Source organism: Bradyrhizobium sp. LeoA1Lang (genome assembly GCF_055413685.1).
This window is the reverse complement of the sequence record NZ_JBVAPG010000054.1, coordinates 1-51,768: the sequence shown is the minus strand read 5'-3', so window position 1 is coordinate 51,768 and position 51,768 is coordinate 1. Positions and strand designations below refer to the sequence as shown.

Sequence of the window (51,768 nt, the reverse complement as noted above, 5' to 3'; positions counted from 1 at the left end):
GCTCCTGGTCCGCCTCAACGCCAAAGCACGCGAGGCGCGTGCCGCTTACGCCAATGCAACTTGACAATCCAGATAGTCGCTCATCCGGCGCTTCGCGCCACCTTCTCCCACAAGGGGAGAAGGGAAGAACTACCGCTGCAGCGCCGCCAGCAATTCGTCGGGCTGCTCGACCATCATCATGTGGCCGGCACCGGCCAGCACCACGGTGCGCGCGTTTGGCGCCGCCGCCGCCAGCGTCTTGCCGGCTTTCGCTGGAGTCATCAGGTCGCGCTCGCCGAGGATGAAGGTCGTGGGCACCTTGATCTGCGCCGCCGCGGCAAGCGCGTTCTGGTACGAATTGCAGGCGTTCAGATCATTGTAGAGCACGCCCGGTCGCGCACGCTGCAGCACGCGCTGCGCGCCGTGGTGCATCCACAGTCCCGGCGCGAGCGAGCCGCCGAGTTCGGCCTTGAAGCCGAGGCCCCAGATCGAGACCATGTCGATCGCGGCGGGATCGTTGGCCTCCGCCGCCTTCAACAAATCAGGCCCCACCGTCATCGTCGCCGCCGTTCCGATCAGGCTCAGCGCCGTTACTTTCTCCGGGTGCCTCGCCGCGGTCTCCAGCGCGATCAGCGAGCCCATGGAATGGCCGATCAGCTTCGCCTTCGAAGCACCGGCCGCCTGCAACAACGTCGCGATCCAATCCGCCATCTCCGCAATCGTCGGCAAGGGCTTGCCGGACGAGCGGCCGTGGCCGGGCAGATCCGGCGCCAGCACCGAATAGCCGTGATGCGCGAACCAGCGGCTGTGCAGCGCCCAGGTGGAGCTGTCAAAACCCGCGCCGTGGATCATCACGACCGTGGGCAACGATGGATCGAACGGCTTTCCGCCGGTCACGACGAAGGTCTCAATCCCATTCACCGAAAGCTGCATGGCTCAAACCCTCTGCGACGCCCGAAGCGCCTGGCCGAGATCGTCGATGATGTCCTGCGCGGTCTCGATGCCGACCGAGAGCCTCACCAGCTCTTCGCCGACGCCGGCAGCCTTGAGCTGGTCGGCGTCCATCTGCTGATGGGTGGTGGAGGCGGGATGGATCACCAGCGTCTTGGCGTCACCGACATTGGCGAGGTGGCTGATCAGCTTGAGTGACTCGATGAACTTCTTGCCCGCCGCGCGTCCGCCCTTGATGCCGAAGCTGACGATCGAGCCGGCGCCCCGCGGCAGCAGCTTCTTCGCAAGCTCGTAGTCCGGATGATTCTCCAGCGCCGGATGTAGCACCCAGTCGACCGCCTTGTTCGCGGTCAGGAATTCCAGCACCGCGAGCGTATTACTCATATGCCGATCCATCCGCACGCCGAGCGTCTCGATGCCCTGCAGGAGCTGGAACGCGTTGGTCGGCGACAGGCAGGCGCCGAAATCGCGCAAGCCTTCGGTGCGGGCGCGCATGATGAAGGCGGCCTTGCCGAACTGCTCGTCGAAGACGATGCCGTGATAGCCGGCATAGGGCTCGGTGAGCTGCGGGAATTTGCTCGATGCATGCCAGTCGAAGCCGCCGCCGTCGACGATGACGCCGCCGATCGCGATGCCATGCCCGCCGAGCCATTTCGTCGCCGAGTTCATGACGATGTCGGCGCCGAATTCGATCGGACGGCTGAGATAGGGCGTCGCGAAGGTGTTGTCGATCAGAAGCGGAATCTTTGCATCATGCGCGATCTCAGCCACCGCGGGGATATCGAGCACCTCTAACCCGGGATTGCCGATGGTCTCGGCGATCACCAGGCGCGTGTTCGGCTTGATCGCGGCGCGGAACTCGTCCAGAGCCCGCGGCTTCACGAACGTCGTCGTGATGCCGAAGCGCGGCAGCGTATGCGCCAAGAGATTAATGGTGCCGCCATAGAGCGAAGCCGAGGCGACGATGTGGTCACCGGCATTGAGCAGGGTCGCGATCGCCAGATGCATCGCGGCCATGCCGCTCGCCGTGCAGATCGCGCCGACGCCGCCTTCGAGCGCCGCGATCCGCTCCTCCAGCACTGCGGTCGTCGGGTTGGAAATCCGCGTGTAGATGTGGCCGGCGCGTTCCAGGTTGAACAGCGCCGCCGCATGATCGGCGTCCTGAAAGACGTAGGACGTCGTCTGATAGATCGGCACCGCGCGCGATCCCGTCACGGGATCGGGACGCTGTCCGGCATGCAGGCTGAGGGTTTCGAACGCAGGCGGCTTTGGTGCGGGCATGCTGAAACTCGCGAGATGATAGGGAAGGTGGGCAGCGCGCTTATATCAGACGTGCACGGCGGCGCGCACGCGGCCGGCATTGCCGAATACGCGCACGTAGCGTTCGACCTCGGAGGGGATGCCGGTCGCCTTCTCGGGATTGTCTGAGAGTTTCACCGCCGGCCTGCCGTCGACCGAGGTCACCTTGCAGACGATCGAGATCGGGTCGAGATCGGCGGAACCATTGGGCGTGCAATCGACGAAGTCATTGGTGAGGTTGGTGCCCCAGCCGAAGCTGATGCGGACGCGGCCGGAAAAATGCCGGTAGGTTTCCTCGATGGAATCGACATCCATGGCGTCGGAGAAGACCAGGAGCTTCTCCTTGGGATCGCGGCCCTTCTGCTTCCACCATCTGATGATTTCCTCGCCGGCCGCGATCGGCGGCGCGCTGTCCGGGCGAAAGCCGGTCCAGTCCGCGACCCAATCCGGCGCGTCGCGCAGGAACACCCGCGTGCCGAAGGCATCGGGGAGTGCGACCAGCAGGTTGCCGCCATAGGTATGGCGCCACTGGTCGAGGATAGCGTAGGGCGCCCAGCGCAGCTCTTCGTCCGAATTGGCGAGCGCCGCGGCCACCATCGGCAACTCATGCGCGTTGGTGCCGATCGCTTCGAGGTCGTTGTCCATCGCCAGCAGCACGTTCGAGGTGCCGGTGAAGGACGGCCCAAGCCCTTCCTTCACAGCCTCGACGCACCAGCGCTGCCAGAGGAAGCCGTGGCGGCGGCGGGTCCCGAAGTCCGAAAGCTTTAAGCCCTCGAGCTTGCGCAAGCGCTCGACCTTGGCCCACAGCTTGGCCTTGGCGCGGGCATAGAGCACGTCGAGCGCGAAGCGGCCCTGGCCCTTCATCGCCGCGCGCGAGCGCAATTCGTTCAGGATCGCGAGCGCCGGGATCTCCCACATCGTGGTGTGGGTCCAGGGCCCGTGGAAATGCAGCTCATACTGCCCGTCGACCTTGTGCAGTTCATATTCGGGTAGGCGGAAATTCGAAAGCCAGTTGATGAAATCCGGCGAGAACATCTGGGTCTTGCCGTAGAACGTATTACCGGCGAGCCAGATCAGCTCATTCTTGCTGAAGCGGATGGTGCGGGCATGGTCGAGCTGGGCACGCAGCTCGCCCTCGTCGATCACCTCGCCAAGCCGGACCCGACTGGTGCGGTTGATCACCGAAAAGGTCGTGCGCGTCTCCGGGTAGAATTCCCGGATCATCTGCAGCATCAACAGCTTGTAGAAATCGGTGTCGAGCAGGCTGCGCACGATCGGGTCGAGCCGCCAGCCATGGTTGTAGGTCCGGGTTGCAATATCCGTAAACGTCATGGCGGAACCTTAGCCTGCCAAAAGCCACCCAACCAGTGGGTTATGGCAGGAGTTCTGGCAGGGCAGCTCAGCGTGTTCCCTGTCTGATCCTGCCGACGGCCGTCTCGATGCTGGTCCAGGCCGGCTGGTCCGGGGCGAACTGCCGTCGGAGATAGGAAACAAGCTCGGCGACCTGGCTGTCGGTCATGCTCTCTTTGAACCCCGGCATATAACCGAGATCGCCGGTCGCGGGTTCGCGGATGCCGTGCAGGATCACCTGGATCAAATTGTCCGGCACCGCGCTGTGCAGATTGCTGTTGAGGGACAGCGAGGGCCGGCTGCCGAACAGAGGCGGTCCGCCCACCTCGTGGCAGACCGCGCAGGCGCCCTGATAGAGGCGGGCGCCGAAAGAGGCGGGCACGACCGCGCTCGTGGCCGTCGCATGTTCGAGTTTCACGGCGAGGGCTTCCTGCGCCGAGCCGTCGGTGGCCGCGTCATTGAAAGAGCCGAGATAGACGGCCATGGCGCGGATATCCTGGTCTGACAACGCGGCCAACTCCTTCACGACCGGCGCCATCGGTCCGGCCGCCACGCCGTGGAAGCGGGATTGGCCGGTGCGCAAATAGGCGTAAAGCTCGTCCTCGCTCCAGGGGATCGGCGCTTTCGAAAGCGACGTCAGCGCCGGCGCCTCCCAGCCCTCGGCAAAGCCGCCGCCGAGATAGGCACTCTGGAGTTCGGCGCCGAGCGCGTTGCGCGGCGAATGGCAGGCGCTGCAATGGCCGAGACCTTCGACCAGATAGGCGCCGCGATTCCAGATCTCCGACTTGGTCGGATCGGGCTGGAATGATTTTGTATCGTGAAACAGCGCATTCCATCCGGCGAGCAGCGGGCGCAGGTTGAATGGAAACTTCAGTTCGTGCTCCGGCGTCGTCGCGCGCACCGGTGCCTGCGCCATCAGGTAGGCATAGAGCGCCTGCAGATCAGCATCATCAGCCTTGGCAAAATAGGTGTAGGGGAAAGCCGGATAGAGATGCCGGCCGTCGCGATGGATGCCTTCGCGCATCGCGCGCTCGAAGGCGGGATAGGACCACGCGCCGATGCCGGTCTCGACGTCAGGCGTGATGTTGGTCGCGTAGATGACGCCGAACGGCGTTTCCAGCGGCCGGCCGCCGGCATTGAGCATTCCGCCCGTTTCGGTATGGCACACGGCGCAGGCGCCGAGCGCCGCCAGTTCCTTGCCGCGGGCAATGGTCGCGGCCGAATAGACAGATGCGTCCGGCCGCGCGATCGGCGCGATCGCCCGCCAGGGCAGCACGGCCGCGCCGATGCCGACGGCGGCCGCACAGAGCGCGGCGATGCCTGCGAGCACGCCGGGACGTTTCGCGAACGGTCTTTGCCATTTGTTCGACGGAGCAGGCGGCGGTGGCGCCAGCGTAGGCTCAGCAGTCGGTTGCTCGCCGTGCAATCCCTTCAGGATACGTTCGGGCGTAAACGGCAGCTCGCGGAAACGAACGCCAGTCGCATCATAGATTGCGTTCGCGATGGCGGCCGCGCTCGGCACGGAAGCGGATTCGCCGACGCCGAGCGGTGGCTGGTCCTGCCGCGGCAGCATCAGCACATCGATCTTGGGAAGCTCCGGGAATTTGATGATGGGGTAGGCGCCCCATTCCCGTGCCGTCACCGCGCCGCGTTCGAAGGTGACTTCCTCCATCAGCGCGCGGCTGGTCGACTGGATGATGTTGCCCTCGATCTGATGGCGCACGCCGTCCGGATTGATCATCAGGCCGGAATCCTGGCCGGCCACGACGCGCGTCACGCTGACGTCGCCGGTTGCCTTGTTGACCGCGACATCGGCGATCCACGCCGACCATGCCGCGCCATAGCCCGGAAACTTGCTGTGGACGTAGAGCGCATAGGCAAAGCCGCGCCCGCGCACGATGTCGCCTTCCGCGACCTTCTCCTCGCACACCGGCCGCGGCTTCCAGCCGGCGCGTTCGGCGACCGCATTGACGAGATCGATCGCCCGCTGGTCCTTGAGGTAGCGCAGCCGGTATTCGATCGGATCGACGCCGGCTTCAGTCGCGAGTTCGTCGATATAGGATTCATGCGCAAAGGTGTTCGGCAGCGCTGAGACGCCGCGAAACCAGGAGGCGCGCACGATCGGCGGCATGTCGTTGGCGACCACGCGCATATGCTCGTAATCGTAAGGCGGGATCGCGGTGCGGTCGCCCATCTCGAAGACATCAGGCGTCGGCGCAATCCGCCCCGTGAGCAGAAGCGCCAGCGTCGGCGCGCCGTTCGAGGGATAACGCGTGACAAAGTCGTAGGCCGCTACGCTGCCGTCTGCATTCAGGCCGCCATTGACGTCCATCAATTGAGCGGTGCCTTTCGGCTCCCAGGCGTGCTCCTGCTCGCGTGTCAATTGCACGCGCACCGGACGGCCAACGGCGCGCGAGAGCAAGAGCGCATCCGCTGTGACGTCGTCGGCGCAGTTGCGGCCATAGCAGCCGGCCGCCTCCATCCTGATCACCTCGATCTCGGCCTCCGGCCGCTCGATCAGCAGCGCAAGATCGCCGCGCAGGATGTGCGGGTTCTGCGTGCCCGACCAGACACGGATCGCACCGTCGCGATAGTCCGCCACCGCACAGGACGGGCCGATCGAGCCATGCATCTGGTACGGCCACAGATACGTCCGCTGCATCGGCTTCGCGGCGGCCTTGATCGCAGCATCGACATCGCCCTTGTCGAGCAGCGTGCGCGGCGTCGATGGATTGGTGCGCAGCGCCTGCTCGATATTCTCCAGGTTGGTCAAGGTCGGTCCCGGTTTCCAGGTGACCATCAGTTGCGCCGCCGCCTTGATCGCATGCTCCTCGCGCTCGGCGACGACGCCGACGAAATCGCCGATCCGCACGACCGCGACGAGGCCTGGAATGTTGCGCACCGAATCTTCGTCGACTGCAATCAGGCTGGTGCCGACGAACGGCCCGGCATCGACGCCGGCGTAGGGCGGGCGCACCACGCGGCCGTGCAGCATGCCGGGCACGCGTACATCGTGGACGTAGACCAGTTCTCCGGTTGCCTTGGCCGGAAGATCGACGCGCGGCACCGAACGCCCGACGACGGCATAGGCATCGACGGCCTTCACCGACACATCGTCAGCGAGCTCAAGGCGGATCGTCTCGTCCGCGATCAATTCGCCATAGGTGATGCTGCGGTTGTCCTTGCCGCGGACCAGTCCGTCCTCGATCGCGAGTTCATCGCTTGATAGTTCGAGCCGTTCCGCTGCGCGCGCGACAAAAAAGTGCCGCGCCTGCGCCGCCGCCTTGCGGAGCGGCACCGCCGATATCTGCATGGTCTCGCTGGCGATCGTCGGACCTTGGTTGGGCGTCTGCGAGGTGTCGCCGAGCACCACGACGACGCGCGCAAAGGATACGTCTAGTTCCTCAGCGACGACCTGCCCGAGCGCGGTGCGGATGCCGGTGCCGAGATCGACATGGCCGTTATAGGCGGTGACCAAGCCATCCGCCGTGATCCTGATGAAGGTCTCGAACGCGCCGTTCGCATCCGATCGTCGAACAACGGTGAGCGAGCCGTCCGGCCGCACGGGATTCTCCTGCGCGGCCATCAATCGCGCGCCTCGAGTTGGTGGCCGGCCGCGCGCATGGCGGCGCGGATGATCTCGATATGCGCGCCGCAGCGGCAGAGATTGTAGCGCAACGCCTCCAGCACCTCGTTTTCGTTCGGACGCGGATTGCGCGTCAGCAGCGCCTTGGTCGTGATGATCATGCCGTTGAGGCAATAGCCGCATTGCGCGGCTTGCTCGGCGATGAAGGCTTGCTGCACAGGATCGGGATGCTCGCGCGTGCCGAGCCCTTCGAGCGTCACAATGTCGCGCCCGATGCAGCCGTCGGTCGGGATCACGCAGGATCGCGCCGCGACACCGTCGATCAGCACCGCGCAGGCGCCGCATTCGCCGAGGCCGCAACCATATTTCGGTCCGTTCAGTTCGAGATCGTTGCGCAGCACGTAAAGCAGTGCGGTGTCCGGAGCGGCGTCGACATCGACAATCCTGCCGTTGACGGTCAGGCGCATCGGCTCGTGGTCCCCAAAGGCTTCGATAGGCGTTTCGATGATTGCATTGCAAAACGGGCGATCGCAAAATCGGCGATCGATGGCATCGGAGGATAACGTTTGTGTACAAACGTGCAAGCTGCTCGCTTTTTGCTGCACTGCGCTGCCCGCTTTCTGGACAAAGCGGGGAGGCAAATGAGGTTTTATTCGGCAGGTGTGGTTTTTCGCGATTGCATCCGCTTGACAGGGTTACAACCTGCGCGCAGGATCATTCGTATACGAACGATATCCCCGATGATTGAGATCCCGGGGAGAAGATGACGCCGCCTCCCAACACCAGGCTTGTTCGCGATGGCTGACGTTGCCGCTTCTGACAAGATCCGCTGCGATGCCTGTCCGGTGATGTGCTACATCAAGCCAGGGGCGGCGGGCGCCTGCGATCGCTATGCCAATCACGACGGCAGACTGGTGCGCGTCGATCCGCATATCGTGCTGTCGCGCGCGCTCGAGCATGGCGGGCGCGTGGTGCCGTTCCAGGCGAGCGGCGACTGGGACGGCAAGATCGTCCACCAGGGCGATATCTTCGTCACCGCGATCGGCGCCGGCACCACCTATCCCGATTACAAGCCGGCGCCCTTCATCGTGTCGTCGGACATCGACGGCGTCGATATGGTCACCGTCGTGACCGAAGGCATCTTCTCCTATTGCGGCGTCAAGGTGAAGATCGACACCGACCGCTATCTCGGCCCCGAGACTGCGGCGGTGCGCGCGCAGGGCGAAGTGGTCGGGCATGTCACCACCAGCGAATATGGCTCGCAGATGCTGTCGCTCGGCGGCGTGCATCATCTGACCGGCGGCTCCAAGAAGGAGGGCCGCGTCACCTGTGACACGCTGATGGATCTTTCCAACTGCAAGCCGGTGGAACTTGCGATCGACGGCGGCGCTACTGTCGTGGTGCAGGCGGGCCAGGCGCCTGTTGTCAACAGCGTGCAGGAAGAGCGCATGCGCGTCGGCTGCGGCTCGGCGACCATCGGCATGTTCGCCAAGCAATGGCACGGCAAGGTCGACGAGGTCGTTGTTGTCGATGACCACATCACCGGCGTGCTCTCGGAGCACCAGGCCGGCAAGCTATTGGATATTCCTGACACCGGCATCAAGATGAAAGGCCGCCGCTCGACGCCCGGCCGCTACTTCCAGGTGGCCGAGCCCGGCACCGGCTGGGGCGGCACCAGGATCTCCGATCCGCTTTCCGTGCTCGGCCCGTTCGATCCCAAGGAAGCGCGGCCGGGGCTGACCATGCTGATGGTCTCGACCACCGGCGAGCACGCGGCCTATTACGTGCTCGACGAGGCGCTGCGGCCGATCGAGCAGGAGATGCCGCCGGAGCTTAAATTCTCGGTCGAGCGCATCCAGGAGAATTGCGAACCGGCGCTGTGCACCGTGCTGTTCATGGCCGGCGCCGGCGGCTCGCTGCGCGCCGGCGTCACCGACAACCCGGTGCGGCTGACGCGCTCGGTGAAGGATGCGCTGACCCGCGTCACCAGCGGCGGTGCGCCTGTCTATGTCTGGCCGGGCGGCGGCATCACCTTCATGGTCGATGTCACGCAGATGCCGATAGGGGCATTCGGTTACGTGCCGACGCCGGCGCTGGTCGCGCCGATCGAGTTCACGCTAAAACTTTCCGACTATGCGGCGCTCGGCGGCCACATGGATTATGTGCGGCCGCTGTCCTCGCTGCGCGACAGCGCCGAGATCCGGCCGATGCTCTTCACCTCGGGGAGGCGAACATGACGAGACGTCCGCAAATCGCGCTTCTTCCTGATGGCAAGCGGCTGCATTTGCAGGACGGACCGATCGATCTGATCGTGGAGGCGACGGGAAGCGAGACCGCCGTGCGCGCAGCCTATGACGCCGCGGTGTGCCGCTTCACCGGCCTGCTGGATGGGCTCTGCATGGAGCTCGGCGAGTTACGCAAGGCGGCCCATCCGATGCACTGCGCCCTCCATGGCGACGTCGCGCGCCGCATGCATGCAGCGGTGACCCCGTTCGCCGCCGATCGCTTCATCACGCCGATGGCCGCGGTCGCCGGCAGCGTGGCGGAGGAAATCCTTGGCGCGATGCTGGAGGCTGCATCGCTCGATCGGGCCTATGTCAACAATGGTGGCGACATCGCCCTGCATCTGGCAGGCGACGAGCAGTTCACCGTCGGCCTGATCGATCGCCCCGATCGTCGCGGCCTGCTGCAGACCGTGGTGATCGGCGCCGACGATCCCATCCGCGGCATCGCCACCAGCGGCCGTCACGGCCGCAGCTTCTCGTTCGGCATCGCCGATGCCGTCACCGTGCTGGCGCGGACCGCCTCCGCAGCCGATGCCGCCGCGACCGTCATTGCCAACGCCGTCGACCTGCCCGGACACCCGGCGATTGTCCGCCGCCCGGCAAGTGAACTGCAGCCCGACAGCGACCTCGGCCCGCGCCTGGTGACGCGGGAGGTCGGCCCATTGTCGGCCCGCGAGATCACTGATGCCCTTGAAGCAGGTGCGGTTTGCGCGCGACAATGCCTCGCGGCAGGATTGATCGAGGGCGCGGCGCTGCGCCTCATCGGCGAGACTGTCATCGTGAGGGCGCGTGCGCCCGCGATGCCGGAATCGCAACTCGTTCATGAATGCGCGATAGAGAATGCGCGGGCCTGAGCGGTAACGGGCGCAAAACAACAGGGCGGAAACCGATGAGTGCCATCATTCGCAAGATCGTCACGGTGGTCGAGGAGACCCACATCGAGATGGGCAAGACCATCGCCCCGCCGACCCGGCGCGCTGCGGCGATCGCGGTGATCGAGAACCCCTTTGCCGGCCGCTATGTCGAGGATCTTTCGCCCCTGATCGCGATTGGCGAGGAACTCGGCGAATTGCTGTCGAAACGGGCGGTGGCGGCGCTCGGCATCGAAGGCTCCAAGGCGCATTCCTATGGAAAGGCCGCGGCCGTCGGCGAAAACGGCGAGATCGAGCATGCGGCCGCGATCTTGCATCCCAAGATGGGAGCGCCGGTCCGCAAGGTCCTGGGTAAAGGCGCCGCATTGATTCCGTCCTCGAAAAAGCGTTCTGGTCCGGGGACGACGCTGGATATCCCGCTCGGGCACAAGGATGCGGCTTTCGTGCGCAGCCATTTCGATGGCATGGAGGTACAGATCAACGACGCGCCGCGGGCGAACGAGATCATGGTGGCGGTCGCGGTCACGGATTCTGGCCGGCCGCTGCCGCGCGTTGGCGGATTGACGGTCGCGGAGATCAAGGGCGAAGACGGTTTGAGATAATTTTTCTTGGGAATCGGAGGGTAAGGGATGCGGAATTATTTGATTGGGGCAGGGCTCGCGGTCCTGGTTGCGGGCATGGCTGACGCTGCCATGGCCCAGAGCGAGATCAAGATCGGCGAGATCAACAGCTATTCGCTGTTGCCCGCCTTCACTGAGCCCTATCGGAAGGGCTGGCAGCTCGCGGTCGAGGAGATCAACGCCGCCGGCGGTATCAACGGCAAGAAGCTGGTCGTCATCTCCAAGGATGACAACGGCAAGCCGGCCGATGCGCAGACTGCCGCGAACGAACTCGTCTCGAGCGAGAACGTCGCGATGCTCGCCGGCACCTTCCTCTCCAATATCGGGCTCGCCGTCAGCGACTTCGCCAACCAGAAGAAGGTATTCTTCCTCGCCGCCGAGCCGTTGACCGACGCCATCACCTGGTCCAAGGGCAACCGCTACACCTTCCGCCTGCGCCCCTCCAATTACATGCAGGCCGCGATGCTGGTCGAGGCCGCCGCAAAACTGCCGGCCAAGCGCTGGGCCACCATCGCGCCGAACTACGAATACGGCCAGTCGGCGGTTGCTGTGTTCAAGAAGCTGATGTCGGAGAAGCGCCCGGACATCGTCTGGGTCGACGAGCAGTGGCCGCCGCAGGGCAAGATCGACGCCGGCCCGGTGGTGCAGGCGGTTGCCGCCGCCAATCCGGAAGCGATCCTAAACGTCACCTTCGGCGCCGATCTGGTGAAGCTCGTGCGCGAAGGCAACACCCGCGGCCTGTTCAAGGACCGCGCGGTGGTGAGCTTCCTGACCGGAGAGCCGGAATATCTCGATCCGCTCAAGGACGAAACACCTGAGGGGTGGATCGTCACCGGCTATCCCTGGTACGCGATCAAGACGCCGGAGCATGAGGCGTTCCTGAAGGCCTACCAGGCCAAGTTCAAGGATTACCCGCGGCTCGGCTCGATCGTCGGCTACCAGACCATCAAGTCCGCGGCGGCGATCCTGACCAAGGCGAACTCGACCGATCCGGAGAAGCTGATCGCGGCGACCGAAGGCCTGTCGGTGTCGTCGCCGTTCGGCGAGATCACCTTCCGCAAGATCGATCACCAGTCGACGCTCGGTGCTTACGTCGGCAAGACCGCGCTGAAGGACGGCAAGGGCGTGATGGTGGAGTCCTCCTACAAGAAGGGCTCCGACTATCTCCCCAGCGATGCCGAGATCGAAAAGCTCCGGCCGAAGGATTGATGCGGACCTTCTCCCTCTCCCCGCCCTTGCGGGGAGAGGGTTGGGGTGAGGGGCTGCCTCCACGAGTCGCGCGCGTGGAGACAGCCCCTCACCCGAATTGCGCCGGACGATGCTCCGCTGGACAATTCGACCTCTCCCCGCAAAAGAGCGGGGAGAGGTGACTCAACCTCCAACCCGGACCGCCGATGGCCTTTTACGTCGTTCAGTTCCTGACCGGACTTGCCAGCGCCGCCTCGCTGTTCCTGGTCGCCTCGGGGCTGTCGATCATCTTTGGCGTGACCCGGATCGTGAACTTCGCGCATGGCGCCTTTTACATGCTCGGCGCCTATATTGCGTTCACGCTCACCGAGCGCTTCTCCGGCGCGCTCGGCTTTTGGGGCGGCATCGTTGTCGCAGCGCTTGTCGTCGCCATCGTCGGCGTGCTGGTCGAGATGGTGCTGCTGCGGCGGATCTACCATTCGCCAGAACTGTTCCAGTTGCTCGCGACCTTCGGCCTGACGCTCATGGTTCAGGATATCGTCGTGCTGATCTGGGGCCCGAGCGACCTGGTTGGCCGCCGCGCGCCCGGCTTCAAGGGCGCGGTCGATTTCTTCGGCCAGAACATCCCGAGCTATGACCTGTTCCTGATCGTGCTCGGCCCCGTCGTGCTCGGCATCCTCTGGCTGCTGTTCCAGCGCACCCGGTGGGGCATCCTGGTGCGCGCGGCGACGCAGGACCGCGACATGGTCGCAGCGCTCGGCGTCAACCAGAAATGGCTGTTCACCAGCGTGTTTGCGGTCGGTGTCTTCCTCGCAGCCCTCGGCGGCGCGCTGCAGATCCCGCGCGATGCGGTGCATCATGCGATGGATCTGCGCATCATCGTCGATGTGTTCGTCGTCGTCGTGATCGGCGGCCTCGGCAGCATCATCGGCGCCTTCGTGGCCGCGGTGCTGGTGTCCGAGCTCAATGCCTTCGGCATCCTGGTCTTCCCGAAGATCTCCATCATCCTCGTGTTCCTGGTGATGGCGGTGGTCCTGATCGTCCGCCCCTGGGGCCTGTTCGGCAAACCGGAAGCGCCGGCGCGCCGCACGCCGGGCCTCACCGTCAATCCCTGGCGGCCCTGGACCTCGAACGAACGGTTGGCCGCGGTCGCCGCGCTGATCGTCGCTGCCGCGCTGCCGCTCTTCGGCGGCAATTACGCGCTCACCGTCGCCTCGGAGATCGCGATCTTCGTGATCTTCGCCGTCAGCCTGCATTTCCTGATGTCGGTCGGCGGGCTCGCCTCCTTCGGTCACGCCGCCTATTTCGGCCTCGGCGCCTATGGCGTCGCCTTCCTGGCCAAGCTGGCGGGGCTGCCGATGATCGTATGCCTGCTGCTCGGTCCGCTGCTCGGGCTCGTCGGCGCCGCCGTGTTCGGCTTCTTCGCCGTGCAACTCTCCGGCGTCTATTTCGCGATGCTGACGCTCGCCTTCGCCCAGATTGTGTGGTCGATCGCGTTCCAATGGGTGGCGGTCACCGGTGGCGACAACGGCATCCTCGGCGTCTGGCCGGAAAAATGGGCGGCGAGCCCATCGCATTTCTATTGGCTCTCGCTCGGCATCGCCGCGCTCGCGGTCATTGTCCTCCGCATCATCGTGTTCTCGCCCTTCGGCTTTGCGCTCCGCGCCACGCGGGATTCGCCGTTGCGCAGCGAGGCTGTTGGCATCAACGGCAAACGCATCCAGTGGACTGCGTTCGTGATCGCGGGCACTGTGGCGGGCCTCGCCGGCGCGCTGTTCGCGTATCTGAAGGGCAGCGTCTTCCCTGACAATATGGGCATTTCGCTCTCGGTCGATGCGCTGGTCATGGTGCTGCTCGGCGGCGTCGAGACGGTATCGGGCGCGGTCGTCGGCGCCATCGTCTACAAGGCCTTGAACATCTGGCTGGTCAGCCAGACCGACTGGTCGAAACTGGTGCTTGGTGCCTTCATCGTGCTGATCGTGGTCGCCTTCCCGAAAGGCATCGTCGGCACGCTGGACTCGATCATCAGCCGCCGCCGCAAATCGTCATCGTCGAATTCGCCGCTTCTCACCTCGCGCGTCGAGACCGCCGAATGAGCATGGTCCCCACATTGCTGTCGGTCGAAGGCCTGACCAAATCCTATGGCGGCGTGCACGCCGTGCGCGGCGTCTCCTTCGAATTGCGTGCCGGCGAGATCCTGGCGCTGATCGGGCCGAACGGCGCGGGGAAGAGCACCTGCTTCGACATGCTCAACGGCCAGAACATCCCGGATTCCGGCCGCATCACGATCCTGGGCGAGGAAACCGTCGGCAAGAAGCCACGCGCGATCTGGCGGCTGGGCGTGGGGCGCACCTTTCAGATCACCGCGACCTTTCCGACCATGACGGTGCGCGAGAACGTGCAGGTCGCGCTGGTCTCGCACCGGCACCAGCTCTTCAATCTCTGGAGATCGACGCCGGATTTCGCGCGCGAGGAGGCCGGCCGGCTGCTCGATCTCGTCGGCATGGGCGCCTATGCCGAGCGTCCCTGTGGCGAGCTCGCTTATGGCGACCTCAAGCGGCTCGAGCTTGCGGTCGCGCTCGCCAACCATCCAAAACTGCTGTTGATGGACGAGCCGACCGCCGGCATGGCGCCGCGCGAGCGTATCGAGTTGATGCGGCTCACCGCCACGATCGCGCGAGAGCAGTCGATCGGCGTGCTCTTCACCGAGCACGACATGGATGTCGTGTTTGAGCATGCCGACCGCATCCTGGTGCTCAACCGCGGCAGCCTGATTGCCGAGGGATCGCCCGAGGAAGTCCGCGGCAATGCGCAGGTCCGCGCGATCTATCTCGGCGAAGGCCTGGTTTATGACGCGCGCCACCGCGATGGAGCGCACGCATGAAGCTCCAGGTGAAAGATCTCAACAGTTTCTACGGCCCGGCGCATATCCTGTTCGATATCACGCTCGATGTCGGCGAGGGCGAGGTGGTCGCGCTGCTCGGTCGCAACGGCGCCGGCAAGTCGACGACCTTCCGCTCCATCGTCGGCCTGGTCGAGAACCGCTCGGGGCGCATCGTCTTCGAGGGCAGGGACGTTTCGCGCGAACCGACGTACGCGATCGTGCGCGGTGGGCTGGGCTACGTGCCGGAGGAGCGGCGCATCTTCACCGACCTGACGGTCGAGGAGAATCTCGAGGTCGGCCGTCAACAGAGGCGCGCCAACGCACCATACTGGACGCGCGAAAAACTGTTCACGCTGTTTCCGAATCTCGGCGAGATGCGGGGTCGTGCGGGCGGCCGCATGAGCGGCGGCGAGCAGCAGATGCTGACCATCGCGCGCACGCTGATGGGCAATCCGTCGCTGGTGCTGCTCGACGAGCCTTCCGAAGGCCTGTCGCCTAAGATCGTCGAGCAGATGGTCGATGCGATCCTTGCCATGAAGAAGGAGGGCGTGAGCATCGTCGTCTCCGAGCAGAACCTGCATTTCGCGCGCCTGATCTCGGATCGCGCCTATATCATCGAGCGCGGCCGCATCTGCTTCGGCGGCACGATGGCCGAGCTCGACGCGCGGCCTGATATCCGCGATGCGCATCTGTCGCTCTGAGGAAGTGTGATGGCCAGAAACGGGGCAGTGAAACGTAATCCAAAACCGCAGAAGACCAGCTACATTCTGGACGAGCAGATCGGCTTCCTGCTGCGCCAGGTCTGGCAGCGCCACGCCACCATCTTCGCCCGCGAGATCGGCGTCGACCTGACCTCGCCGCAATGGGCGGCGCTGTCGAAGCTCGCCGAGACGGGGGCGTGCTCGCAGAACCAGCTCGGCCGGCTGACGGCGATGGATGTCGCCACCATCAAGGGCGTCATCGACCGCCTCACCGCGCGCGGCCTGACTGAGACCAGTTCTGATCCCGAGGACGGCCGTCGCCTCCTCGTCAGCCTGACCCGCACGGGCCAGCAGACGGTCGAGAAAGTTGCGCCGAACGCGCTGGCGATCACCAAGGAAACGCTGGCGCCGCTCGATGGCAAGGAGCGCGAGATGTTGATCGCGCTGCTCAGCAAGCTGCGTTAACGTCAGGGCATTCGTAGGGTGGGCAAAGCCTACGAGGCGTGCCCCACCATCACCGTCGCAAGGGCGCCGCCCCAGGAACAAAATGCGGCAAGCCCGGTTGCGATTCTGACTACGGGCAGCGGGGACCAACAGGAGTCGGCGATGAAGACCAATTGGTTTTGCGCGACGGCAATCGCACTGACGATCAGCGCCGGAGCGGCCATCGCGCAGGTGCCGGATCAAAAGCGTGAGGGGAGCCCTCGCGCCGGCCAGGTGCCTGGACAGGACGGTCAGCGCGCCGCTGATGTCAATGACGACCAGGGCAAGCAGATCGTGGATCGGCTGCGGAGCGAGCGAACGGCGACCCGGACCTCGAATGTGAGCGTCAATATCGGCCAGCGATTGCCGCCGAGCATCCAGCCCCACCGCCTGCCGGCCGACATCGTGCGGATCGCTCCAGAATATCGCGACTACGATTACACGCTCGTTGACAACAGGGTCGTCATCGTCGATCCGCGGCGGCGCGAGATCGTCGACATCCTTGACGACGGGCCGGGCTGGGGCGGCGCCGCAGCCTACGGCCACGACCGCATCGTCATCACCGACGACATGCGCAGGAAGTTCAGGGAATTGGCGCGGAGTTCCTCGACCACGGTCGGCGCGAAGACGCCGGCAGGCGGAACGTCGGCGTCGAACTGCCTGTCGCTGCAGCCCGTGCCGGAGGAGATGGTGCGCAACAATGCCGAGCTCAGGAACTATCGCTATCTCGCCGTCGGCGACCAGATCGTGCTGGTCGATCCGCAGCAGCAGAAAGTGGTGCAGGTGATCGAGTGACGGTGCGAGCGAATCCGTAGGGTGGGCAAAGCGAAGCGTGCCCACCATCCCGAGCAGTGAGCTGGATGGTGGGCACGGCGCTCCGCGCCTTTGCCCACCCTACGCACTCCGCTACATCCGTCATTCCGGGGCAATGCGAAGCATCGAGCCCGGAATCCATCTCGCCGCAGAGCACGCGGCAAAATGGATTCCGGGCTCATCGCTGCGCGATGCCCCGGAATGACAGCGGGACTATCACCGCCCCACGATCTCCGGCACCTTGCCGGCCGGCGGCGTGTTCCGGCTGCGCTGGGTGCGGACGATGCCGTCGATGATGGTCATGCCGATGCCCGGCAAATCGCCGAGCTGCACGCTCTCCAGGATGGTCTTGCCCGGCGAATGCTGCGCCTTGTCCATCAGCACGAAATCGGACGCGCGGCCGACTTCGACCAATCCGCAATCCAGCTCGCGCATCCGCGCGGTGTTGCCGGTGGCGAGGCAGAACGCGATCTCGGCCGGCAGTTCGCCGAGTGAGGACAGCATCGAGACCATGCGCAAGATCCCGAGCGGCTGCACGCCGGAGCCGGCGGGCGCATCGGTGCCGAGGATGACGCGGTGAAGATCGCCCATCTCGCGCGCGGTGCGCAGCGTGTAGAGCGCTGAGCGCTCATTGCCGTTATGAACCAGTTCGAGGCCGCGCTTGCAGCCCTCGCAGATGCAGCGGATCTGGTCGTCGGGCAGGGCGGTGTGGCCGCCATTGATATGGCCGACCACGTCGGTATCGGCCTCCAGCACGACATCCTTGTCGATCAGACCGGAGCCGGGAATTGATGGTCCGCCGGTGTGGATCGTGCTCTGGATGCCGTATTTGCGCGCCCATCCCACCATCTTCCGCGCAGTCGGGCCGTCCTTGACGCCGCCGAGGCCGACCTCGCCGAGCAGCTTGACGCCGGCAGCGGCCATTTCCTTGAAATCCTCTTCCACCATCTCGCATTCGATCACCGGCGCGCCGGCATGCACCTTCACGCCGCCGGGCCGAAGCGTCCAGAACGCGCGCTGCGCGAAGATCGCCATCGCCTTCAGGCCCACGACGTCGCGCGGCCGGCCCGGCATGTGCACCTCGCCCGCGGAGATCATGGTGGTGACGCCGCCGTGCAGATAGCTGTCGATCCAGTTGGTCTGGTTCTGCCGCGGCGTCCAGTCGCCCGCCACCGGGTGGACGTGGCTGTCGATCAGTCCCGGCGCCACCGTCGTGCCATTGGCATCGACGATGGTGGTGGCGCCTTCGGTGTCGACATCCTTGGCGCGGCCGATCGCCGTGATCTTGCCGTTCTCGGCCACGATGGTGTCGGCATCGAGGATCGGCCGTTCCAGCGCCCCCGACAGCAACAGCCCGATATTGCGGATCACCAGCTTGCTCGGTCCGGTCGCCTGCGGTGCATCGTGGGCCATGCCTTGTCCTTTTCGCTCAATCCCTGCGCCGCGCATTGTGCCCGCGACCTGACGTGCCGATCAAGTCGGATTGTTTATTAGTACACGAATGATCGTCGTCGAAAAGCCCCTTACCGGGAGTGCTGCGGTTCGAGCCCGCCGTCATTGCGAGCCAACGGGTCGCGCGAACGCGCGCCCCGTTGGCTCGCAATGACGATGTGGCCACTTTGGGTGTGACAAATCAACCCGACGGGCAAATCAGCCAAAAGTCTGTCCAGCCCTCACGTAAAAAACATTCCGCTTTCGCCGTCGGGCAAATCAGTGATTTAACTCCGCGCGTCTCAGCGCGAATGAGGGGCGGGTCGCGATCGTCACGAACGTTGCGGTGAGATGCGGTGGACGCGATGGGTGTGACTGACGAGCACGCGCATCACGGACGGCGAAGTCGTGTGGTCCTGGCGCCCCGACGCTGGCGCTAAGTTTTTCGCGCGAACTTTTTTCGCGCTTGAGATGACGGTGGCAAGAAAGCCCGGTCACCGGGGAGAGCACGAAGGAAACCGTAAAACCATCGCGCAGGGAAAGCCGGAATGCTTCGGTTGAACCTGTGGTCCTACCCCCGTGCTTTTTGTTGCACGGGACCCATGGGTGCAACCGGCACCCGGCTTTCCCTGCGCCCTCTGATATCGAGGAGGGTGGAAAGTGAAGCAAACCTCGGGCGCATCACGCCGCGAGAATGCAACCTCACATCCTCACGCTATTTGAAATTTGAATCATATCTCTCCCCCGTCGTCCCGAGCTTGCGCGCCGCGGCGAAGCCCCTTGGCGTAGCCGGGACCCGAGACCCATAACCACAGGCCATTGTCGTATGCTCCGCCGCAACCGCTTGCTCCCGCCACAACAGCCGCCTGTGGTTATGGGTCCCTGCTTTCGCGGGAACGACGTCGGTGTGATTGGCGCTTAGCCCGCCGCATCAAGCGCAAGCATGCGTCCGTCTGCGCGAGTTGCATTCTCCTGCACCGCGTTCCGGCGGCCGACGATGTGGTCCGCCACGAACTCGGTGTCGCGTCCGATGCCGACGAACCGGCCCGAACCCCAGGTGTAAAGCCAGGGCAATCCGATCACATAGGCGCCATCGACCGAGGTGATGCCGCGCTTGTGGGTGGGATAACTTGCGCCGTCGAACAGCGGCAAATCGACCCACGACCAGTCCGAACGAAAGCCGGTGGTCCAGATGATGCTGGTGATACCGGCTGCCGCAAGGTCGAGCTCCGTCGGCGTCTCCGCGGGCGACCACACCGGCGCATAGTGCGGCGTCAGCGGCGCATCGATCCCGCCCCTCGCAATGTGATCGTCGATCAGGCTGCAGATGCCGTTGTAGACCCGATCGGCATTGTCGAGGTTGGTCTTCAGATCATCGCCGAGCCGCAACGTGGTGCCGCGCGCGTCCTTCAAGCGCCCGTAGAGCTTCATGCCTTCGAGCGCAAACCTGCGCAGGTCGATGTCGCGGCCACCGTCGCGGCCGGTGAGATAGTGGTTGGCGTTCTTGCGAACCTTCTCCCGCAGCGGATGCTGATCGACCGGCAGATCGTACTGGCCGAGATCATCAAGCCAGTCGACGGCGTCGCGGCCGCGGTAGAAGCGAGGACAGCGCGGCGCACTGCCCACCGCGAGATGAACCTTGCGGCCGGCCAGATGCAGGTCCTCGGCGATCTGGCAGCCGGACTGGCCACTGCCGACGACGAAGATCTCACCCGATGGCAACTGGTCCGAATTGCGGTAGGCGGAAGAATGGATCTGCGTGATGGCCGGGTCCAGCCGCTCCGCGAACTCCGGAATCCTTGGGACGTGATATCCGCTCACCGCGAGCACGACGCTATCAGCGGCGATCCCGCCCGCGGTCGTCTCGAGCAGGAATCTTCCATCTGCCTGCCTCAGCCTGACGACCGCAACGCCCTCACGGACCGGAGCCGCGATGTGCCTGGCATAGTCCTCGATATAGCCGACGATCTCGTCGCGCAGCATGAAGCCGTGCGGATCGTTGCCGGCATAGGGAAAGCCGGGAAGCTGGCACTGCCAGTTCGGCGTCACCAGGCAGAACGCGTCCCAGCGTTGCGTCTTCCAGGAATGGGCGATGCTGTTCTTCTCCAGCACCACGTGGTCGATATCGTGCCGGCTGAGTTGCGCGCTCATCGCAAGGCCAGCCTGTCCGCCGCCGATCACGACGACCGGGTAGTAAGAGTCGAGATCAGACATCATGAGCTCCTGTTATTCTTCGAACGAAACGATGGTGACGGAGGCCCCCGGCGTGGCTTCGAACCGGCCAGCCGTTTCCTCAATGCGGACGAGCTGACCGAGCGCACGGGTGCAGAGGAAACCGTATTTCTCGCGGACGCGCTCCGCTGCGATCGTCAGCGCAATGCGGCTGCGTTCCCGGAAATCGGCGAGTGGATAGATCGCGCCGACGGCGAGATGGTCCTTGATCACGAGCGACGGCGAATAGCAGGCCTCGATGCTTTCATCCGGCCAGCGCACATGGAAACGCATTTCAGGCATAATGCACCTCGCTCATGCGGTGATAGGCCGGAAGGTGCGCCTCGGCGGTGCGGCTCCAATCGTGACGTTCGGCGACGTTACGTCCGTTCGCGGCGAGGCGGGAGCGAAGCGGCTCGGACAGCGCGCTGATGATCGCATTGGCGATCGAGCCTGCATGATGTGGATCGCACCAGGCGACGTCATCGTCGCCGAGATATTCGGTGAAAGGCGGGATATGCGAGACGATCACGGGAACGCCGCTCGCCATCGCTTCAAGCACGACGAGGCCAAAGCCCTCGCGCAGCGACGGAAAGACCAGGGCATCCGAAAGCCGATAGAGCGATGGCATCTCGGCATCGGCCAGCGGCCCGGTCTCGATCACCGCATTTGCCGGCAGGCCTGCATCCTGCAGTCGCAGCCGAAACTGCTGCTGGTAGGCGCCATGGTCGAGCAGCGAAGCACCGCCGGCGATCACGAGCTGTGCGGAGCGGTGGACGGCATGGACCTGACAGAAGGCATCGAGGATCGCATGGGTATTCTTGCGCCGCTCGATGCCTCCGATCGCCAGCAGCACCGGTCCCTCGCGAAGGCCGAGCCGGGGGCGCAGTGCGCTATCGATGGGATTGGAGGCGGGCGAGTAGCGGCTGGTGTCGACGCCGTTGCCGACCAAGGTCGACGTGCAGGCCAGTTCGATCCTCAGCCGCTCCTGCCACATCCGGCTGACGACGAAGAGCTGATCGGCGAGAACGATCGAGCGCTGGTCGAGTTGACGCAACCGCACGTCGCGGAAGTCGTCGACATGATGGACGGTGCGGACGTAACCCTGGATCAGCCCGCGCTGCTTCAGCGTCGCCAGCGCATTGCCGGAGATGCCGTCTTGGGCGTGGTAGACATCGAATTGGCGATGTGCGGGATCGTCGAAATGCCGCACATAGTCCGCGATGCGCGTTTCCACCATCGACGTGACGTCATCAGAGACAGCCGACGCCGGCACCGATACGGTCGGCGCGAGACTGGAACGGAAGAAGCCCTTGCCGGTGCGATCGGGCGCATGCACGACGGCGACATGGCCGAGCCTCGTCAGGGCGTCGGCGAGTTCGAGCGCGTGCACCACGCCGCCGCGCGCATTGGTCGAGTGGGTCAGGATCGCGATGCGGAGCCGGGCGGATGAAGCGGTCATGCGACGCTCCGCTGAACGGGAGGCCGGGAGGGGCCGCAGCCGATCAAGGGCTGCCGTTCGAAATCCCACACCGTGGCGCGGTCGGAGCCTGCGCGAATGTCGACCGTGGTTCCGGCCATCACGTCGCCGACAGACGCAGCGGCGATGCCGCGCTGGCGGAAGCGGGCGAGCGCTTCGTCGATATGTTCCGGCTTGACCGACAGCAGGTAGCCGAAGCTCGGAAAGGTCTGCAGCCAGCGTTCGAGCGGAACGCCGTCCGGAATCGGTATCGCGTCGAGATCGAGGGCGAGCGCCACCTGCGAGCACTCGGCGAGCATCGCAGCGGTGCCGACGATACCGCCCTGGCTGATGTCCTTGGCGGCGCACGCAAGCCCGGACTCGGCAAGCGACGGCAGGATCGCGATGTCGCCGCGCAGCCGTTCCGGCGGTGCGTCGGTTGCCGCTTCCCAGTTCGCGAACGGTTCGCGGTATCGGCCGCGCAGATCGATCGCGGCAACGAGCTTGTCGCCTGGCATCGCATCGAAACTCGTGAGCAGCCGGGCGGCGCGGCCGAGGATCGCGACGGCGAACTGGCTCTGGGTGCTGCGGACATTGGTGTGGCCGCCGATGACGGGGACGCCGAACGCCTTCGCCGCTGCCTTCAATCCGGCGAGGATTGGCGCCGCGTTATCCGCGCCGTCGGACCAGATTGCATTGACGATCGCGGTCGGCCGTCCGCCCATCGCCGCGACATCGGAGATGTTGACCATTGCGCCGCACCAGCCGGCGAACCAGGGATCGGCGGCGACGAATTCGTTCATGAAACCTTCGATGGCAAACAGGAGGTAGCCGTCACCATCCGCGATCGCGGCGCAGTCATCGCCGACCGGGATTGCCTGATCGCCCGACAGCTCGAGCGCGGAGGCCACCGCGGCGATGTCGGCCTTGGCGGCGATGCCGCGGCTCTGCCGAAGCCGTTCCGCAAGCAGATCGATGGCGACGCCGGAGAGCATGATCAGGCCGCCAGTTTCGCCAGCGAGAGGAAGCCGGTCTCAGGAGTGCGGAATGGCGGATAGTGATCGAGATCGGCCTCCATGCGGTGATGTGCGCGGCCGTGCAGCTCGAACTCGCCGAGCGATCGCCAGTGCATGTGCTGGAACAGAAGCGCATTCTGGCTCTGCACATTGGCGAGGAAGCGTCGGCAGCCGCGCGCGTGTGCCGACGACACCGCAAGCCGGATCAGGCCAGCGCCGACCGCGCTCAGCCGGCGATAGCTCCTCGCAACTGCGAGCCGCGATCCCCACCAGACATCAGGCTCATGGTCATCAGGGTGAATACGCACGGTGCCGACGACGTCGTCCTCTGCGACACCAAGCAGCGACACCGCCACGAGCGGAATGGCGAAGTCGTCGATCGCATCGCGGTCATCATCGGCGAAGATGTGCTGCTCCTCGCAAAACACCCGGCGGCGGAGCGCAGCGGCCGCAGCCTTCTCCCAGGCTTCGGTTGCGAACTTCACCTGGAATTCCGGCGCAATGAACGGCTTGAAGGATTCGAAGATCATGCGATGGCCCTCCGTTCGTAGGTCGATAGCGCCGAGCAGGCGCCGCACTTGCCGCAGCCCGCCTTGATGTCGGAAGCCCGCAAGTTCCCGGCCAGGAGCATGTCCGCAAGCGGACGCAGGATGTCGTGCATGAACGAAGGAGGTGGTGTCGGATGGCTCTCCAATGGAGTGCCGGCGATCGGCACGAAGGGAACGACGAATGGATAGACGCCGATGTCGATCAGTCGCTGCGAGGTGGCGAGAATTTTGGCGGGGCTGTCGCCGAGACCGGCGAGGATATAGGTCGAGACCTGGCCGCAGCCGAACACCGGCACCGCCGCCGCGAAGGCTTCGAAATAGTCGTCGACGGAGACCTGGGCCTTGCCCGGCATGATCCGTTGCCGCACGTCGGCGCCAATGACCTCCAGATGCATGCCGAGGGCATCGACACCGGCATCCTTCATGCGGCCGAACCAGGCGAAGTCGTCCGGCGGCTCGCATTGCGCCTGGATCGGCAGGTCGACGGCTGCTTTGACGGCCGCGGCGCTCTCGGCAAGGATCGCCGCGCCGCGATCGGAGGTGCGCGGCGTGCCCGTGGTCATCACCATGTGGCTGATACCGTCGAGTTCGACGGCGGCCTTCGCGACTTCGGCAAGCTGCGCCGGCGTCTTGTGCTCGACCGTGCGTCCCGCCGCGAGCGACTGGCCGATCGCGCAGAACTGGCAGGTCTTGGTGCGGCTCTGATAGCGGATGCAGGTCTGCAGCACCGTGGTCGCGAGCACGTCACGCCCATGCAGCGTCGCGATCTTGGAATAGGGGATGCCGTCGGCGGTAGAGAGCTCGTAGAATTTCGGCCGCAACGGGAACGAGACGTCGGCGAGCACGATGCCGTCGCGCGAGATGCGGCTGCGGCCGGCGGCATCCGGGCGCTCGACGAGGTACGGGCTCTCGAACGCCGGCGCATTATGGACTGGCACCATCACGGTGGAGCCGTCGATGGTGAACGGCGTATGGTCGGAGGGGCCGGCGCCACCCCGGCGGCTGATGCCGCCGTTCCTGGGATCAGCGAGGCGTACTCCGAAGGACTGCAACTCGTTGATCAACTGCTCGGTCGGCATCGCCTTGAGGCGCTGGTGCGGCATCTGCTGTGTCATCGGATACATCTCCCGGAATGGGCATGAGTCGATTGGGGGGAAGGCCGTGCATCGGACGCGCCGGCTGGTCGTTGAGCAGAAGCGACAGGAGTTCGGGGCGGGCATAATGGCCGACCGAGTCCATCATCCGCTTGCGCTTGGTGATCAGCGCCATATCGAGGTCGGCGACCAGAATTCCTTCGCCGCCGGTGAGCGGCGGGACGAGGTGATTGCCTTCCGGCGAGACGATCGCGGTCATACAGCCGCCGCGCAGGCCCTTGCGCAGGCCTTCGTCCGGCGAGATCTTCGCGATCTGCTCCTCGGAGAGCCAGCCGGTAGCGTTGACGACGAAGCATCCGCTTTCGAGCGCATGGTGGCGGATCGTCACTTCGATCTGGTCGGCGAAGATCTGTCCGACCAGCGAGCCCGGAAATTGCGCGGCGTGAATTTCCTCGTGTTGCGCCATCAGCGCGTAGCGGGCGAGGGGATTGTAGTGTTCCCAGCAGGCGAGCGCGCCGACGCGGCCGACGGCGGTATCGACCACCTTCAGTCCGGCGCCATCGCCCTGGCCCCAGATCATGCGCTCGTGGAAGGTCGGCGTGATCTTGCGGCGCTTCAGCACGATCGCGCCGGTCGCATCGAATACGAGTTGCGCATTATAGAGCGAGCCGTGATCGCGCTCGTTGACGCCGAGCACGACCACCATGGCGTGGCGCTTGGCGGCTTGCGCGACGGCGTCGGTCACCGGGCCCGGCACCACGACGGCGTTGTCGTAGAGCTGGATATGCTCGGCGCCGCTCAGGACCGGCGGGCGGACGAAGGAAAAATACGGATACCAGGGAACCAGCGTCTCCGGGAACACGGCGAACTGGACGCCCTTGCCGGCCGCTTCCGCAATGGCCGCAAGGATCCGATCGACGGTTCCGCTCGGCGTCTCCAGATCGGGTGCGATCTGGACGGCTGCAGCCTTGACGATGCGTTTCGCTGTCACTGTCTCCTCCCTCGTCCGCTCGCGCAGGTTCGGCTCAGAGCGTCCAGGTGTGGAGCATGAAGGCGTTGTCGTTGCGGTGGATCAGGATCAGATCCAGCACGTCGAGCGGATTGATCGGCCGGATGCCTGGGATCAGCGACGGCTCGCCATGGCCGTACAGCGCCTGCAAGGCGAAGCGGCAGGCGTAGACGTTGCCGCCTTCGTCCATGAATTTTGCGAGCTGGTTGTTGAAGTTCTGGGCGCCGGGAAACGCTTCGTCGCCGATCTTCGGAAAGCCGCGCTGGACGCCGAGCGTGACGCCCGGACCGTAGAGCAGGATCGAGGTGTCAAAGCCCTTTCGTTTCAACCGAAGCGCCTGAAGGATGTTGACGAGACCGATCGAGCCTTCGAACGCGACAGTGTGGAACGTCACCAGCGCCTTCTCGCCGGGCTTGGCTTTGACGTCCTCGAAAACCTTCTCCTCATAATCGACAAGAAAATCGCCTTTCTGGCGAGCGGGCATCGTTACTGCGGGCATTGTGCACCTCCTGCTCTCGTCCGGCCTCCCGGATCGATTTCAGGATTTGCAATCGATGTGCCAAATGCCTGTTTGCACGATAAATCATCAAAGCAGTCAATATGCAGTCATGTATCCAGTCAACCTTGACTGGATATCTGACGGGACTGTAGGGATTGTTTCTCTGCCGTCAGAGAAAGCTGCCTCTCAGCACTGTGCAACGCGCTCGATTGTTATGCAGGCGCCTTCGTCGTGTGCGCAGAAAGAATGGCAGTGCTTCGGACCTAATTGCGAGATGACGTGCAACAATATACGGTCAATTTTGAATTCATGTGCTAAATCTCGCAAATGACCGACTGGCGACCCGACCTCTCCAACAGTGACAAGCCGCGCTATCTCGCGATTGCCGACGCCATCGCCGATGATATCGCCGCCGGAAAACTTGTCATCGGCGACCGATTGCCGCCGCAGCGCAAACTGGCCAAGCGCCTCGACATCGACTTCACGACGGTGGCGCGCGGTTATGTCGAGGCGCAGAAGCGCGGGCTGATCGAGTCCAAGGTCGGGCAGGGAACTTTCGTCCGCGACAAGCCGCGCCCGCGGCGTTCGGCGCAGGCCTTTCCGCCGCGGCCGGTTGACCTCTCGATGAACCTGCCGCCCGAGCCTGATGACCTCGACTTGATCGCCAGGATGCAGGCGGGGGCGGACTACATCATACGCGATGTCGTCTCGCTGTTGCGCTACCAGGGTTTCGGCGGCACCCAGGCCGACAAGGATGCGGCGTCGAGCTGGCTCGGCCGGCGCGCGCTGGTGCCGGCGCAGAGCCGTATCTTTGTGTCGCCTGGCGCGCACCCGGCGTTGCTTGGCATTCTCTCGATCCTCGCAAAGCCCGGCGAGGTCGTGCTGTGCGAGGCCATCACCTATCCGGGGATACGCGCGATCGCCGCGCAACTCGGCATCACGCTGGTCGGCTTGCCGATGGACGACGACGGTGTCGAGCCGCAGGCCTTGACCGATGCGTGCAAGAAGCTGAAGCCGAAGGCGATCTATCTCAATCCGACGCTGCAGAATCCGACGACGCTGACGATTCCAGACTCTCGACGGCGCGACATCGTCGCAATCGCGCGGCGCTACAAGTTGCCGATCGTCGAGGACGATGCCTATGGCTTCATCCCCGAACACGGTCACGGCCACGCGCCGTTTGCCGCGATTGCGCCCGATCTCACCTGGCATGTCGCGGGCCTTGCAAAATGCATCGGCGCGGGACTACGCGCGGCCTATGTCGTGGTCCCCGATACGCGTTCGGCCTGGCCGTTCGCCTCCGCGCTTCGTGCAGCAACAGTCATGGCCTCGCCGCTCACGGTGTCGCTGGTGACGCGCTGGATCGAGGACGGCACCGCAGATACGATCCTGCGGTTCATCCGCACGGAGACGTCGGCGCGGCAGAGGCTAGCAGCGGAGATATTGCCGAAAGGCTCCTATCGCGGGGACCTGCTCAGCTTCAACATCTGGGTCCCACTGCCCGCGCCATGGACGCGCTCGGCATTCGTCGAGCACATGCGATCGACCGGCATCGGTGTTGTCGCAAGCGATGCATTCGTCGTCAACGGATCGCCGCCCGAGGCAGTCAGGATATGCCTCGGCGGCCCCGTCAATCGAGCGCAGGTCAGGAGCGCGCTGGAGTATACCGCGCATGCGCTCGCCGAGAGCCCGGCTCTGGCATCGTCGTTTCTGTGACGTCGTTGAAGTCAGCGCAACGAATTTGCCGCGCATAGCCTGAAACAACAAGCGCTGCGATGTGCGATCGTCCGGCCAGCCTGTTCTGGCGCATAGGAAGACGGGCGCTCGTCATCACAGGCGCGAGGGTCCGCAGTCACAATTGAATGAACAGATCGGCCTTCTGCGCATAGCTTGATCAAGAGTTAGCTTGCGCGAGTTTCGACGCGGCCTCATCGCGTGAGGAGAAAAGTCCTGGCCAGCTCACCGGGTCTTGAGTGCTGCGATCCGCGTCATCACCGAATGTTGGCTGATTGTAGCAGCTTGTTGATGCCAAACGCGTCGATCCGACATCCAATCGGCACCGTCGAAACCTAAATCGTTTTTTAGTTGAGAACGGGATGTTCGACCGCCACCTTGAATGGCGTCGGCGACGCGACGTCTTTGGGCTTGTTCGGGCGGACTACCCACTAGAGGTATTCGGAAACGGAAGAGGTTGGGCCGTGGGTCGCTCCACGCAGCGGCAGATTTTGCTTGGAGGTATGGATGATTGTGCTGTCACGTTCTTTCGTTCGCAAACGCGTGATCTCAATTGCGACGACAGCCTCAGTCGCGGCGACGTCGTTCGTCTTGGCCCAGAATCCCACCAGGGCGTATCACGTTCGCGGGGCCATGCCGGTACAATATGTGGCCGATCGCCCAGACTATGCCGGCGAGCAGCCCTTCCTTTCGGAAAACGATGCCGCCATGAACAAGATGATGGCGGACATGACGATCAAGCCGACCGGCGATGTCGACCGTGATTTCGTCGCGATGATGGTCCCGCACCATCAAGGCGCGATCGATATGGCGAAGGCCGTCCTTCGCTACGGCCATAACGAGCAGCTTCGCCGTCTCGCGCAGGAAATCGTCGTAACTCAGCAGCAGGAGATCGCGGCGATGCGGCTTGCGGTTGGCCAGGAGTTGCCGCCGTCGGTTGCGGCGCCGACACAGCCAGGTACTGCGCCTGCGCCACTGCCGGATACGATGCCTGCCATGCACTCACCGGACGCGATGTCTAACCATACAATGCATATGCAATAGGGGATGGAGACAATGAGGATATCGGCTCTTGCATCTCGCCGGAGTATGGGGCGTGGCGAAGACAAAATTCAGCGACGTTACGTGGTGATCGCAGAGGGCGTTCCGGAAAAGCCCGGTCACGTCGTGCAGGTGCAATTGAAATAGGCGCGCTGCCGGGTTGCGTAAGGACCAGCAGGGCGGCGCGCGGTTAAGGACCGATTATGGGTATCGTTCGCTTCGCTCTGCGGTTTCCACATACATTCTATGTGGTCGCTGCGCTGATCCTGTTTCTGGGTGCCGTCGTCAGCTACAAGATGCCGACGGACATCTTTCCGGAAATCAACATCCCCGTGGTGACGGTGATCTGGAGCTACACCGGGCTGAGCACGCCCGAGATGGAGCAGCGCGTCACCACCTACAGCCAGTATTCGATCAGCTCCAACGTCAACGGCATCCGAAACATCGAAGCCCAGACCATGGCGGGGCTGTCGGTGCAGAAGATCTACTTCCAGCCCGACGTCAATCTCGACCTCGCGATTTCCCAGATTGTAGCCGCGACCAACTCGATCCGTGCGTTGATGCCGCCGGGGATCCAGCCGCCGGTGGTGGTGCAGTTCAATGCCTCAAGCGTTCCGGTGCTGCAGATCAGCCTGAGTTCCGACACGCTCAGTGAGCAGCAGCTCTACGACTACGGCATCTATCGTATCCGTCAGCAATTGGCGCCGATCCCCGGCATCACGCTGCCGACGCCGGCGGGCGGCAAGTACCGCCAGATCATGGTCGACATCGATCCGGAAAAGCTGCTCGCCAAGGGATTGACGCCGCTCGACGTGGTGAACGCCGTCAACACCCAGAACCTGACATTGCCGGCAGGCACGGCGAAGTTCGGCAAGACGCAATATGCCATCCGCACCAATGCGACGCCGCCGAGCATCGACGACCTCAACAACATTCCGATCAAGGTGGTGAACGGCGCGACGGTGTTCGTCAAGGATGTCGGACAGGTGCATGACGGTTGGCTGGTGCAGCAGAATGTCGTGCGGCAGAACGGCCGGCGCTCGGTGCTGCTCAGCATCATCAAGAACGGCAATGCCTCCACGCTCTCCGTGGTCAATGCCGTTCACCAGGCGTTGCAGACCGCGCGTGCCGCGGCACCTGCGGGCATGCAGATCAATGAACTGTTCGATCAGTCGGTGTTCGTGAAGGAGTCGGTCACGGGCGTGCTGCGCGAGGGCGCGATCGCCGCGGCGCTGACGGCGCTGATGATCCTGCTGTTCCTTGGATCGTGGCGCTCGACCGTGGTGGTCATGATCTCGATCCCGCTCTCGATCCTGGCTTCGCTGATCGTGCTTTATTTCCTCGGCGAAACCTTGAACACGATGACGCTCGGCGGACTGGCGCTCGCGGTCGGCATTCTCGTGGACGACTCGACGGTTACGATCGAGAACACCCATCGGCTGCTTACCGAGGAGGGGATGCCGCTGCCGCAGGCGACGCTGCACGGCGCCGCAGGCATTGCCGTGCCGACCTTGGTCTCGACGCTTGCGATTAGCTGCGTCTTCACCTCCGTGGTGTTCCTGGATGGGCCGGCAAAGTACCTGTTCACGCCGCTCGGGCTTGCCGTCGTGTTTGCGATGCTGGCGTCCTACGGGCTTTCCCGAACGCTGACGCCGATCGTGATCGGCCTTCTGCTTAAGGGCGAACATCACGGCGAGCCGGGGGCGGTTACGGCCGGCTTGTTCGCCCGCTTCCATGCCGCGTTCGAACGCGGCTTTGAGGCCATACGCCATGCCTATTCGCGCTGGCTTACCGGATTGCTGGAGCATCGCTTCATCATCCCGATCGGCATGGGACTTGTCTTGCTGCTGGGCGGCGCGATGTTTCCGATGGTCGGCCGCGACTTCTTTCCGGCGATCGATGGCGGACAGATCCAGCTTCATGTCCGTGCGCCGGCCGGGACCAGGATCGAGGGGACGGAACGTATCTTTCAGCAGGTCGAGAACAAGATCCGCGAAGTCATTCCGGCCGATCAGCGCGAGCTGATCGTCGATAATATCGGACTGCCGGCACGGCCGTATAATCTCGCCTTCAGCGACGGCTCGACCATCGGCGTCAATGACGGCGTGATCCTGGTGGCGCTCAAGGAGGGTCACGCGCCGACCGCCGACTATGTGCGTAAGCTGCGCGAGGAGTTGCCCAAGGCCTTCCCGGAGGACACGTTCTACTTCCAGGCGGCGGATATCGTGACGCAGATCCTCAATTTCGGACTGCCGGCGCAGATCGACGTCCGCACGGTCGGCTACGACAAGGACAATAATCTGCGCGTCGCACAGGAACTGCGGCAGCGTCTCGCCGATATCCCCGGCGTGGTGGATGCGCATCTGCAGCAGGAAGTGAACGCGCCCGCGTTCTATGCCGATATCGATCGCACCCGCGCGGCCCAACTCGGCCTGAACGCCAACACGATCGCCACCAATCTCAATGTCAGCCTGAGTTCGTCCGAGCAGGTGCAGCCGAACTTCTGGACCGACCCCAGTTCCGGCATTCCATACTACTTCGCAGTACAGACGCCCGAGAGCAGGATTTCGTCCGTCAGCGATCTCGGCAACACGCCGGTTTCGACGTCGCTGGCGTCGCTGACCGACACACCCGTGCCCGGCCTGCTCAGCAACGTCGCCACGTTCAGACGCGGCAGCGTCCCGACCAACGCCAACCAGGCCAATATTCAGCCGGTCTACGAGATCTATGCCAGCACGCAAGGCCGTGACCTCGGCAGCGTCGCGAGCCAGATCAGCCATATTGTCGGGGATCTGCAGAAGCAGCTCAAGCCCGGCAATTCGATCCAGGTGATCGGCCAGATCGACAGCATGAACAGCTCGTTCATCAATCTCGGCATCGGCCTGCTGTTTGCCGCGGTCTTTGTCTACATGCTGATGGTGGTGAACTATCAGAACTTCGGTGATCCCTTCGTCGTCATCCTGGCCTTGCCCGCGACGCTCTGCGGCATCCTCACCATGCTGTTCGTGACCGGCACGACCTTGAACGTGCCGTCGCTGATGGGAGCGATCATGGCGGTGGGTGTGGCGTCAGCCAACTCGATCCTGCTGGTGACTTTCGCCCGCGAGCAGCAGCTCGCCGGAAAGACTGCCTTCGAGGCCGCGATCGAGGCCGGGCATACCAGAATCCGGCCGGTGCTGATGACCGCGGCCGCAATGATCGTAGGCATGATCCCGATGGCGATCGGAGCCGCCGGCGAAGAGCAGAATGCCGCGCTTGCGCGCGCGGTGATCGGCGGCTTGCTGTTTGCGACGCCGACGACGTTGCTGGTGGTACCCTATCTGTTTGCCATGCTGCGTAAGGGTAACGACGGCAAGAAACATCATGGCGTTTTCGACGAGGTGCTGGAATGAATTTCAATCGGCCTTTGAAAGTTGAGCCGACGCCCGAGGTGGATCGTGAGCGCGATCCGGCGCCGGTGCGGCATGGCCGTTCGAGGCGCTGGATTGGCCGGACTGCGGGCGTGGCCCTGGGGGTGATCGGAGCGGTCGCGCTGGCGTCCGGAGCCTGGAGCCACTACGCACAGTACCGCCAGACTATGGCCACCGCCGAGCAACGTCGCGATCTCGTCCCGGGCGTTCGTGTGGCGACCGTCGAGCCCAGCGACGGGATCGACGTCGTGAACCTGCCGGCAACCACCTCGGCTTTTGCCTCGGCCAACATCTTCGCGCGCGCCAGCGGCTATATCGCCAAGCGCGAGGTTGATATCGGTGATCATGTCAAGGAAGGGCAATTGCTGGCGGAGATCGTTGCGCCGGAACTCGACCATCAAATCGCGCAGGCCGAGGCGACGCTCGGGCAGCTCAGGTCGGCGCTGCAGCAGGCGCAGGCCAACAGGGAACTGGCCAAGGTGACGTGGGACCGCGATAAGCCGCTGGTGGAGAAGGGCTGGCTCACCGCGCAGCAGGGAACGATCGACTCCCAGACGTTGAAGGCGCAGGAGGCCGCGGTCTCGGTCGCGCAGGCCAATGTGGTCGCTGAGGAAGCGCAGGTGCAAGTGTTGCATCAGCAGAAGATCTACCAGCACGTCGTTGCCCCCTTTGACGGGGTGATCACCCAGCGCAATGTCGATGTCGGCAGCCTGCTGCAGGCGGATGCGACCAGCGGCACGTTCATGTTCACGATCATGCAGAGCAATGTCATCCGTACCCAGGTGTTTGTTCCGCAGGATGCGGCGTTCGGAGTGCGTGCGGGGATCGATGCCATCGTGCACGTTCCGGAACTGCCCGACCGCACCTTCCCCGGCAAGGTGACGCGGATCGCCGATGCGCTGCAACCGGGTTCGCGAACGCTGTTGACCGAGATCGATATCCCGAACCCGGACGGTGCCCTTACGCCCGGCATCTACTGCACGATTGAACTGCGCATCCCGCGCAAGACGCCGAGCTTCAAAGTGTCTGCGGATGCGATCATCTTCAATCAAGGCGGCCTGCAGGTCGCCGTGGTCGAGAACGGGGTGGTGCACCTGCACAAGGTCAATGTCGTGCGTGACCTCGGCCAGCAAGTGGAGATCAACAGCGGTGTCAAGGCGGGCGACAGAGTGATCCTCAATCCGTCGGTCGACCTGGCCGACGGCAACCGCGTGACTCTCAGGACCCAGGCTGTTTCCTGATATCTCTCCACCGGTCCGCCCGGATCGGCAGCAAATTCCCTCCCTAAAATGCAATTTAATGGCGTGGTTCCGCCGCCAAGCCTATGTTGGTTGAAGAGCGGCCCCACCGCGCTTGCCCTCCAGGGCGGTGACCAGGCGGCCGCTGAGCGGGCGCACTCCCTGACTTGAAGTGGGCTGGCGGCGTCGCCCGGTTCCTGGCGGCCCGGTTGGCAGTTGGGCCTCCGGCATGGTGGTTGTCGAGAACGGATTGATGACGAAAGTGCTCTTGATCGAAGATGACGGCGAGACCGCCGAGGAGATCACGGCCGAACTCGCCGAACGCGGGTTCGAGGTCGAATGGTCGGCCAATGGTCGAGAAGGCCTCGACAAGGCGCGCAACCTGAGGCCTGACGCCATGATTGTCGACCGCCTGTTGCCCGGAATGGATGGGCTCAGCGTGATCGAGACCTTGCGGAAGGAGCAGGTTCGCACGCCGGTGCTGGTGCTAAGTGCGCTCGGCGCGGTGGATGACCGGGTGCGGGGCCTGCGCATGGGCGGCGATGATTATCTCACCAAGCCTTTCGCGGTCGTGGAACTGATCGCGCGGATAGAGGCGCTGCTGCGCCGGCCGATGGAATCGCGCGAGACCTTGCTGCGCGTGGGGCAGCTCGAACTCGACCTGATCGAGCGTAGCGCCAAGCGCGGCGAGCGGGTGATCGATCTGTTGCCGCGCGAATTTCGCCTGCTCGAATACATGATGCGGCGCAGCGACCAGTTGCTGACGCGCGCCATGCTGCTCGAAGAAGTCTGGAACTACAAATTCGTCCCGGCGACAAACCTGGTCGACGTGCATATGGGCCGCTTGCGCCACAAGGTGGACGGGCCGGACGAGACTCCGATGATCCAGAATGTCCGAGGTGCCGGCTTCATTCTTCGTGCGGCCTCCTGAGATATTGCGCGGGCTCCGATCGATGGCCGTTGACGTCATGCAGAGACATCCGAACGCGATGGGCCAGTGGCAATTCATTCGGTCGAACAGCTTTCGCTGGGCACTTGCGGTGGCCGGCGTCCTTGCCGTCTTCATGATCGCGCTGTTCGGTTTCATCTATGTGAAGATCGACAATTATCTGATCGAGCGGACCGACCGCATGCTCAGCCGTCAGATCGCCTTCATGGCGACGCTGCCGATGGAGCGCCAGCTCAACGCGATCGAAGATCATCTGCGGCAGGATTCGCGCGGCGTTCAGTTTGCAGGGGTGTTTGGATCGGACGGGCGGAGGTTGGCCGGCAACATGGAGCGTCTTCCGGCCGGTCTCAAGATCGACGCCCCGGCGCAGAGCGTCACGGCGGCGAAGGTGGACCCGCCGAATCACGATCACTCAGTTCGCGCCATCGCAAAGCGCATGCCAAACGGCAACGTCCTGGTGATTGCACGCAATGTCGATGAGACCAAGGAAATCTCCCATGTCGTCGGCGAAGCGCTCGCGTTCGGATTGTTGCCGGCATTCATCATCTGTCTTCTGGCCGGTGCCTGGCTGAGCGTGCGGGCGCAGCGGCAGGTCGAGGAGGTCAACCAGCGCGTTCAGCGCATTATCGCGGGCGATCTGCGTGAACGGCTGCCACATAGCGAGGGCAGCGAGCCGTTCTCGAAGCTCGCGGTCATCGTCAACGGCATGCTCGACGAGATGGAAACGATGATCAACGCGCTGGCCGGCGTCGGCAACGATATCGCCCACGATCTCAGGACGCCGCTGACGCGCGCAAGACTGACGCTCGAGCGCGGCCGCACCCATGCAACGTCGCTGGAGCAGCTTCAGACGGTCGCGGACAAGGCGATCGCAGGGATCGATCAGTCGCTGACGATCATCACCGCGCTGCTGCGGCTTGCCGAGATCGAGAACAGCCGGCGGTCGGCCGGCTTCGGCATCGTGCCGCTGCATGAGATGTTGCGGGAGGTCTGCGACATCTACGAGCCGATCGCGGAGAACAAGAATATCGCGCTGACTGTCCACGCCGAGCACGAGCTCAACGTACGCGGCGACCGGGACCTGTTGATCGAGGCCGTCACCAATCTCGTCGACAACGCCATCAAGTTCACGCCGGAAGGCGGCAAGGTCGACATCGAACTGTTGCGCAACGCCAATGAAACCGTGATCCGCATTGTCGATACCGGCAGCGGGATCACGGCAGAGGAGCGCGACGCGGTGCTGCGACGGTTCTATCGGTCCGACAAGATGCGCAACACGCCTGGCGTCGGCCTCGGCCTCAATCTGGTGGCTGCGATCGTCAAGCTGCACGGCTTCCGGCTGACGATCCACCCGGGCGCGGGATGCCGCGTCGAGATCATCTGCCCGGATCCGGAAGCGCAATCGCTGAGGGAGGGCCGCGGCCTGTCCGTGTGACTTGCGCATAGCCTGCTTTTTCTCCGATATTGAGCGTGTCGTTTGGAGGAGCAGGCCATGAGCACAGCGATACAATCCTATCGGATATCGGTCGGTGACGATGTGCTCGAGGATCTCAAATCGAGGCTCCGCCGGACGCGGTGGCCCGAGGCCGAACTGGTCGAAGACTGGAGCCAGGGCGCTCCGCTGAAGTGGATCCAGGAGGTCTGCCGCTACTGGGCCGACGAATATGATTGGCGCAGCCGCGAAGCGCGCCTCAATCGCTTTGCGCAATTCACGACCGAGATCGACGGGCTTGGCATCCATTTCCTGCATATCCGCTCGCCGCATGCGAACGCGTTGCCGCTGATCATCACCCATGGCTGGCCGGGATCGGTGGTCGAATTCCACAAGGTGATCGAACCGCTCACCGACCCGACGGCGCACGGTGGCCGTGCGGCCGACGCGTTTCACGTGATCTGTCCGTCATTGCCGGGCTTCGGCTTCTCCGCCAAGCCGCGCACAACCGGCTGGGGCGTCGATCGCATTGCCTCGGCCTGGGCCGCGCTGATGGAGCGCCTTGGCTATGCGCGATACGGCGCGCAAGGCGGTGATTGGGGCTCGGCCGTCACGACCGCGCTGGGCGCGCAAGACGCTGCGCATTGCGCGGGCATTCATATCACGCTCGCGATGGCGACGCGGCCCAATGTCGAGGGACAGCCGACGCCGGAAGAGACGCGGGCGCTGAGCGGTATCAAATATTACGCTGACTGGGATTCCGGCTATTCCAAGCAGCAGTCGACCCGGCCGCAAACGCTCGGCTATGGGCTCACGGATTCACCGAGCGGTCAGGCCGCGTGGATCCTCGAGAAATTCTGGGCCTGGACCGACTGCGACGGGCATCCCGAGAACATCCTGTCCCGCGACGAACTGCTCGACAATGTCATGCTGTATTGGGTGCCCGCCACAGCGGCTTCCTCGGCGCGGCTCTATTGGGAAAGCTTCGGATCGAAACGGCGAACCGTGCACAAGGTCACCGTGCCGACCGGCGTCGCCGTCTTTCCCAAGGAGATCGTCACGCCGGTTCGAAAGTGGATGGAGGCGAGCTACACCAATATCCGCCATTGGAGCGAGATGCCAAAGGGCGGTCACTTCGCCGCCTTCGAGCAGCCCGAGTTGTACGTGCGGGAGGTGCGCGAGTTTTTCCGGCCGTTGCGCGAGGAATAGAGGGAGTCATGACCGACCGCGACGTTTTGCAGCCGTTACTCGAGCGCACCGGTTGCTGGGTGCATTTGGCTGCAAATTAATGGGCCCCGGTGCATTGGAGCATCGCGGGGCCCTGCATCTTCGTTTTAGCGAAGGATTCTGGTAGACACCAGGATAACTCTGGATCGTAAAGCGCGTGGCCTTTGCGCTTCCATCCGGTGGATATGTTCAGATTGTCGACGGCGCAACGCGGCTAGCAGCTGCTGTTCACCTCAACTGCGCCGAGACCTTGCCGCTGAGCAAGGTCACAGGACTGTCCCGGTGGCGTCATGCTCCTCTCCAAGAGTGGCCCGACGGACATCTGTCCGTATCCTCTGCTTGCCGCCCGACCACATGATCGGTCGGCAATCCCTGCGAGGCCGGGAGCCAAGCTCCAGCACCCCGACAGGTGCATCAGCAAAATGCTGCGGCAGATATTGGAGACTGTCAAGTGAAGTCGCGGTTCCCCGAGGCGAGGGAACCATGAAGCGCAGGATCATTTCCTATGTCGGCTGCCAAGCGCTGTTGCGATGGAGGCCGGCTCCTTGATGCGCTCGATCAGCATGTCGATGCGATCGCCGCCCCAGAACAGCTCACCATTGAACACCATGGTCGGGACGCCGAACACACCAAGTGCCTCCGCTTCCTCGATGATCCGATCGTGCTCTGCTCGCGCGGGCCCATGAACATATTCCTCGAAATCCTTCGCCCGGCCACCGATCGAGGCGATCACGCCAGCGATATCAGATAGTTCGTCGATCTCCAGATCATGGTTCCAAAACCGGCGAAAGACCGTGTCGTGATACGGCCGGAACAGCCCATGGCGCTGGGCGAATAGCATGCCGGCGCTGGAATAGAACGCGTCGTAGATCCGCCGCGGTCCCTTCATCGTCAGGCCTTGCGCGTTGGCGAAACGCCGGGCGTCCATGTAGGCGTAACGCACCTTGCGCCAGAAATGCGGGGTGCGCTCTTCCACCGTCCCCATGAATTCCGGGATCCGCAGCGTATAGGGCAGCCACTCCAGCTCGACGCCATGCTGTTCTTCGAGCTCGAACAGGCGCTTGTTGGCCACGAAGGCGTAAGGGCTCTTGTAGTCGGTGTAGATGCGTACGCGCGGCCTTTCCATGCTTGGCCCTCCCTGATCGTGGTGGCGCTCAGGCGTCTGCACGTTTCGTTTGTCGATACTGGCTCAGATCGGGATCATGGGTCATCGCCCAATAGTCGACGAAGCGCCAGGGCATGGCCGAAAATACGCGGCCCCGGCTGTTGCGATAATAGGTCGTCATGCCCGGATGGGTCCAGATCAACTGCTCGTGTTCGGCATCGACCTTGCGGACATATTGATCATGCGCTTCCTGACTGACATCGATGGCGGCGATGCCTTTCTCGATCATCTCGACCAGGCAAGCCGAGATGTAGCGGCTCTGGCATTCCGACTGGAAAATCACGCTGCCGCCATGCGCAGGTCCTGAGTTGGGGCCAAGCATCAAGAACAGGTTTGGGAAGTTTGGCACGGTCAAACCGAGATAGGCTGTCGGGTTGTCGTTGGCCCATACGTTCCTGAGATTGTTGCCGCCGCGCCCAGTGATGTTGAGCCGCGCCGCCATCTCCGAAACCCTGAAGCCGGTGGAGACGACGATGATATCGTGCGCGCGCTGCTTGCCATCCGCCGTGACGATGCCCTCGCGCGTAAAATGACCGACTGGGTCGGTGACCAGCTCGACGTTCGGTTTGGTCAGCGTCTTGAACCAGTTGTTGTCGAGCAGGATGCGCTTGCCATAAGGCGGATAGGTCGGCACGCATTTTTCGATCAGGTCGGGGCGATCCTTGAGCTCGGACAGGATGAAATCCGTCAGCTCCTGCCGATGCCGGTCGTTGCCCTTGTTGACGGCGCGTGCCGGATGCGGCCAGTTCGGATCCTTGCGCAGGAACGGCAGCAGGCCGTCGCCATAGCGCCAGAACATGTTGAAGCGGTACCACTGCACATAGAAGGGCAGGTACGCGAGCAGCCATCGCGCGCCTTCGGTGATGGGGTCGGAGTAGCCCTTGACCGGCCGCGCCCATTGCGCGGTGCGCTGATAGACCGTGACCGACGATACGCGGTCGGCGATCGCGGGCACGAGTTGCATCGCCGTGGCCCCGGTACCGATCACAGCGACGCGCTTGCCGTCGAGATTGATATCGTCGGACCAGAGCGCCGAATGCACGGCGAGGCCCTGGAAGTTTTCCTCGCCCTTGAAGCGAGCCGGGGCTGGGTCGTTGAGCTGGCCGATGGCGCTGACCAGAGCCGTCGACTCGAAGGTCTCTTCGCCGGTCTCGGTCTTGAGAGTCGAAATCCAGCGCCGCTTGTTCTCGTCCCAGCGGGACGCAATCAGCTCGGTGTTGAGACGAACATGGCGTCGGATGCCGTGTTCGCGCACCACTTTCAAGAGATAGTCGAGCAGTTCCTGGCGCGGCGCGAAATAGCGCGTCCACTGGTTTCGTTCGCCGAAAGAGAAGGAGTAGGAGTGGTTCGGCGTATCGACGCCGCAACCGGGATAGCGGTTGACGTACCAGGTGCCGCCGATCTCGTCCTCTTTCTCGACGATGGTGTAGGGGATGCCGAGCCGGTCCAGCGCGACGCCGAGCGCAATCGCACACACGCCGGCGCCGACGATCAGGACGTGCTGCTCCGCGAGCTTCTCGTTCGATGGACGTTTGGCCCAGCGCGCGTCACGCGGGATGAAGCCCATTTCCTCACGCATCAGCGGTGCATATTCCGGTGCGACGTTCTCGCCGAGCGTCGCACTCATCATCTTCAGCATCAACTCGTTGCCGGGATCGGTGATGACAGGTTTCGGCTCGCCGTGCTCATAGAGCTTCAGGACTGCGGCGCGGATCTCGTCCTGGATTTCCTTCGGCACGCCGGCATCCGGATCGGGGATCAGGCGCACGTCGCGCTTGGGCTTGTACGGCGGTTCCAGCCAGCGCTCGTCGCCGGTCATGTGCACCAGCACCATCAGCAGCACGCGGATGTCGCCTTCAGCGATGGCGGAAGCCAGGTCGAGTTTCTTGCGCGGCATTTCGATGTTCATGCTCTTGTCCTCATGCTTCCGGCGCTTCCGGCAGCCCGCCATAGGCGGCCCACGTGCTGCCGGCGATAAAGCCGGCATCGATCGGCAGGTTGATGCCGGTGACGCCGCTGCTCCTTGGTGAAAGCAGCCAGGCGATCGCCTCCGCCACTTCGAACGGCTCGACTAGCCGGTTCATGGCTGATGGCCGCGACAGCAGTTCCTTGTCGAGCGCGCCCGAGGCGATACCGGCTTCCAGCATCGCCGTGCGGGTAAAGCCCGGCGACACGGCGTTGACGCGCACGCCGGCCCGGCCCCACTCGGCTGCAAGCGTCTGCGTGATCTGGATGACGCCGGCCTTCGCCGCGGTATAGGCGTGAATCGGACCGGAGGTCATGCCGGCGACGGAGGCGACATTGACGATCGCGCCATTTCGCCGCGCGGCCATCCGTACGCCGACGCTGCGGGCGACCATAAAGGTGCCGCGCAGGTCGATATTGACCTCGCGGTCCCATTGCTCCATCCGCACGCGCTCGATCCGATGCATCTTGCCGAACACGCCGGCGGCATTGACGAGGCCGGTGATCGGACCGTGCGCGGCCTCGATGTCGGCAACGCCGGCTGTGACCGTCGCTTCGCTCGCAACATCGAAGGGGGCCGGCCAGAGGATCGCATCCGTCCCCACCAGCGGTTCCGGCGCGATGTCGACGATGACGACGCGCTGGCCCTGGTCGGCAAGCAGCGTGGCGGTGGCGGCGCCGATGCCGCGGCTGCCGCCGGTGACGAGAACGAGGCCGTCAGCGCTCATGACCGTCATCCTCACTTGCTCTGTTGAACAGCCCTCGGGTGACGAGCTTCCGATAGGCGGAAATCACATGATCAGGCGGGGCAGTGACCTTGCCGCCGGCGTAGGAATAGCGGCGGCTGAGATAGCCGCGCGCGCCCATCAGCATCTGCACGATCGCCTCGAATTCCTCGTCGCTGAAATCGATGATCTCTCCGGCTTGGCGCGCGCGGCCGAGGATGCGTACATAGGCGGTTGAGATATTGTCGAAATGTTTCTGGTAGCCGATCGGCGCAAAGAACTCGGCTTCGTTGAGGATGCGCAGGAATTCCGGCACTTCGAGGATGAAATCGAAGAAGGCACTGAAGCGCTCGATCTCCTCCCGCGCCGTCTGCTCAGTGCCGGTACGCGCATAGATGAAGCGCACCATGTCCAGTCCGATCTTCGGCAGTAGCTGCTCGAGCAGTTCCTGGCGGCTCTCGAAATGATTGTAGAAGGTGCCTTGCGCGACGCCGGCTTCCTCGGTGATGCGGGCAACGGAGGCTTCGGCGTAGCCATATTTGCCGACCACCTTGGTCGCCGCGTCGAAGATCTTTTGCTTGGTCCAGGCGTTGCGCTCGACCCGGTTCAGCTTGGTGATCTTGATGGGCGCAGCGTGCGGTGCTTGGGTCATGTAGCGGTCTCCAGTTCGGCGCGCAGCACACGCTTGAGTACCTTGCCGGAAGGATTGCGCGGCAGGCTGTCGCGGATGATCAGTTGTTTCGGCACCTTGAAGCCGGCGAGCCGCGCGCGGCAGTGGTCGGTGAGGGCGGGAAGATCCAGCGCAGCTCCTTCCGCCAGCACGACGATCGCGACCGGCTTCTCGCCCCAGCGCTCATCGCGCAGGCCGATGACGGCGACCTCGCGAACCTCGGGCATCTCATAGATGACGCGCTCCACCTCGGAGGAGGCGATGTTCTCGCCGCCGGAAATGATCAAATCCTTCTTGCGGTCGGTGAGATAAAGGAAGCCCTCCTCGTCGAGATAGCCGACATCGCCGGTGCGGAACCAGTCGCCGAAGAAGGCGGCGGCGGTCTTCTCCGGGTCCCGCCAGTATCCTTTCGTGATCTTCGGTCCGCGCAGGCAGATCTCGCCGTTCTCGCCGGGCGGAAGCCGATCGCCTCGATCGTCACGGATCTCAATTTCGACATGGGCGATGGCACGGCCGGTCGAGCCGATCTTATCGATCTCGCGGCCCGGCTCCATGAAGGTGTCACCGCCGACGCTCTCGGTCAGACCATAGGCGTCGATGTAGCGGGCATTCCTGAAGTAGTCGGAGAAGGCGCGGATGCGCACCTCCGGCGTTTTCTCGCCGCCGCCGATCGCCCATTGCAGACTGGAAACATCGTAGCGGTCGCGAGTGGGGCAGGTGAGGATCGCGGTGGTCATCACAGGGGCAAACCACGCCGCGTTCAGCTTCTCCGCTTCGATCGCAGCGAGTGCCTGTTCGGGCCTGAACTCACGATGGACCGAGAGCATTCCGCCGTGCCAGAGCACCGCGATTCCAGGCAGATCGAGCGCGCCGACGTGGTAGAGCGGGCCGACGACAAGGAGGCGGGTATCCGCATTGAGGCCGAGCACCAGCGACTGGTCGGCCGACTTCCAGTACATGTTCTCGTAACTGAGCATCACGCCCTTGGGGCGGTCGGTGGTGCCTGACGTGTACATCAGCCGCATCAGGTCCTGCGGTCGGCGGACATGCATCGGCGCGGGCGCGATATCGCCTGCGAGCCGCGTTGCGGTCGATTGCGCGGCCTCATCGAGCAGCACGATCGGCGCATGAACCGCCGTGATCGCGTCGAGTTCTTCGTCCGCGATCAGGATGCGCGCGCCGGAATTGTCGACGATGTAGCCGACCTCATCGACGGAGAGGCGATAATTGATCGGCAGGAACACCGCGCCGATGTGGCTGATCGCAAACACCAGTTCGAGAAAGGCAGCGCTGTTCTTCATCAGAACCGCGACGACGTCACCGGGAGCGATGCCGCGGGAGGCGAGCCAGCCGGCCACCCGGCGGATGCGCTCGTCGAATTTGCCGTAGGAAATGTCAACGTCGCGATATTTCAGCGCACACCGATCAGGCGTCCGCTTGGCATGAAAGGCGATGAAGCTCGATAGGTTGATCATCTGCCGCTCAAAGGACCGTTTCGGCCTCGTTTCCTTCCCGGATGAACTATGACTCGTAATTCATCTTTGGCTTGACGTCACCCCCCTTGCTCTGAAATCCTTGTGTCCACGGAGACGAGATGATCTCCGGCAAGGGAATAGGGAACGACAACCCGACTGGGAGGGGAGAATGAAGAGAACCCGTCAACCGGGCATCGGCCGCCGTGCGACTCTGGCGCTGATGGGCGCCGGTGCGGTGATATCAGCTGCGCCATGGGTGGCGCGCGCGCAGGCCAAGACCATCAAGATCGGCATGCCGACGATTCTGTCGGGCCGCGTTGCGCAGCTCGGCACCTCCTCGCGCAACGCCGTGCTGCTGGAGGTCGAGAAGGTCAACGCCGCGGGCGGCCTGGCCGGCCGGCAGATCGAGATGGTGATCCGCGACTCCAAGGGCCAGCCGCAGGAAGCAGCCCGCGTCGCGCGCGAACTCGTCAACACCGACGGCTGCGAGATGCTGTTCGACGGCGAGGCCTCGTCCGGATCGTTCGCAGTGCACGAAGTGGCGCGCGACCTCGGCGTGCTCTGCATCCATACCTGCTCGGAAGCCTCGTCGCTGACGGCCGATCCGAAGCAGCACATTCCCAACGCGTTCCGCTGCGTCCGGCAGGGCATTCACGATTCCATCGTCGGCGGCAGCTATGCGGCTGCGATCGCGAAGGCCAAGGGCTTGAAGAAATGGGCGACCTGCTCGCCGGATTATGCCTATGGCCGCGATACGACAGGCGAATTCGCGCTCTATCTCAAGCGCTTTGCGCCCGATGTCGAGATCATCAGCGAGTCCTGGCCAAAGCTGTTCCAGCCTGACTACACCGAAGTGGTGACGAAGATCCTGCAGGCCAAGCCGCAGGCGCTGTATACCTGCCTGTGGGGCGGCGATCTGACGTCCTATATCGACCAGGCCAACATCTACGCGCTGTTCACGCAGATGGAAGTCTTCGCCGTCAACATGGCTGACTACACCGCGCTCACGGTGGTGAAAAACCTGCCGAAAGGCATTCATTCCGGCAACCGCTACATCAAGACGTTCCCGAAGACGCCGGAGAATGCCGCGTGGGGCGACGCATATCGGGCGAAGTACAATGAGTATCCCACCAACTGGTCGTGGCAGAACGCGACCGCGGTGATGCTGCTCACTGAAGCCGTCAAAAAAGCCAACTCCACCGACGGCAAGAAGGTGGCGGAAGCGTTGCGCGGGCTGACGATCAAGTGCCCGTTCGGCGCCGACGGCACCGTGACGATGCGCGCGGAGGACAACACGCTGGTTGGCTACGCCATCGGTTGGGGCACCACGATCCCGCAGGAACCCTATGTGCCGGAAGTGAAGGCCGGCGATTGGAAGACCATCTTCGAGCTCGAAGCCGAGTGGAAGAAGAGCAAGGGCTACACCTGACAGGTCTCTAGAGTGGAGGCGGGCGGGCCGCTTCCACTCACGCATCGCTTAAGTTTGCGCGCCGGTGGTCTCGGTGCGCTCTGATGGAAATGCTGCCTTGGATATAGACGCGCTCGCTGGCTGCCTCGCCAGTCCGGCCTGTCTGGTGACGCAAACCACCAGCGGCCTCATCATCGGTATGCTGCTGTTTCTCGTCGCCGTCGGGCTGACGCTGATCTTCGGCGTGCTCAAGGTGGTCAATTTCAGCCACGGTGCCTTCTATATGTTCGGCGCCTATTTCGCGATGACGGCTTACCAATTCTCTGACAGCTTTGCGCTGGCGATGCTGTGCGGCGCGGTAGGTACGGCGATTCTCGGCCTGATCTTCGAGCGCGTGTTCATGAGCCGCGTCTATGGCGCCGACGTGCTGATGCAATTGCTGGTCTGCTACGCCTTCGTGCTGATCTTCGACGATGTCGTACGCATGGTGTGGGGGCCTGAATTCAAGTCGATGGGTATGCCGTCGGCGTTCCAGGTGCCGCCGCTGTTCATCGCAGGTGGCGTCGTGCCGCCCTATTACCTGCTGCTGATCGGGGTCGCGCTGGCCGCCGCCTTGGTGCTCGGCCTTGGGCTTGCCCGCACCCGGATCGGCAAGGTGATCCGCGCGGCCGCCCACAATCCGGGCATGGTGTCCGCACTCGGCATCAATACCGGCCTGCTCTATGGCGGCGTGTTCGCGCTCGGTGGCATGCTCGCCGGGCTTGCCGGGGCGCTGGCGGCGCCGGTGCGTTCGCTGACGCCGGGGATGGGCTTTTCGGTGCTGATCGAATCCTTCATCGTTACTGTGATCGGCGGCATGGGCTCGATCCTGGGCGCGCTGATCGGGGCATTGCTCATCGGCCTGATCCGCTCGTTCGGCTCGCTCGGCTTTCCCCTGTTCACCGAAGGCTTGATGTACCTGTTCATGGTGATCGTCCTGGTGTCGCGGCCGACCGGCCTGTTCGGCAAGGAGGTCGCATGACCGAGCTGCAGGCTGGTCGCGCGTCGGAAACCTTGGGTGCGCCAAGCATCGAAACGCGCTCGTTCCGCTCGCGTTATCGCGACATTCTGATCGCACTGGTCGCTTTTGCTGTACTGGCAGCACTGCCGTTCTTCTTCGGCAGCAAGGCGCTGCTCGATTTCGTGATCCGCTGCTCGGCTTTCGGCCTGTTCGCGACTTCGCTCAACCTGCTTGTCGGCTACACCGGCATGATCTCGTTCGGGCACGGCATGTTCTTCGGGCTCGGCGCCTATGGCTTCGGCCTGCTGATGCAGCGCACCGCCGTGCCGATACCGGTGGCCTTTGTGGCGACGCTCGCGATCACCGCTGTCTTCGCTGCAACCATCGGGGCGATCTGCGTCCGGCTGAAGGAGATCTATTTCGCGTTCGTCACGCTGGCGTTCCAGATGCTGATCCACTCGACGATCCTCACCTGGGCGTCGCTGACCGGCGGCGATCAGGGCTTGCGCGGCGGCATCCCACGCCCGGCGTTCCTCGGTATCGATCTTGCCAATCATGTGCATCTCTACATCACGAGCTGTGCGCTGCTGGTGCTCGGCCTGCTCTTGATGCGCCAGATCGCGCAATCGCCGTTCGGCTATACGCTGCGCATGATCCGCGACAATGCGCGGCGCGCGAGCTTTATCGGCATCGATGTCTGGCGCGCCAAGCTGACGATCTTCGTGCTGGCGGCGCTGTTTGCCTCCACCGGCGGCATGGTCATGGCGCTGTTCGTCTCCGGCGCCTATCCCGAATTCGCCTACTGGACGATTTCGGGCGAGGGCATCTTCATCAACATGCTTGGCGGCGTCACCACGTTCCTGGGGCCGATGGTCGGCACGGTGCTGTTGCTGATCCTCAACGATACCGTCACCCGCTACACGGAATATCATGGCATCGTGCTCGGCGCCGTGATCCTGTTCTTCGCCATCGGTCTGCGCAAGGGGCTGATGGACTATGTGCTCGAGTGGTATACGCAGCGGCGCGACGGGCCAGGGGAGCGCGGCTAGCCATGCTGGATATTCGCGGCCTCTCAAAGTCGTTCGGCGGCGTGAAAGCGACGGACAACGTTTCGCTGGATTTTGCCGATGGCTCGCTGACGGCCGTGATCGGTCCGAATGGTGCCGGCAAGAGCACATTCTTCAACCTGATCACAGGCGCGCTCAGGCCGGACTCCGGCGAGGTCCTGCTCGATGGTGTCGATCTCGCCGGCAAGTCGCCGCCCGACATCGTGCGGCACGGTATCGGGCGGGCGTTCCAGGTTGCCAGCATCTTCCCGTCGCTGACAGTGCAGGAGACCATGCTCGCCGCCGTCTGCGCGGATCAGCGCCGCTCGACCGTGCTGCACCGGCGCTTCCCGCTTGCCGAAACGCGGGATCGTGCCGAGCACGTGATGGAATTGCTCGGCCTTGCCAACAAGCGCCACCGCACCGCCGCGACACTGTCGCATGGCGACCAGAAACTGCTGGATATCGCGCTGGCGCTGGTGCTCGATCCAAAGGTGCTGCTGCTGGATGAGCCGACCGCCGGCATGGGCACTGAAGAGCGCTGGCGGATGATCGACAAGGTCCGGGAGCTATGGGAGGCGCAGAAGATCACGGTCGTCTTTATCGAGCACGACATGGACATCGTGTTCAAGATCGCGCCCAGGATCGTCGTGCTCTGCTACGGCCGCATCCTTGCGACTGGCACACCTGATGCCATCAGGCGCAACGAGGCGGTGATCGAAGCCTATCTGGGCACCGAGGAACATGCCGAGGCCGTGACATGAGCGCTTTGCCAGTCGTGCAGGTCGAGGACCTCGACGTCTACTATGGCACCAGCCAGATCTTGTTCGGCGTCGGCCTCTCGGTGCGGCAGGGCGAGACCATGGCGCTGCTTGGCCGCAACGGGGCCGGCAAGTCCACCACTATGAAGGCGATCATGGGACTCGCGCCGGCGCGTCGCGGCAAGGTGACGCTGAACGGCAGGACCGTCTCCGGGATGAGGCCGCATCGCATCGCCCGTGCCGGGCTCGGCTTTGTCCCGGAGGACCGCCAGATCTTCCCGGAGCACACCGTGGAAGACAATCTCGTCATCGGCCAGAAGAAGGGGCCGAATGGCGAGGACGAATGGTCGATCCGGCGCATCTATGACGTGTTCCCATCGCTCGAGCCGCTGCGCTATCGGATCGCGGGACGGCTGTCCGGCGGCGAACAGCAGATGCTGGCGATTGCGCGGACGCTGATGGGCAATCCGGCGCTGCTGCTCCTGGACGAGCCGAGCGAGGGGCTGGCACCGATCATCGTGCAACGAATAGGCGAACTGTTGCGGCAGCTTCGCGCGACCGGCGCCACGGTGTTGATCGCCGAGCAAAACATGCATTTTTGCCTTGGCCTTGCGAGCCACGCGACGGTTATCGACAAGGGCCAAATCGTCTACACATCTCCCATCGAAGAGCTGAAGGCCAACGACAACATTCGGCGGCGCTATCTGGCGCTGTAGCCTTCGGCCCCCATGGGGAGGATGAATGGCGGTTGAAAGCAGGCTGGCGCCGACACACGAGGCGCCCTATCGCGGCCTTCGCGTGCTCGATTTCGGACAGGGCATTGCGTCGCCCTATTGCGCGATGCTGCTCGGCGTCTATGGCGCCGATGTCATCAAGGTCGAGCCGCCTGAGGGCGACTGGTCGCGCTATCTCGGGACGACCTATGGCAACCACACCACGCTGTCGGCGGTCTATAACCGCGGCAAGCGCAGCCTGTGCCTCGATCTGAAGCACAAGGATGGGATCACGATTGCCCAGAAGCTGGCAAAGGACGCCGACGTCCTGATCGAAGGCTTCCGGCCCGGCGTGGCCGCACGGCTCGGGCTTGGTTATGAATCGCTGTCACGCGACAATCCTGGCCTGGTCTATCTCTCGGTCAGCGGCTTCGGGCAAACCGGGCCTTACGCGAAACGTCCCGGGTCGGATTCCGTGGCGCAGGCCTTTTCGGGTCTGGTCTCGGTCAATGCCGGCACGGACGGGGTGCCGCATCGGGTCGGCACGACGATCTCCGACATCGTCACCGGCGTCTATGCCTTCCAGGCCATCGCCACCACGCTGTTCGCGCGGGCGATCGTGGGTACGGGGCGCTGGATCGACGTTAATCTCTGCCAGTCGACGGCGGCGCTGCTGGGCCACAAGGTTGCTGAGTTCATTCTGGAGGGTGGCGCACCGCGCGCGCTCAACGTTCCCGCAGGCACCTACCAGGCCAAGGACGGCTGGATGATGGTGACGCTGGTGAACGAAGCGCAGTACAAACGCCTATGCACAGCGATCGGACGCGACGACCTCGCCACCGATCCGCGCTTTGCCGATTTCGCCAGGCGTGCGGATTCAGCCGACGCGCTGATCCCGCAGCTACGGGAGGTCTTCTTGACCCAAACGGCCGAGGCGTGGCTGACGCGCCTGCATGCGGCCGATATCATCGCGGAACGCATCCACAATCCCGGCGAATGGTTGAGGAATGCTCACGTCGAGGCGACCGAAGCCGCGGTCTGCCAGGACACGCCCGGCGTCGGCCCGGTCTACACGCCGCGAACGCCGGGGATCGCAAGTCGTTCAGAGGACGATTTGTGTCCCGCGCCGGATATCGGTCAGGACAGCGTCGAGGTCCTGACAGAGGCTGGCTTCGACAGTGCGGCCATCGATGAGTTGATCGGAGCCGGTGCGGTGCGCCAGTGGCGGCCAAATGGAGGTGGTGCATCATGAGCAAACTCGTCCGCTACTCGGTTGCCGACGGTATTGCCGAGATCGTGCTGGATCGCCCGCCGGTCAACGCGCTGAGCCTGTCCCTGATCGATGCGCTGCTGGCCGCATTGCAGACAGCCAAGGACGATGCAGCCGTGCGCGCCGTGATCATCGGCAGTGCTCACAAGGTATTTTGTGCCGGACTCGATCTCGACATCGTGCGCGGCAAGCCGGCGATCGAGACCAAGGGCTTTCTCGAGCGCCTCTACTTCGCCCTCAACGACATCCAGTACCGGATGGGCAAGCCGACGATTGCGGCTATCGATGGTGCCGCGCGGGCCGGCGGCATGACCATTGCCATATCCTGTGACATGATCATTGCCGGCGACGCTTCGACCTTCGGCTATCCGGAGATCGATGTCGGGCTGATACCGGCGCTGCACTTCGTGCATTTGCCGCGGCTGGTCGGAAAGCACCAGGCGTTCGGGCCACTGTTTCTCGGCGAGCCCTTTGATGCGGCAACCGCGTTCCGCATGGGCCTTTTGAGCGAAGTCGTGCCGAAGGGGACCGCGCTCGATCGCGCCCGCGAGGTCGCCCGAAAGCTCGCCGCCAAGTCGCCGATCGTGATGAAGATCGGCCGCGATGCCTTCATGCGTGCGGTGGATGCGGACTACCGCCGCGCGATCGAGAACGCGGCCGAGAGTTTTTCGCTTGTCGCGACGACGGAAGATTGTCAGGAAGGGTTGAACGCGTTCATCGAGAAGCGAACGCCAAACTATCGGGGACGCTGATGGCTGGACTATATTTCGAGGAGTTTGAGGTCGGGCAGGAATTCCATCATGAATTCAGCCGGACCGTGACCGAGATGGACAATACGATGTTCAGTCTGTTGACCATGAACCCGCAGCCGCTGCATCTCGATGCCCATTTCGCCGAGAAGACCGAATATGGCCAGCGGCTGTTCAACAGCCTCTATACGCTCGGCATCATGATCGGCATGAGCGTCTATGATACGACGCTCGGTACCACGGTCGGCAATTTGGGCATGACGGATGTGAAGTTTCCCAAGCCGGTGTTTCATGGCGATACGCTGCGGGCGCACACCAAGATCGTCTCGAAGCGCCCAAGCAAGTCGCGGCCGACCCAGGGGCTCGTGGAATTCGAGCACATCATGACCAACCAGCGCGGCGAGGTGGTGGCGAGCTGTCGCCGTACGGGGCTGATGCTCTGCAAACCGAAGGCGTGAGGCAATGCGATCGTTCCTGTTCGTTCCCGGTGACAGTGTCCGGAAATTCGAAAGCGCGAAGAAAACGGCCGCCGACGCGCTGATCCTCGATCTCGAAGATTCCATTGCGCCGGAGCAGAAAGTGGCGGCGCGCGGCATCACGCGCGAGATGCTGAATTCGCGCAATCCCGATCAGAAGATGTATGTCCGCGTCAACGCGCTCGATACCGACATGACGCTAGGCGATCTCGCGGCTATCATGCCGCGGAAACCCGACGGCGTCGTCCTGCCGAAATGTGCCGGGGCCGCCGACGTCAACAAGCTCGCGCTTTACCTTGATGCGTTCGAGGCGGCATCCGGCATCGCGCAAGGTTCGACGCGCATCGTGACGGTTGCGACCGAGACGGCGCGCGCGGTGCTGAAACTGCTCGACTTCGAGAATATGAGCCCGCGGCTGTGGGGCATGATGTGGGGCGCCGAAGACCTCGCCGCCTCGCTCGGGGCCTCGCGCAACCGCACCAACGGCCGCTTTCATAGCCCGTTCTGGCTGGCGCGCGATCTCTGCCTGATCAGCGCGGCCGCCGCCGGCGTGGTCGCCATCGATACAATCGCGACCGACATCAACGATCTCGAGGCGCTGCGTGAGGAATGCATCACGGCGCGGCAGGATGGTTTCCTGGCGAAGGCGGTGATCCATCCAAAGCATGTCGACGTCGTCAATGCCGCCTTCATGCCGACCGATGAGGAGATCGCGTGGTCAGAGCGCGTTGTCGCCGCATTCGCGGGCAATCCGTCCGGCGTGGCGAAGATGGATGGCAAGATGTTGGACAAGCCGCATCTGCGCGCCGCGGAGAAGATTCTGGCGCTGCGGCGGGAATGAGGTGCGTAGAGTGGGCAAAGCGGAGCGTGCCCACCATTTACGGTCGGTGCAAGAAAGGTGGGCACGCTTCGCTTTGCCCACCCTCATATGGGGCTTTGTGAGTCAAGGCTCTCAGCGAACAGGGTTGGGTTGGGTTTTTGCGGTGAGAGGGCGGCGCGCGGAGCCATGCGTAGCGCAGCGCGACGACCGGGCCCC

At 63.8% G+C, this 51,768-nt stretch carries 44 protein-coding genes; 25 read left to right on the top strand and 19 right to left on the bottom strand.

Going from position 1 to position 51,768, the window contains the following annotated elements:
* Positions 1-129: 129 nt before the first annotated feature.
* The 5 genes from ACZYOF_RS19650 to ACZYOF_RS19630 all read right to left on the bottom strand — a co-directional run bounded on the left by ACZYOF_RS19650 (position 130) and on the right by ACZYOF_RS19630 (position 7,632).
* Complete coding sequence (locus tag ACZYOF_RS19650; protein WP_463716803.1) at positions 130-912, bottom strand: alpha/beta fold hydrolase; 783 nt, start codon at positions 910-912, stop codon at positions 130-132.
* Between the two features lie 3 nt (positions 913-915).
* Positions 916-2,211 (bottom strand): O-acetylhomoserine aminocarboxypropyltransferase, encoded by a 1,296-nt coding sequence (locus ACZYOF_RS19645; protein WP_463716802.1) that lies wholly within the window; start codon positions 2,209-2,211, stop codon positions 916-918.
* 45 nt (positions 2,212-2,256) lie between these two features.
* Complete coding sequence (pncB, locus tag ACZYOF_RS19640; protein WP_463716801.1) at positions 2,257-3,561, bottom strand: nicotinate phosphoribosyltransferase; 1,305 nt, start codon at positions 3,559-3,561, stop codon at positions 2,257-2,259.
* Positions 3,562-3,628: 67 nt separating this feature from the next.
* Entirely contained in the window at positions 3,629-7,165 is a 3,537-nt protein-coding gene (locus tag ACZYOF_RS19635) for a molybdopterin cofactor-binding domain-containing protein (RefSeq protein WP_463716800.1), read from the bottom strand.
* Positions 7,165-7,632 (bottom strand): (2Fe-2S)-binding protein, encoded by a 468-nt coding sequence (locus ACZYOF_RS19630; RefSeq protein WP_282529873.1) that lies wholly within the window; start codon positions 7,630-7,632, stop codon positions 7,165-7,167. Before ACZYOF_RS19630 ends, ACZYOF_RS19635 begins: the two co-directional genes overlap by 1 nt.
* A 330-nt stretch (positions 7,633-7,962) precedes the next feature.
* Between ACZYOF_RS19630 and ACZYOF_RS19625 the strand changes: the two genes are divergently transcribed.
* From ACZYOF_RS19625 to ACZYOF_RS19585, 9 genes are all read left to right on the top strand, one after another.
* Complete coding sequence (locus tag ACZYOF_RS19625; protein ID WP_130582189.1) at positions 7,963-9,402, top strand: 6-hydroxynicotinate reductase; 1,440 nt, start codon at positions 7,963-7,965, stop codon at positions 9,400-9,402.
* A complete protein-coding gene (locus ACZYOF_RS19620; RefSeq protein ID WP_463716799.1) occupies positions 9,399-10,304 on the top strand; it encodes a UPF0280 family protein in 906 nt (301 codons plus the stop codon). The genes ACZYOF_RS19625 and ACZYOF_RS19620 overlap by 4 nt, the downstream gene beginning before the upstream one ends.
* A 35-nt stretch (positions 10,305-10,339) precedes the next feature.
* Positions 10,340-10,924 carry an amino acid synthesis family protein gene (locus ACZYOF_RS19615; protein WP_463716798.1) on the top strand — a complete coding sequence of 195 codons (585 nt, stop codon included), beginning with the start codon at positions 10,340-10,342 and terminating at the stop codon, positions 10,922-10,924.
* A gap of 27 nt (positions 10,925-10,951) precedes the next feature.
* A complete protein-coding gene (locus ACZYOF_RS19610) occupies positions 10,952-12,151 on the top strand; it encodes an ABC transporter substrate-binding protein (RefSeq protein WP_463716797.1) in 1,200 nt (399 codons plus the stop codon).
* Between the two features lie 185 nt (positions 12,152-12,336).
* Entirely contained in the window at positions 12,337-14,226 is a 1,890-nt protein-coding gene (locus ACZYOF_RS19605; protein ID WP_463716796.1) for an ABC transporter permease, read from the top strand.
* Positions 14,223-15,014 (top strand): ABC transporter ATP-binding protein, encoded by a 792-nt coding sequence (locus tag ACZYOF_RS19600; RefSeq protein WP_463716795.1) that lies wholly within the window; start codon positions 14,223-14,225, stop codon positions 15,012-15,014. Before ACZYOF_RS19605 ends, ACZYOF_RS19600 begins: the two co-directional genes overlap by 4 nt.
* Positions 15,011-15,715 carry an ABC transporter ATP-binding protein gene (locus ACZYOF_RS19595; protein WP_463716794.1) on the top strand — a complete coding sequence of 235 codons (705 nt, stop codon included), beginning with the start codon at positions 15,011-15,013 and terminating at the stop codon, positions 15,713-15,715. Before ACZYOF_RS19600 ends, ACZYOF_RS19595 begins: the two co-directional genes overlap by 4 nt.
* Positions 15,716-15,724: 9 nt before the next feature.
* Positions 15,725-16,180, top strand: coding sequence for a MarR family winged helix-turn-helix transcriptional regulator (locus ACZYOF_RS19590; RefSeq protein WP_130582196.1), 456 nt, complete (start codon positions 15,725-15,727; stop codon positions 16,178-16,180).
* Between the two features lie 141 nt (positions 16,181-16,321).
* Positions 16,322-16,993, top strand: a complete 672-nt coding sequence (locus ACZYOF_RS19585; protein WP_130582197.1) for a DUF1236 domain-containing protein — start codon at positions 16,322-16,324, stop codon at positions 16,991-16,993.
* 234 nt (positions 16,994-17,227) lie between these two features.
* Here the strand turns inward: ACZYOF_RS19585 and ACZYOF_RS19580 are convergent, their stop codons facing one another.
* From ACZYOF_RS19580 to ACZYOF_RS19540, 9 genes are all read right to left on the bottom strand, one after another.
* A complete protein-coding gene (locus ACZYOF_RS19580; RefSeq protein ID WP_463716793.1) occupies positions 17,228-18,424 on the bottom strand; it encodes an amidohydrolase family protein in 1,197 nt (398 codons plus the stop codon).
* Between the two features lie 936 nt (positions 18,425-19,360).
* Positions 19,361-20,656 (bottom strand): MSMEG_0569 family flavin-dependent oxidoreductase, encoded by a 1,296-nt coding sequence (locus ACZYOF_RS19575; protein ID WP_463716792.1) that lies wholly within the window; start codon positions 20,654-20,656, stop codon positions 19,361-19,363.
* A gap of 12 nt (positions 20,657-20,668) precedes the next feature.
* On the bottom strand, positions 20,669-20,956 hold the full coding sequence (locus tag ACZYOF_RS19570) for an MSMEG_0570 family nitrogen starvation response protein (protein WP_463716791.1): 288 nt from the start codon (positions 20,954-20,956) through the stop codon (positions 20,669-20,671).
* The gene (locus ACZYOF_RS19565) at positions 20,949-22,115 is read right to left on the bottom strand and encodes an MSMEG_0565 family glycosyltransferase (RefSeq protein ID WP_463716790.1); all 1,167 of its coding nucleotides are present in this window, start codon (positions 22,113-22,115) and stop codon (positions 20,949-20,951) included. Before ACZYOF_RS19565 ends, ACZYOF_RS19570 begins: the two co-directional genes overlap by 8 nt.
* Positions 22,112-23,107 (bottom strand): sll0787 family AIR synthase-like protein, encoded by a 996-nt coding sequence (locus ACZYOF_RS19560; protein WP_394568676.1) that lies wholly within the window; start codon positions 23,105-23,107, stop codon positions 22,112-22,114. Before ACZYOF_RS19560 ends, ACZYOF_RS19565 begins: the two co-directional genes overlap by 4 nt.
* Before the next feature lie 2 nt (positions 23,108-23,109).
* On the bottom strand, positions 23,110-23,658 hold the full coding sequence (locus tag ACZYOF_RS19555) for an MSMEG_0567/Sll0786 family nitrogen starvation N-acetyltransferase (protein WP_394568675.1): 549 nt from the start codon (positions 23,656-23,658) through the stop codon (positions 23,110-23,112).
* Positions 23,655-24,791: an MSMEG_0568 family radical SAM protein gene (locus ACZYOF_RS19550; protein WP_463716789.1), complete on the bottom strand. Its 1,137-nt coding sequence runs from the start codon at positions 24,789-24,791 to the stop codon at positions 23,655-23,657. The genes ACZYOF_RS19555 and ACZYOF_RS19550 overlap by 4 nt, the downstream gene beginning before the upstream one ends.
* A complete protein-coding gene (locus ACZYOF_RS19545; RefSeq protein ID WP_463716788.1) occupies positions 24,700-25,761 on the bottom strand; it encodes a Nit6803 family nitrilase in 1,062 nt (353 codons plus the stop codon). Before ACZYOF_RS19545 ends, ACZYOF_RS19550 begins: the two co-directional genes overlap by 92 nt.
* 34 nt (positions 25,762-25,795) lie before the next feature.
* Positions 25,796-26,278: an MSMEG_0572/Sll0783 family nitrogen starvation response protein gene (locus tag ACZYOF_RS19540; protein ID WP_130582573.1), complete on the bottom strand. Its 483-nt coding sequence runs from the start codon at positions 26,276-26,278 to the stop codon at positions 25,796-25,798.
* A gap of 327 nt (positions 26,279-26,605) precedes the next feature.
* On the opposite strand from ACZYOF_RS19540, the gene ACZYOF_RS19535 reads away from it, so the two are divergent.
* From ACZYOF_RS19535 to ACZYOF_RS19505, 7 genes are all read left to right on the top strand, one after another.
* A complete protein-coding gene (locus ACZYOF_RS19535; protein ID WP_394568672.1) occupies positions 26,606-27,994 on the top strand; it encodes an aminotransferase-like domain-containing protein in 1,389 nt (462 codons plus the stop codon).
* A 651-nt stretch (positions 27,995-28,645) separates the two neighbouring features.
* Positions 28,646-29,056, top strand: coding sequence for a DUF305 domain-containing protein (locus tag ACZYOF_RS19530; protein ID WP_463716804.1), 411 nt, complete (start codon positions 28,646-28,648; stop codon positions 29,054-29,056).
* A gap of 200 nt (positions 29,057-29,256) precedes the next feature.
* Positions 29,257-32,445, top strand: coding sequence for an efflux RND transporter permease subunit (locus ACZYOF_RS19525; protein WP_463716787.1), 3,189 nt, complete (start codon positions 29,257-29,259; stop codon positions 32,443-32,445).
* Positions 32,442-33,704 carry an efflux RND transporter periplasmic adaptor subunit gene (locus tag ACZYOF_RS19520; RefSeq protein WP_463716786.1) on the top strand — a complete coding sequence of 421 codons (1,263 nt, stop codon included), beginning with the start codon at positions 32,442-32,444 and terminating at the stop codon, positions 33,702-33,704. The genes ACZYOF_RS19525 and ACZYOF_RS19520 overlap by 4 nt, the downstream gene beginning before the upstream one ends.
* Positions 33,705-33,954: 250 nt before the next feature.
* Positions 33,955-34,632 (top strand): response regulator transcription factor, encoded by a 678-nt coding sequence (locus ACZYOF_RS19515; protein WP_130577041.1) that lies wholly within the window; start codon positions 33,955-33,957, stop codon positions 34,630-34,632.
* 22 nt (positions 34,633-34,654) lie between these two features.
* Positions 34,655-36,085, top strand: coding sequence for a sensor histidine kinase (locus ACZYOF_RS19510; protein WP_463716785.1), 1,431 nt, complete (start codon positions 34,655-34,657; stop codon positions 36,083-36,085).
* A 57-nt stretch (positions 36,086-36,142) separates the two neighbouring features.
* Positions 36,143-37,291: an epoxide hydrolase family protein gene (locus ACZYOF_RS19505; protein ID WP_463716784.1), complete on the top strand. Its 1,149-nt coding sequence runs from the start codon at positions 36,143-36,145 to the stop codon at positions 37,289-37,291.
* Between the two features lie 514 nt (positions 37,292-37,805).
* Here ACZYOF_RS19505 and ACZYOF_RS19500 read toward each other — a convergent pair.
* Genes ACZYOF_RS19500 through ACZYOF_RS19480 form a run of 5 tightly spaced genes read right to left on the bottom strand, consistent with a single transcriptional unit; the run spans position 37,806 to position 43,309 of the window.
* Positions 37,806-38,435, bottom strand: a complete 630-nt coding sequence (locus ACZYOF_RS19500; protein WP_130577043.1) for a 2-hydroxychromene-2-carboxylate isomerase — start codon at positions 38,433-38,435, stop codon at positions 37,806-37,808.
* 28 nt (positions 38,436-38,463) lie between these two features.
* The gene (locus ACZYOF_RS19495; RefSeq protein ID WP_463716783.1) at positions 38,464-40,383 is read right to left on the bottom strand and encodes a flavin-containing monooxygenase; all 1,920 of its coding nucleotides are present in this window, start codon (positions 40,381-40,383) and stop codon (positions 38,464-38,466) included.
* 10 nt (positions 40,384-40,393) lie between these two features.
* On the bottom strand, positions 40,394-41,167 hold the full coding sequence (locus ACZYOF_RS19490; protein ID WP_165420959.1) for an SDR family NAD(P)-dependent oxidoreductase: 774 nt from the start codon (positions 41,165-41,167) through the stop codon (positions 40,394-40,396).
* Positions 41,157-41,816: a TetR/AcrR family transcriptional regulator gene (locus ACZYOF_RS19485; RefSeq protein WP_130577046.1), complete on the bottom strand. Its 660-nt coding sequence runs from the start codon at positions 41,814-41,816 to the stop codon at positions 41,157-41,159. The genes ACZYOF_RS19490 and ACZYOF_RS19485 overlap by 11 nt, the downstream gene beginning before the upstream one ends.
* Positions 41,813-43,309, bottom strand: a complete 1,497-nt coding sequence (locus ACZYOF_RS19480) for an AMP-binding protein (protein WP_463716782.1) — start codon at positions 43,307-43,309, stop codon at positions 41,813-41,815. Before ACZYOF_RS19480 ends, ACZYOF_RS19485 begins: the two co-directional genes overlap by 4 nt.
* Positions 43,310-43,478: 169 nt before the next feature.
* On the opposite strand from ACZYOF_RS19480, the gene ACZYOF_RS19475 reads away from it, so the two are divergent.
* The 9 genes from ACZYOF_RS19475 to ACZYOF_RS19435 all read left to right on the top strand — a co-directional run bounded on the left by ACZYOF_RS19475 (position 43,479) and on the right by ACZYOF_RS19435 (position 51,573).
* Positions 43,479-44,738 carry an ABC transporter substrate-binding protein gene (locus ACZYOF_RS19475; RefSeq protein ID WP_463716781.1) on the top strand — a complete coding sequence of 420 codons (1,260 nt, stop codon included), beginning with the start codon at positions 43,479-43,481 and terminating at the stop codon, positions 44,736-44,738.
* Between the two features lie 97 nt (positions 44,739-44,835).
* Positions 44,836-45,738, top strand: coding sequence for a branched-chain amino acid ABC transporter permease (locus ACZYOF_RS19470; RefSeq protein ID WP_463716780.1), 903 nt, complete (start codon positions 44,836-44,838; stop codon positions 45,736-45,738).
* Positions 45,735-46,766, top strand: coding sequence for a branched-chain amino acid ABC transporter permease (locus ACZYOF_RS19465; protein ID WP_463716779.1), 1,032 nt, complete (start codon positions 45,735-45,737; stop codon positions 46,764-46,766). The genes ACZYOF_RS19470 and ACZYOF_RS19465 overlap by 4 nt, the downstream gene beginning before the upstream one ends.
* A 2-nt stretch (positions 46,767-46,768) precedes the next feature.
* Entirely contained in the window at positions 46,769-47,527 is a 759-nt protein-coding gene (locus ACZYOF_RS19460; protein WP_282527714.1) for an ABC transporter ATP-binding protein, read from the top strand.
* Complete coding sequence (locus ACZYOF_RS19455; protein WP_130577052.1) at positions 47,524-48,240, top strand: ABC transporter ATP-binding protein; 717 nt, start codon at positions 47,524-47,526, stop codon at positions 48,238-48,240. The genes ACZYOF_RS19460 and ACZYOF_RS19455 overlap by 4 nt, the downstream gene beginning before the upstream one ends.
* 25 nt (positions 48,241-48,265) lie before the next feature.
* The gene (locus ACZYOF_RS19450) at positions 48,266-49,489 is read left to right on the top strand and encodes a CaiB/BaiF CoA transferase family protein (RefSeq protein WP_463716778.1); all 1,224 of its coding nucleotides are present in this window, start codon (positions 48,266-48,268) and stop codon (positions 49,487-49,489) included.
* Positions 49,486-50,259: an enoyl-CoA hydratase/isomerase family protein gene (locus tag ACZYOF_RS19445; protein ID WP_165420960.1), complete on the top strand. Its 774-nt coding sequence runs from the start codon at positions 49,486-49,488 to the stop codon at positions 50,257-50,259. The genes ACZYOF_RS19450 and ACZYOF_RS19445 overlap by 4 nt, the downstream gene beginning before the upstream one ends.
* Positions 50,259-50,714 (top strand): MaoC family dehydratase, encoded by a 456-nt coding sequence (locus tag ACZYOF_RS19440; RefSeq protein WP_130577054.1) that lies wholly within the window; start codon positions 50,259-50,261, stop codon positions 50,712-50,714. Before ACZYOF_RS19445 ends, ACZYOF_RS19440 begins: the two co-directional genes overlap by 1 nt.
* A gap of 4 nt (positions 50,715-50,718) precedes the next feature.
* Entirely contained in the window at positions 50,719-51,573 is an 855-nt protein-coding gene (locus ACZYOF_RS19435) for an HpcH/HpaI aldolase/citrate lyase family protein (RefSeq protein ID WP_463716777.1), read from the top strand.
* Positions 51,574-51,768 lie beyond the last annotated feature (195 nt).

What these genes read in the sequence shown, in the direction of transcription:
- ACZYOF_RS19650 (WP_463716803.1), bottom strand. Translation starts at nt 912, where the DNA reads ATGCAGCTTTCGGTGAATGGGATTGAGACCTTCGTCGTGACCGGCGGA.
- ACZYOF_RS19645 (WP_463716802.1), bottom strand. Translation starts at nt 2,211, where the DNA reads ATGCCCGCACCAAAGCCGCCTGCGTTCGAAACCCTCAGCCTGCATGCC.
- pncB (WP_463716801.1), bottom strand. Translation starts at nt 3,561, where the DNA reads ATGACGTTTACGGATATTGCAACCCGGACCTACAACCATGGCTGGCGG.
- ACZYOF_RS19635 (WP_463716800.1), bottom strand. Translation starts at nt 7,165, where the DNA reads ATGGCCGCGCAGGAGAATCCCGTGCGGCCGGACGGCTCGCTCACCGTT.
- ACZYOF_RS19630 (WP_282529873.1), bottom strand. Translation starts at nt 7,632, where the DNA reads ATGCGCCTGACCGTCAACGGCAGGATTGTCGATGTCGACGCCGCTCCG.
- ACZYOF_RS19625 (WP_130582189.1), top strand. Translation starts at nt 7,963, where the DNA reads ATGGCTGACGTTGCCGCTTCTGACAAGATCCGCTGCGATGCCTGTCCG.
- ACZYOF_RS19620 (WP_463716799.1), top strand. Translation starts at nt 9,399, where the DNA reads ATGACGAGACGTCCGCAAATCGCGCTTCTTCCTGATGGCAAGCGGCTG.
- ACZYOF_RS19615 (WP_463716798.1), top strand. Translation starts at nt 10,340, where the DNA reads ATGAGTGCCATCATTCGCAAGATCGTCACGGTGGTCGAGGAGACCCAC.
- ACZYOF_RS19610 (WP_463716797.1), top strand. Translation starts at nt 10,952, where the DNA reads ATGCGGAATTATTTGATTGGGGCAGGGCTCGCGGTCCTGGTTGCGGGC.
- ACZYOF_RS19605 (WP_463716796.1), top strand. Translation starts at nt 12,337, where the DNA reads ATGGCCTTTTACGTCGTTCAGTTCCTGACCGGACTTGCCAGCGCCGCC.
- ACZYOF_RS19600 (WP_463716795.1), top strand. Translation starts at nt 14,223, where the DNA reads ATGAGCATGGTCCCCACATTGCTGTCGGTCGAAGGCCTGACCAAATCC.
- ACZYOF_RS19595 (WP_463716794.1), top strand. Translation starts at nt 15,011, where the DNA reads ATGAAGCTCCAGGTGAAAGATCTCAACAGTTTCTACGGCCCGGCGCAT.
- ACZYOF_RS19590 (WP_130582196.1), top strand. Translation starts at nt 15,725, where the DNA reads ATGGCCAGAAACGGGGCAGTGAAACGTAATCCAAAACCGCAGAAGACC.
- ACZYOF_RS19585 (WP_130582197.1), top strand. Translation starts at nt 16,322, where the DNA reads ATGAAGACCAATTGGTTTTGCGCGACGGCAATCGCACTGACGATCAGC.
- ACZYOF_RS19580 (WP_463716793.1), bottom strand. Translation starts at nt 18,424, where the DNA reads ATGGCCCACGATGCACCGCAGGCGACCGGACCGAGCAAGCTGGTGATC.
- ACZYOF_RS19575 (WP_463716792.1), bottom strand. Translation starts at nt 20,656, where the DNA reads ATGTCTGATCTCGACTCTTACTACCCGGTCGTCGTGATCGGCGGCGGA.
- ACZYOF_RS19570 (WP_463716791.1), bottom strand. Translation starts at nt 20,956, where the DNA reads ATGCCTGAAATGCGTTTCCATGTGCGCTGGCCGGATGAAAGCATCGAG.
- ACZYOF_RS19565 (WP_463716790.1), bottom strand. Translation starts at nt 22,115, where the DNA reads ATGACCGCTTCATCCGCCCGGCTCCGCATCGCGATCCTGACCCACTCG.
- ACZYOF_RS19560 (WP_394568676.1), bottom strand. Translation starts at nt 23,107, where the DNA reads ATGCTCTCCGGCGTCGCCATCGATCTGCTTGCGGAACGGCTTCGGCAG.
- ACZYOF_RS19555 (WP_394568675.1), bottom strand. Translation starts at nt 23,658, where the DNA reads ATGATCTTCGAATCCTTCAAGCCGTTCATTGCGCCGGAATTCCAGGTG.
- ACZYOF_RS19550 (WP_463716789.1), bottom strand. Translation starts at nt 24,791, where the DNA reads ATGACACAGCAGATGCCGCACCAGCGCCTCAAGGCGATGCCGACCGAG.
- ACZYOF_RS19540 (WP_130582573.1), bottom strand. Translation starts at nt 26,278, where the DNA reads ATGCCCGCAGTAACGATGCCCGCTCGCCAGAAAGGCGATTTTCTTGTC.
- ACZYOF_RS19535 (WP_394568672.1), top strand. Translation starts at nt 26,606, where the DNA reads ATGACCGACTGGCGACCCGACCTCTCCAACAGTGACAAGCCGCGCTAT.
- ACZYOF_RS19530 (WP_463716804.1), top strand. Translation starts at nt 28,646, where the DNA reads ATGCCGGTACAATATGTGGCCGATCGCCCAGACTATGCCGGCGAGCAG.
- ACZYOF_RS19525 (WP_463716787.1), top strand. Translation starts at nt 29,257, where the DNA reads ATGGGTATCGTTCGCTTCGCTCTGCGGTTTCCACATACATTCTATGTG.
- ACZYOF_RS19520 (WP_463716786.1), top strand. Translation starts at nt 32,442, where the DNA reads ATGAATTTCAATCGGCCTTTGAAAGTTGAGCCGACGCCCGAGGTGGAT.
- ACZYOF_RS19515 (WP_130577041.1), top strand. Translation starts at nt 33,955, where the DNA reads ATGACGAAAGTGCTCTTGATCGAAGATGACGGCGAGACCGCCGAGGAG.
- ACZYOF_RS19510 (WP_463716785.1), top strand. Translation starts at nt 34,655, where the DNA reads ATGGCCGTTGACGTCATGCAGAGACATCCGAACGCGATGGGCCAGTGG.
- ACZYOF_RS19505 (WP_463716784.1), top strand. Translation starts at nt 36,143, where the DNA reads ATGAGCACAGCGATACAATCCTATCGGATATCGGTCGGTGACGATGTG.
- ACZYOF_RS19500 (WP_130577043.1), bottom strand. Translation starts at nt 38,435, where the DNA reads ATGGAAAGGCCGCGCGTACGCATCTACACCGACTACAAGAGCCCTTAC.
- ACZYOF_RS19495 (WP_463716783.1), bottom strand. Translation starts at nt 40,383, where the DNA reads ATGAACATCGAAATGCCGCGCAAGAAACTCGACCTGGCTTCCGCCATC.
- ACZYOF_RS19490 (WP_165420959.1), bottom strand. Translation starts at nt 41,167, where the DNA reads ATGAGCGCTGACGGCCTCGTTCTCGTCACCGGCGGCAGCCGCGGCATC.
- ACZYOF_RS19485 (WP_130577046.1), bottom strand. Translation starts at nt 41,816, where the DNA reads ATGACCCAAGCACCGCACGCTGCGCCCATCAAGATCACCAAGCTGAAC.
- ACZYOF_RS19480 (WP_463716782.1), bottom strand. Translation starts at nt 43,309, where the DNA reads ATGATCAACCTATCGAGCTTCATCGCCTTTCATGCCAAGCGGACGCCT.
- ACZYOF_RS19475 (WP_463716781.1), top strand. Translation starts at nt 43,479, where the DNA reads ATGAAGAGAACCCGTCAACCGGGCATCGGCCGCCGTGCGACTCTGGCG.
- ACZYOF_RS19465 (WP_463716779.1), top strand. Translation starts at nt 45,735, where the DNA reads ATGACCGAGCTGCAGGCTGGTCGCGCGTCGGAAACCTTGGGTGCGCCA.
- ACZYOF_RS19460 (WP_282527714.1), top strand. Translation starts at nt 46,769, where the DNA reads ATGCTGGATATTCGCGGCCTCTCAAAGTCGTTCGGCGGCGTGAAAGCG.
- ACZYOF_RS19455 (WP_130577052.1), top strand. Translation starts at nt 47,524, where the DNA reads ATGAGCGCTTTGCCAGTCGTGCAGGTCGAGGACCTCGACGTCTACTAT.
- ACZYOF_RS19450 (WP_463716778.1), top strand. Translation starts at nt 48,266, where the DNA reads ATGGCGGTTGAAAGCAGGCTGGCGCCGACACACGAGGCGCCCTATCGC.
- ACZYOF_RS19445 (WP_165420960.1), top strand. Translation starts at nt 49,486, where the DNA reads ATGAGCAAACTCGTCCGCTACTCGGTTGCCGACGGTATTGCCGAGATC.
- ACZYOF_RS19440 (WP_130577054.1), top strand. Translation starts at nt 50,259, where the DNA reads ATGGCTGGACTATATTTCGAGGAGTTTGAGGTCGGGCAGGAATTCCAT.
- ACZYOF_RS19435 (WP_463716777.1), top strand. Translation starts at nt 50,719, where the DNA reads ATGCGATCGTTCCTGTTCGTTCCCGGTGACAGTGTCCGGAAATTCGAA.